The organism is Micromonospora sp. RTGN7, assembly GCF_033804645.1.
Lineage (GTDB): Bacteria > Actinomycetota > Actinomycetes > Mycobacteriales > Micromonosporaceae > Micromonospora.
Map to the genome: position 1 here is coordinate 171046 of NZ_JAPZLF010000007.1, position 57036 is coordinate 228081.

Annotated in this window: 51 protein-coding genes, 1 pseudogene and 1 riboswitch (2 of these 53 cut by a window edge); of the genes and pseudogenes, 23 read left to right on the forward strand and 29 right to left on the reverse strand. The window is 73.3% G+C overall.

Annotated elements, in window-relative coordinates; genetic code table 11:
* A protein-coding gene (locus SNR22_RS12810) for a site-2 protease family protein (RefSeq protein ID WP_320066746.1) crosses the window boundary here: on the reverse strand, positions 1-946 show its 5' portion. Its footprint begins 197 nt before the window's first position; 946 of the gene's 1143 nt are visible here — the first part of the coding sequence; its start codon is at positions 944-946; its stop codon lies off the left edge, out of view.
* A gap of 81 nt (positions 947-1027) precedes the next feature.
* Between SNR22_RS12810 and SNR22_RS12815 the strand changes: the two genes are divergently transcribed.
* Together SNR22_RS12815 and SNR22_RS12820 are read left to right on the forward strand one after the other, a co-directional pair.
* Positions 1028-3130 (forward strand): prolyl oligopeptidase family serine peptidase, encoded by a 2103-nt coding sequence (locus tag SNR22_RS12815; protein ID WP_320066747.1) that lies wholly within the window; start codon positions 1028-1030, stop codon positions 3128-3130.
* A gap of 190 nt (positions 3131-3320) precedes the next feature.
* Entirely contained in the window at positions 3321-3764 is a 444-nt protein-coding gene (locus SNR22_RS12820; protein ID WP_320066748.1) for a hypothetical protein, read from the forward strand.
* 168 nt (positions 3765-3932) lie between these two features.
* Here the strand turns inward: SNR22_RS12820 and SNR22_RS12825 are convergent, their stop codons facing one another.
* Complete coding sequence (locus SNR22_RS12825) at positions 3933-4988, reverse strand: Ig domain-containing protein (RefSeq protein WP_320066899.1); 1056 nt, start codon at positions 4986-4988, stop codon at positions 3933-3935.
* Positions 4989-4990: 2 nt separating this feature from the next.
* Positions 4991-5716 (reverse strand): hypothetical protein, encoded by a 726-nt coding sequence (locus SNR22_RS12830; RefSeq protein WP_320066749.1) that lies wholly within the window; start codon positions 5714-5716, stop codon positions 4991-4993.
* A 476-nt stretch (positions 5717-6192) separates the two neighbouring features.
* Here SNR22_RS12830 and SNR22_RS12835 point away from each other — a divergent pair, with 476 nt between their 5' ends.
* The gene (locus tag SNR22_RS12835) at positions 6193-6402 is read left to right on the forward strand and encodes a hypothetical protein (RefSeq protein ID WP_320066750.1); all 210 of its coding nucleotides are present in this window, start codon (positions 6193-6195) and stop codon (positions 6400-6402) included.
* Between the two features lie 63 nt (positions 6403-6465).
* On the opposite strand, the gene SNR22_RS12840 is transcribed toward SNR22_RS12835, so the two are convergent.
* The 3 genes from SNR22_RS12840 to SNR22_RS12850 form a co-directional block, all read right to left on the reverse strand.
* Positions 6466-7017: a hypothetical protein gene (locus tag SNR22_RS12840; RefSeq protein WP_320066751.1), complete on the reverse strand. Its 552-nt coding sequence runs from the start codon at positions 7015-7017 to the stop codon at positions 6466-6468.
* A gap of 356 nt (positions 7018-7373) precedes the next feature.
* Complete coding sequence (locus SNR22_RS12845; RefSeq protein ID WP_320066752.1) at positions 7374-7574, reverse strand: DUF397 domain-containing protein; 201 nt, start codon at positions 7572-7574, stop codon at positions 7374-7376.
* Positions 7567-8445: a helix-turn-helix transcriptional regulator gene (locus tag SNR22_RS12850; RefSeq protein WP_320066900.1), complete on the reverse strand. Its 879-nt coding sequence runs from the start codon at positions 8443-8445 to the stop codon at positions 7567-7569. Before SNR22_RS12850 ends, SNR22_RS12845 begins: the two co-directional genes overlap by 8 nt.
* Positions 8446-8808: 363 nt before the next feature.
* Here SNR22_RS12850 and SNR22_RS12855 point away from each other — a divergent pair, with 363 nt between their 5' ends.
* On the forward strand, positions 8809-9114 hold the full coding sequence (locus SNR22_RS12855) for a DivIVA domain-containing protein (protein WP_320066753.1): 306 nt from the start codon (positions 8809-8811) through the stop codon (positions 9112-9114).
* The gene (locus SNR22_RS12860; protein WP_320066754.1) at positions 9111-9365 is read left to right on the forward strand and encodes a hypothetical protein; all 255 of its coding nucleotides are present in this window, start codon (positions 9111-9113) and stop codon (positions 9363-9365) included. The genes SNR22_RS12855 and SNR22_RS12860 overlap by 4 nt, the downstream gene beginning before the upstream one ends.
* 50 nt (positions 9366-9415) lie before the next feature.
* On the opposite strand, the gene SNR22_RS12865 is transcribed toward SNR22_RS12860, so the two are convergent.
* The 9 genes from SNR22_RS12865 to SNR22_RS12905 all read right to left on the reverse strand — a co-directional run bounded on the left by SNR22_RS12865 (position 9416) and on the right by SNR22_RS12905 (position 19088).
* Positions 9416-9835, reverse strand: a complete 420-nt coding sequence (locus SNR22_RS12865) for a PIN domain nuclease (protein WP_320066755.1) — start codon at positions 9833-9835, stop codon at positions 9416-9418.
* Positions 9832-10038 (reverse strand): type II toxin-antitoxin system VapB family antitoxin, encoded by a 207-nt coding sequence (locus SNR22_RS12870; RefSeq protein WP_320066756.1) that lies wholly within the window; start codon positions 10036-10038, stop codon positions 9832-9834. Before SNR22_RS12870 ends, SNR22_RS12865 begins: the two co-directional genes overlap by 4 nt.
* Before the next feature lie 94 nt (positions 10039-10132).
* Positions 10133-11050 carry a L,D-transpeptidase gene (locus SNR22_RS12875; RefSeq protein ID WP_320066757.1) on the reverse strand — a complete coding sequence of 306 codons (918 nt, stop codon included), beginning with the start codon at positions 11048-11050 and terminating at the stop codon, positions 10133-10135.
* Positions 11051-11132: 82 nt separating this feature from the next.
* On the reverse strand, positions 11133-12581 hold the full coding sequence (locus SNR22_RS12880) for an alpha-amylase family protein (RefSeq protein WP_320066758.1): 1449 nt from the start codon (positions 12579-12581) through the stop codon (positions 11133-11135).
* An 897-nt stretch (positions 12582-13478) separates the two neighbouring features.
* Entirely contained in the window at positions 13479-14765 is a 1287-nt protein-coding gene (serS, locus tag SNR22_RS12885) for a serine--tRNA ligase (RefSeq protein WP_320066759.1), read from the reverse strand.
* A 223-nt stretch (positions 14766-14988) separates the two neighbouring features.
* The gene (locus SNR22_RS12890) at positions 14989-16053 is read right to left on the reverse strand and encodes a MerR family transcriptional regulator (RefSeq protein WP_320066901.1); all 1065 of its coding nucleotides are present in this window, start codon (positions 16051-16053) and stop codon (positions 14989-14991) included.
* 156 nt (positions 16054-16209) lie between these two features.
* Complete coding sequence (locus SNR22_RS12895) at positions 16210-17388, reverse strand: saccharopine dehydrogenase family protein (RefSeq protein ID WP_320066760.1); 1179 nt, start codon at positions 17386-17388, stop codon at positions 16210-16212.
* 90 nt (positions 17389-17478) lie between these two features.
* Positions 17479-18654 (reverse strand): zinc-dependent alcohol dehydrogenase, encoded by a 1176-nt coding sequence (locus tag SNR22_RS12900; protein WP_320066761.1) that lies wholly within the window; start codon positions 18652-18654, stop codon positions 17479-17481.
* Complete coding sequence (locus tag SNR22_RS12905; protein ID WP_320066902.1) at positions 18651-19088, reverse strand: hypothetical protein; 438 nt, start codon at positions 19086-19088, stop codon at positions 18651-18653. Before SNR22_RS12905 ends, SNR22_RS12900 begins: the two co-directional genes overlap by 4 nt.
* Before the next feature lie 296 nt (positions 19089-19384).
* Here SNR22_RS12905 and SNR22_RS12910 point away from each other — a divergent pair, with 296 nt between their 5' ends.
* Complete coding sequence (locus SNR22_RS12910) at positions 19385-22276, forward strand: LuxR C-terminal-related transcriptional regulator (RefSeq protein WP_320066762.1); 2892 nt, start codon at positions 19385-19387, stop codon at positions 22274-22276.
* 81 nt (positions 22277-22357) lie between these two features.
* Here the strand turns inward: SNR22_RS12910 and SNR22_RS12915 are convergent, their stop codons facing one another.
* The gene (locus tag SNR22_RS12915) at positions 22358-22906 is read right to left on the reverse strand and encodes a DsbA family protein (protein WP_320066763.1); all 549 of its coding nucleotides are present in this window, start codon (positions 22904-22906) and stop codon (positions 22358-22360) included.
* A gap of 274 nt (positions 22907-23180) precedes the next feature.
* Here SNR22_RS12915 and SNR22_RS12920 point away from each other — a divergent pair, with 274 nt between their 5' ends.
* The gene (locus SNR22_RS12920) at positions 23181-25046 is read left to right on the forward strand and encodes a hypothetical protein (RefSeq protein WP_320066764.1); all 1866 of its coding nucleotides are present in this window, start codon (positions 23181-23183) and stop codon (positions 25044-25046) included.
* A gap of 168 nt (positions 25047-25214) precedes the next feature.
* Here the strand turns inward: SNR22_RS12920 and SNR22_RS12925 are convergent, their stop codons facing one another.
* On the reverse strand, positions 25215-25622 hold the full coding sequence (locus tag SNR22_RS12925; RefSeq protein WP_320066765.1) for a hypothetical protein: 408 nt from the start codon (positions 25620-25622) through the stop codon (positions 25215-25217).
* 198 nt (positions 25623-25820) lie between these two features.
* Entirely contained in the window at positions 25821-25961 is a 141-nt protein-coding gene (locus tag SNR22_RS12930; RefSeq protein ID WP_320066766.1) for a hypothetical protein, read from the reverse strand.
* Between the two features lie 411 nt (positions 25962-26372).
* Between SNR22_RS12930 and SNR22_RS12935 the strand changes: the two genes are divergently transcribed.
* Positions 26373-26735: an STAS domain-containing protein gene (locus tag SNR22_RS12935; protein ID WP_320066767.1), complete on the forward strand. Its 363-nt coding sequence runs from the start codon at positions 26373-26375 to the stop codon at positions 26733-26735.
* A 217-nt stretch (positions 26736-26952) separates the two neighbouring features.
* Positions 26953-27414, forward strand: coding sequence for an SRPBCC family protein (locus tag SNR22_RS12940; RefSeq protein ID WP_320066768.1), 462 nt, complete (start codon positions 26953-26955; stop codon positions 27412-27414).
* A 94-nt stretch (positions 27415-27508) separates the two neighbouring features.
* On the opposite strand, the gene SNR22_RS12945 is transcribed toward SNR22_RS12940, so the two are convergent.
* From SNR22_RS12945 to SNR22_RS12965, 5 genes and pseudogenes are all read right to left on the reverse strand, one after another.
* Positions 27509-28594 (reverse strand): hypothetical protein, encoded by a 1086-nt coding sequence (locus tag SNR22_RS12945; protein WP_320066769.1) that lies wholly within the window; start codon positions 28592-28594, stop codon positions 27509-27511.
* Positions 28595-28598: 4 nt separating this feature from the next.
* A riboswitch (cyclic di-AMP (ydaO/yuaA leader) is annotated at positions 28599-28728 on the reverse strand.
* A 209-nt stretch (positions 28729-28937) separates the two neighbouring features.
* Entirely contained in the window at positions 28938-29855 is a 918-nt protein-coding gene (locus SNR22_RS12950) for a cation diffusion facilitator family transporter (protein WP_320066770.1), read from the reverse strand.
* A 104-nt stretch (positions 29856-29959) separates the two neighbouring features.
* Positions 29960-32077, reverse strand: coding sequence for a HelD family protein (locus tag SNR22_RS12955; protein WP_320066771.1), 2118 nt, complete (start codon positions 32075-32077; stop codon positions 29960-29962).
* Between the two features lie 178 nt (positions 32078-32255).
* Positions 32256-32492: pseudogene (locus tag SNR22_RS12960) on the reverse strand (alpha/beta fold hydrolase); the annotation flags it as partial.
* 89 nt (positions 32493-32581) lie between these two features.
* Positions 32582-32911 (reverse strand): hypothetical protein, encoded by a 330-nt coding sequence (locus SNR22_RS12965; RefSeq protein WP_320066772.1) that lies wholly within the window; start codon positions 32909-32911, stop codon positions 32582-32584.
* Positions 32912-33257: 346 nt separating this feature from the next.
* Between SNR22_RS12965 and SNR22_RS12970 the strand changes: the two genes are divergently transcribed.
* From SNR22_RS12970 to SNR22_RS12985, 4 genes are all read left to right on the forward strand, one after another.
* Positions 33258-33749, forward strand: coding sequence for a DUF3145 domain-containing protein (locus SNR22_RS12970; RefSeq protein ID WP_320066773.1), 492 nt, complete (start codon positions 33258-33260; stop codon positions 33747-33749).
* 86 nt (positions 33750-33835) lie between these two features.
* The gene (locus tag SNR22_RS12975) at positions 33836-35572 is read left to right on the forward strand and encodes a glycoside hydrolase family 3 protein (protein WP_320066774.1); all 1737 of its coding nucleotides are present in this window, start codon (positions 33836-33838) and stop codon (positions 35570-35572) included.
* A gap of 92 nt (positions 35573-35664) precedes the next feature.
* On the forward strand, positions 35665-36660 hold the full coding sequence (locus SNR22_RS12980; RefSeq protein ID WP_320066775.1) for a glycosyltransferase family 2 protein: 996 nt from the start codon (positions 35665-35667) through the stop codon (positions 36658-36660).
* Entirely contained in the window at positions 36657-38990 is a 2334-nt protein-coding gene (locus SNR22_RS12985; protein WP_320066776.1) for a hypothetical protein, read from the forward strand. The genes SNR22_RS12980 and SNR22_RS12985 overlap by 4 nt, the downstream gene beginning before the upstream one ends.
* Before the next feature lie 234 nt (positions 38991-39224).
* On the opposite strand, the gene SNR22_RS12990 is transcribed toward SNR22_RS12985, so the two are convergent.
* A complete protein-coding gene (locus tag SNR22_RS12990) occupies positions 39225-41930 on the reverse strand; it encodes a PIG-L family deacetylase (RefSeq protein WP_320066777.1) in 2706 nt (901 codons plus the stop codon).
* A gap of 417 nt (positions 41931-42347) precedes the next feature.
* Here SNR22_RS12990 and SNR22_RS12995 point away from each other — a divergent pair, with 417 nt between their 5' ends.
* From SNR22_RS12995 to SNR22_RS13030, 8 genes are all read left to right on the forward strand, one after another.
* Entirely contained in the window at positions 42348-43511 is a 1164-nt protein-coding gene (locus SNR22_RS12995) for an ROK family protein (protein WP_320066778.1), read from the forward strand.
* Between the two features lie 45 nt (positions 43512-43556).
* Positions 43557-44609 carry an extracellular solute-binding protein gene (locus SNR22_RS13000; RefSeq protein WP_320066779.1) on the forward strand — a complete coding sequence of 351 codons (1053 nt, stop codon included), beginning with the start codon at positions 43557-43559 and terminating at the stop codon, positions 44607-44609.
* Positions 44610-44768: 159 nt separating this feature from the next.
* Positions 44769-45845, forward strand: a complete 1077-nt coding sequence (locus SNR22_RS13005; RefSeq protein ID WP_320066780.1) for an ABC transporter ATP-binding protein — start codon at positions 44769-44771, stop codon at positions 45843-45845.
* A complete protein-coding gene (locus SNR22_RS13010) occupies positions 45842-47638 on the forward strand; it encodes an iron ABC transporter permease (protein WP_320066781.1) in 1797 nt (598 codons plus the stop codon). The genes SNR22_RS13005 and SNR22_RS13010 overlap by 4 nt, the downstream gene beginning before the upstream one ends.
* A complete protein-coding gene (locus tag SNR22_RS13015; protein ID WP_320066782.1) occupies positions 47626-48573 on the forward strand; it encodes a creatininase family protein in 948 nt (315 codons plus the stop codon). Before SNR22_RS13010 ends, SNR22_RS13015 begins: the two co-directional genes overlap by 13 nt.
* A complete protein-coding gene (locus tag SNR22_RS13020; protein ID WP_320066783.1) occupies positions 48570-49523 on the forward strand; it encodes an amidohydrolase family protein in 954 nt (317 codons plus the stop codon). Before SNR22_RS13015 ends, SNR22_RS13020 begins: the two co-directional genes overlap by 4 nt.
* Before the next feature lie 64 nt (positions 49524-49587).
* Positions 49588-51045 (forward strand): argininosuccinate lyase, encoded by a 1458-nt coding sequence (locus SNR22_RS13025; protein WP_320066784.1) that lies wholly within the window; start codon positions 49588-49590, stop codon positions 51043-51045.
* Positions 51046-51216: 171 nt separating this feature from the next.
* Positions 51217-52149, forward strand: a complete 933-nt coding sequence (locus SNR22_RS13030; protein ID WP_320066785.1) for an ROK family protein — start codon at positions 51217-51219, stop codon at positions 52147-52149.
* 170 nt (positions 52150-52319) lie between these two features.
* Here the strand turns inward: SNR22_RS13030 and SNR22_RS13035 are convergent, their stop codons facing one another.
* Both SNR22_RS13035 and SNR22_RS13040 read right to left on the reverse strand, forming a co-directional pair.
* Entirely contained in the window at positions 52320-52949 is a 630-nt protein-coding gene (locus SNR22_RS13035; RefSeq protein ID WP_320066786.1) for a lipoprotein, read from the reverse strand.
* Positions 52950-53064: 115 nt separating this feature from the next.
* A complete protein-coding gene (locus SNR22_RS13040) occupies positions 53065-53778 on the reverse strand; it encodes a class I SAM-dependent methyltransferase (protein WP_320066787.1) in 714 nt (237 codons plus the stop codon).
* 235 nt (positions 53779-54013) lie between these two features.
* On the opposite strand from SNR22_RS13040, the gene SNR22_RS13045 reads away from it, so the two are divergent.
* Positions 54014-54454 (forward strand): VOC family protein, encoded by a 441-nt coding sequence (locus SNR22_RS13045; RefSeq protein ID WP_320066788.1) that lies wholly within the window; start codon positions 54014-54016, stop codon positions 54452-54454.
* A 180-nt stretch (positions 54455-54634) separates the two neighbouring features.
* Positions 54635-54853: a hypothetical protein gene (locus SNR22_RS13050; protein WP_320066789.1), complete on the forward strand. Its 219-nt coding sequence runs from the start codon at positions 54635-54637 to the stop codon at positions 54851-54853.
* Between the two features lie 135 nt (positions 54854-54988).
* Here SNR22_RS13050 and fabF read toward each other — a convergent pair whose 3' ends face one another.
* From fabF to SNR22_RS13065, 3 genes are all read right to left on the reverse strand, one after another.
* The gene (fabF, locus tag SNR22_RS13055) at positions 54989-56215 is read right to left on the reverse strand and encodes a beta-ketoacyl-ACP synthase II (RefSeq protein WP_320066790.1); all 1227 of its coding nucleotides are present in this window, start codon (positions 56213-56215) and stop codon (positions 54989-54991) included.
* Between the two features lie 2 nt (positions 56216-56217).
* On the reverse strand, positions 56218-56457 hold the full coding sequence (locus tag SNR22_RS13060) for an acyl carrier protein (RefSeq protein ID WP_320066791.1): 240 nt from the start codon (positions 56455-56457) through the stop codon (positions 56218-56220).
* A gap of 83 nt (positions 56458-56540) precedes the next feature.
* Positions 56541-57036, reverse strand: partial view of a beta-ketoacyl-ACP synthase III gene (locus tag SNR22_RS13065; protein WP_320066792.1) — the 3' portion only. It continues 449 nt past the right edge of the window; the window shows 496 of its 945 coding nt (coding positions 450-945); its start codon lies beyond the right edge, outside the window; its stop codon occupies positions 56541-56543.

Sequence of the window (57036 nt, forward strand, 5' to 3'; positions counted from 1 at the left end):
AGGCCACCTCGGCCAGCGTGGTCGCCGACCGCCGGTCGGCCGGGATGCCCCGCACCCGGTCGAGGGTGACCAGGCCGACGGGCCGCCCGTCGGCGGTCAGCGGCAGCGCCGTGTGCCGGTACGCGAAGAGATAGTTGTCGACGAAGTCGCCGACAGTCAGGTCCGGCGACGCGGTCTGCGGCTGCGGGGTCATCACGTCGGCCACCCGCACCCCACGCAGCGCGCTGCCCAACCGGGCCTGCCGCTCCTCCAGGGTGGCGGCCCCGATCAGGAACCAGCCGATCAGCGCCAGCCAGAGCCCGCCGAACCCGGCGCCGGCCAGAAACTGCCACAGGCCCAACCCGATCAGCAGCGCGCCGAGGAACCAGCCGGCCCGGGCCGCCACCACCGAGGCCTTCGTCCGGTCGCCGGTGGCCTTCCAGACGGCGGCGCGCAGCAGTCGTCCCCCGTCCAGCGGGGCGGCCGGCAGCACGTTGAAGACCGCCAGCAGGATGTTGATGCCGGCCAGCCAGGCCAACGCCCCGAGCCACAGCCCGCCCACGCCGGCCAGGGCCAGCAGCACCGCCACCGCGCCGAAGACGAGGCCGATGATCAGGCTGACCAGCGGCCCGACCCCGGCGATGCGCAGCTCCGCGCCGGGGTCGCGGGCCTCGCCACGCAGTTCGGCCACCCCGCCGAAGAGCCACAGCGTGATCCCGCCGACCTCGATGCCGTTGCGCTTGGCGACCACCGCGTGCGAGACCTCGTGGGCGAGCAGCCCGAGGAAGAAGACCACCGCGGCGCTCAGCCCGGCGAGGAGGTACGCCCAGGTCGGTTCGTCCGGGTACGACCGGGGAAACTGGCTGCCCGCCAGACCCCAGGTGATCAGCAGGAAGATGACCAGGACGCTCCAGTTGACCCCGACCGGCACGCCCGCGATTCGGCCGATCCGGAAGCTCGCCCTCATCCTCACGTCATACCCCGCCAGTTCCGGGCCATGCCAGGGCTCGCGGTCACAGTTCGGGTTGACCCGTGGGTGGATAGTGGCATGGTGGTGACGCTGACGGACGAGGGCGACGACCCGTACCTCTGGCTGGAGGACCTGGACGGGCCGGACGCCGCCGGATGGGTACGGGAACAAAACGCGGTGACCCTGGCCGCGCTGACCGAGGGCGAGCGGTTCGCTGCCCTGCGGGCCGAGATCAGGCAGGTGCTCGACTCGGACGACCGCATTCCCTACCCCGGGTGGCGCGGGGACGGCTTCTACTACGGCTTCTGGACCGACGCGACGCATCCGCGGGGATTGTGGCGGCGGACCACCCTCGACCAGTACCGCCGCCTCGAGCCCGAGTGGGACGTGCTGCTCGACCTCGACGCGTTGGCCGCCGAGGAGGGCGAGAACTGGGTCTGGAACGGCGTGACGGTGCTGCGCCCCGGATACGAGCGCTGCCTGGTCAGCCTCTCCCGGGGCGGCTCCGACGCGGTCGTGGTGCGCGAGTTCGACCTGGCCGGCCGCGCCTTCGTCGAGGACGGCTTCGCGCTCGCCGAGGCCAAGAGCAACGTCTGCTGGATCGACGCCGACCATATCTACGTGGCCACCGATTTCGGGCCCGGGTCGCTGACCACCTCCGGCTATTCCCGGACGGTCCGGCGCTGGCGGCGGGGCACGCCGTTGTCGGCGGCCGACATCGTCTTCGAGGGGCAGCCGGACGACGTCAGCGCCTACGCCTCGTACGACCACACACCCGGGTTCGAGCGCATCTTCCTGGGCCGCAGCCTCGACTTCTACCGCACCGAGAGCTACCTGCTGACGCAGGAGGGTGAGCGGCGACGAATCGATGTGCCGGCGGACGCCCGGCGGGACGTGCACCGGGAGTGGCTGGTGATCGGGCTGCGCTCGCCGTGGACGGTCGAGGGCGTCACCCATCCGGCGGGCGCGCTGCTGGCGGCCCGCTTCGACGCGTTCCTCGCCGGTGAGCGGGACCTGGTGGTGCTCTTCACGCCGGACGACCGCACCGCGCTGGGCGGCCACGCGTGGACCCGCCACCATCTCATCCTGACCACCCTTGCCGACGTGCGGAGCCGACTGGAGGTGCTCACCCCCGACGCGACCGGGTGGCGGCGGGAGCCGCTGCCGGGCGTACCGGAGTCGGGCCACAGCGGGCTGGTGGAGACCGACCGCGACACCGGCGACGACTACCTAATCTCGTCTCAGGGGTTCGTGGAGCCGGCCACCCTGCGGCTCGGACGGGTCGGCGGCACCGTCGAGACGCTCAAGCGGGCACCGGCGTTCTTCGACGGGACGGGCATTGCGGAACGGCAGTTCTTCGCCACCTCCGCAGACGGGACGCGGGTGCCGTACTTCGTGGTGGGCGACCCGGACGTGGCCGGCGGGCCGACCCTGCTCACCGGGTACGGCGGCTTCGAGATCTCGATGACCCCGTACTACAGCGGCGTCATCGGCCGGGGCTGGCTGGCCAGGGGCGGTAGCTACGTGGTGGCGAACATCCGGGGCGGCGGCGAGTACGGGCCCGGGTGGCACCGGGCCGCGCTCCGGGAGGACCGGCCCCGGGCGTACGAGGACTTCGCGGCGGTGGCGGCCGACCTGGTCGCCCGGGGGATCACCACGCCGGAGCGACTCGGCGTCGAGGGCGGCAGCAATGGCGGCCTCCTGACCGGGGTGATGCTGACCCGCTACCCGGAACTCTTCGGCGCGGTCGTCGCGCACGTGCCGCTGCTGGACATGCGGCGCTATCACCGGTTGCTGGCCGGCGCCTCGTGGATGGCCGAGTACGGCGACCCGGACCAGCCGGACGACTGGGACTTCCTGCGCCGGTACTCGCCGTACCACAACGTGCGCGCCGATCGGCCGTACCCGCCGGTCCTGCTGGTCACCTCGACCCGGGACGACCGGGTGCACCCGGGGCACGCCCGCAAGATGGCGGCGCTGCTGCGTGCGCACGGCCACGACGTGGCGTACTACGAGAACGTCGAGGGCGGGCACGGCGCGGCGGCGAACAACGCGCAGCGGGCCTTCGTCTGGGCGCTGACGCTGGAGTTTTTGTGGCGCAGCTTGAGTGGGGAGGCGGGTCCGGCCGTGCCGCGCCAGCGGTCATCCATCGGTGTGTCGGAGCGGGGGCCGGCAGCGTGACGGAGTGCCGGTGGGCGTGGTTGTACCAGGTCACGAAGTCGTATCGCTGGGCCATGCGATTCTCGACGCCGGTCATGACACGCGGTCAGCGGCAGATGAGTGCGCCCGCTAGTGGCGCCGTTCGGCCGGCCAGGACCCGAGGCGGAGTAGTTCTTGACTCTCGACCCGGTCGAGGGCTGACCCTTCCTGGGTGACGTCTGAAGAGCGCGACCAACGATCAGTCCCTCTCGTGATTGACCTGGAGATGCTGCGGCCGGTACTGCGCGGCGGCTGGGGAGCGGATACCTGCGACCCGAGCGATGTGCAGGATTGGCACGCCGGCAACGCAGCTCGTGGTCAATGCGGGGTGACTGCCTTGATCATTCAGGACCTGCTCGGCGGAGAGCTGCTCCTAGGCGAGGTCCTCGCCGGAGACGCCAAGGTCGGCTACCACTACTGGAATCGATTGGCCGACGGCCGCGAGGTCGACCTGACAGCTGACCAGTTCCAGCCGCCGGAAGTCGTTGTCGGCGGTCAAGTCCAGCAACGCCCGCCGGGCCCACCTCGGCGATGCCGCCAGCAGTACGAGATCCTGCGGGACCGCGTCTTCGCAGCCCTCTACGGCGGCGATCCAACGCAATCTACGCAACAGTGACGGCCGGCGAACGGGCCGAGCGCACGAACGGCGGCATGTGCGGTTGTTCCAGAGGGCGTCTCCTCGCGGGCGTGTTGATCGGCGAGTCCACTGCCCGGCCGCCAGGTGGGCCCACGCGCACGGCGGCCGTGGAAGTGCGTCAGGTCCGTGATTACCTGCCACGTCGGCTCACCCAGACGGTGGTTCCCGCGACAGGTGCACTCCTGGTGCTGCTGGCCGCGACGACCGCCGCCGAGACACCGGACGACCTTGGGCGCGCGGGCCGGACCCTGCGGCATCAATGCAGTACCGCGTACCTTTCGCTTCGAAGATCATCACTCGCCCGCGGTCCGGTACCGCCTCGGCGCTGGTGGCAGTCGACACATCCGGTACGACGACCTCGGTGTGGACGGTGAACGAGGTTATCGTCGCGAGGCAGGCGGTCGGGGTAACCGTCAGCGGAATCGTCGCGCTGCTGGCGTGGGACTGTTGACTGTCCGTCACCGTGAAGCTGGCGGCGCAGGTTCCGGTGCTCTGCGGCGTGCCGCTCAGCCGCCCGGTGGCGGCGTCGAGCTCGATACCGACCGGAAGCGCGCCGGTGGCGACGGCCCAACTGTACGGTGGCGCTCCGCCGCCGGCCCGCAACGTGACGTCGTACGGGCGCTGGCCCATCGCCGCTGGCAGGTCCGTGGTCGTCACCCCGAGCTCGCCGAGGACCGTCAGCGGCAGCGTCCGGGTCGCGTGGCAGCCGACACCGTCGGTCGCCTCGAACTCGCAGGACGACGAGCCGGGCGCGGCCGGGGTGCCGGCGAGCGTTCCGGTCGTCGCGTCCAGTTCGATCCCGGCCGGCAACGAGTCCCTGTCGACGGACCAGACGTAGGGCGGGGTCCCGCCCGTCGCCGCGAGTGCGAAACGGTAACTGGTGTTCTGCTTCGCCGGCGGCAGCTCGGCGGTCGTTACCAGGAACCGACCAGCCGGTCGAATGACGATGTTCAGCCACGTCCGCGCCGACTGCGGCGCAGGCCACGAGGCGTCCCGGACGCACACCTGCACCGACAGGATCACCTCGGCCTTCGGCACCCCGGAGATCAGACCCCCGTCGTCCAGCGCCAGGCCGTAGGCAAGCTCGCCGTTCGCCGTCGACCACGAGTACGGCGAGATGCCGTGCGTGGCCTGCAACTGCAGGTGGTACGCCTCACCAGCAGTTCCCGGGGGAAGCGGATCGGGCGTCGTGATCTCGACCATGGTCACTGGCCGGGAGTGAATGCGGCCAGCCGGGCAAGGTCCTCGTCGGTGAACGGCACGGCGTCGGGGTGGGGAGCCAGGACGGGGGTGGCCGCGGTCGGGCTCGCGCTCTGCACCGCAAGGATCACGTCGATGGAGGAGATGCCGTTGGTGATGTCGACGCCCTGCGGGACGGCCACCGTCATCGACGTGTCGTCGTCGGCCGCGTCGGACGGCTTGCGGAGCACGTTCAGGGTGCGCGCGGCCGTGGTGCCGGCGCCGCGTACGTTGAGGAGCACGATTCCGGCGAGGACGAGCCCGCCGACCACCGCGACCTGCACGGTGGTGTCGGATGCCTCGATCACGACGGACGGACCGAGCTGCACCTTGGCCCTCGGGGCGATGTTCTGGCCGGACGCCTGGATCGAGATGCCGGTGGGGCCACCGGTGCCCACGCCGGCCACGGCCTGCGCGCTGGAGTCGTCCACGAAGGGGGTGATGACCAGGTCGTCCACGTCGGCGTTGGCGTACTGCGTGAAGATGTCGCCGACGGGGAACTTCTGCATGCTCCCAAGAATGATCGACTCGGCGCCGGCGCCACCGTACGGGTTCCCCGGGAAGAAGAGCGCGACGCTGGTGTCGGTCGACTGGTTGCCGACCATCAGCATGCCCGTCTGCTTGTCCCGCCAGAACACGACCTCACCGAGGTCCGGGTTGCTGTTACCGATCTGCGCACGGCCGAGATGCACCAGGTCACCACTGAGGGCCCCACTGGAGTTGCCATGAGAGCTGGCTGCCGAGCCGGTTCACTCTCGCGAGCCACATTGTGATGACCGGGCAACCCGCAGGTGGCCGTTCATTGCGCTGAGGCACTTGAGCGGCAGGGACTGGCATGCGTACTTCGGCGGCGGCGAGGACATGGATCTATCGTGCCAGCGGCCGACACCCCGCCGATCGGCCGGACTGTTCTGGCCGACTATCCGACCGAGGCGGGACGGCGGGGCCCGGTGGGCGTTCGTAACCTGACCGTATGCTTCCGGACGATCCGACCCGCCCGCAGCAGCCTGTCCCGCCGCCCGGGCCATACCCGCCGGCTGGGCCGCTGCATCCGCAGTCAGGGCCACCGCAGCCCGTCCCGGTCTACCCCCAGCAGTCCGCGCCGTATCAGCAGTCCGCGCCGCCGTATTCTCAGCAGCCCTACCCGGCCCCGGGCTACCCGCCGCCGATGGGCTACCAGCAGACCACTATCGCGTCCGGCGGGATCCCCGGCTGGATGCACGTGCTCTACGCGGTAGGCGGCCTGTTCACCTGCGGGCTCCTGTGGCTGGTCTGGCCAATCCACTGGTGGTTCGCCCAGTCGAAGAGCCGCTCGACCACTACGGTCACGTCGGCGTACCCGCCGCCGCCCGGCCCCGGCCACTACCCGCCCCGGTGACAGCGCAACGCCCGTACGCTGCGGCCTCCGTCCGGACCAGCCGCCAGGTGTAGAAGGGGCTCGTCAGGAGGTAGCGGACAGGGGGACGCTTCCCGACCCCTGCTCGACGCAGATAGGGCGATCCGGGTAGTGGGTGACGATCGCCGGGCGGTCACGGTCGGGGTTGTCCACCTCCACTGCGACGCACCGACCGAAGACGGGGCCGACACCGTGCAGCTCGACCCCACGGGTGTGCCAGTAGCCGCGGTCGGAGTAGATCTGGTCCTTCCAGGTGTTGATCTGCCTGCTGGAATGAGCGGCATAGGCGTACCTGACGTTCACGTGGGGCACCAGGGAGGCGATTGCCTCGTCGAGGCCGGGCGTTGGCTTGCGGTGCACGATCAGCACGTCGCTGGGCAGGTCCAGTTCGGCACCGGCGTAGCTGTCCGGCCAGCGCCGCTCGGCGGTGACTTCGACCTTCATGGCGGCCAGGGTCAGCGTGGTCTGGTGGGGCCAGTCGCTGGGCGCCGGCGCGGGGTCGCCCGGCTGCCACGAGCCGGCGGCGCTGGCGGCGAGCGCGGGTGGGGCCAGCAGGACGGGGAGGGCCAGGAGCGCGGCCAGAGAGCGTGATCGCATAACGACGACCTCCTCGGCGGCCACACGCCGCCTTATTCGGACACTACGGGTATAACGATCCGACCGGTGGGGAGGATGCATCGGAACTGGTCGGCCAGCTGGCCACCACGATCGAACGCCGGATCAGGGCCGGTTCGAGCGGACCCAATACCCTGGCTTGGACCCGGCGTCGAGTTGTTCGGCCACTTGCAGGGACGCACGTGGTCGAACTCGTGCCTGCTTGTTGGAGTTATGTGCGCGGCCAACACCGCTCCCATGGGCTCAATTCTCGGCATCGATCCGGCAGGCGTCGAGCCTGTCCCCGAGGTCGATCCGTGCCGCCTTCGGAACGCTTTGGAGGCAGCACGGGTTGTTAATCAACGGCCGAGTGCTCCGCCCTTGACGGTCTCAACGAAGGCTGCCCATGCGTCCGGTTGGAAGACCAGCAGCGGGCCGGTCGGGTCCTTGCTGTCGCGCAGCCCAACGACGCCAGCGAGGTTGTCAGCGACCTCGACGCAGTTGCCACCATTGTTGCTGCGGGTCGACTTGCGCCAGACGGCACCGGTCAGGTCAGGCACGGGAGTACTCCTCTGCGACTTGCTGGATCAGGCTCTTGGATCGGGACTCGTTGAGGGCGCGGCTCGCCATGTCGGCCCAGATGGTGTCGTAGGCGGCCGTCTCGTGCGGTTTGTCGAGGTAGATCGCTCCGGTGGCGGCTTCCAGGTACGCCACCGGTGGTTCCACCTCCTTGCCGCTGCTGTCCTCGGGGAACTCCAGGATCGAGAAGGCTCCGGCCATCGCTCCGGCATGCAGCCCGGCAGAAAAAGTAAGCACCTGCACGGTTGCGTTGGGTAGCTCTGCGGCCTTCAGGATCTGCTGTAGCTGCTCGGCCATGATCGTGGCGCTGCCGACCGGCCGGCGCAACACTGCCTCGTTGATTATCACGCTGAGTTGCGGCGCGGAGAACCGGGTGAGAAGTGCCTGCCGTTCGGCGCGGAGCTGGACGGCGCGCTGTTGCTCGTCTGTAGCCTTTGCGTCGACCGCACCACCGGGCATCCGGAAGACCTGCTCCGCGTAGGCGCGGGTCTGGAGCAGGCCGGGAACCAACTCCGCCTCGTACTGCCGGATCTTTGTCGCTCCGGCTTCCAGTCCGATGTAGAGCTGGAACCAGCGAGGCAAGCCGGAGCCGATGTAGTCGTGCCACCAGTTCTTGTTCTCCCTGGTGGCCGCCGTCATCGCGAGGAGCAGCTCGCTGTCCTCGGTGGAAGCTCCGTAGAGGTCGAGCATCTGCTGCACGTCGGCCTGCCGGAAGCGAACGTGCTCCGCGCCGTTCTCGATGCGGTGCAGCGTCGCACGTGCCCGGTCCAGGCGCTCGGCCGCCTGTTCCATCGTCAGCCCTGCCGTCTTGCGGAGCGACTCGAACTTGCGCCCGACCTGCCGGCGCAACATGGTCGATCCGGTCACTGATTGTGACACCGCCGTCCTCCCAGCTCAGATTGCCTCAACACGCGCCCGTCCAATTCAGACGAGGGGATGGTTCAGAAGCGATAGACACATTACACAGAGTGCGTCTTGAGGGGTAGGGCTCTCGTCAGAACTCGCTATTGCGATGTTGCAACTGGTGTTCTCCGGTGCTTGACTGCCTCTGCGGCCACCGAGAAGTTTCTGCTGCTCAGTGGCTATGTGTGCCCTGCTGTCGTACCGCTGATCGAAGGCTGCGGTGGCAGGTGCCGGGGTGGGTCCGCCGGTGCGCGGCGGGCCGGTGGGCCCGCCCTTCCACAGGTCTAATCCCGACGAGAGGCAGGTCCTGTCATGCGCGTCTTCTTCCGGCGTCGCCGGCGGTCGGTCCACGGACCGGCCGGCCGTCGCTCGGCGGCGTACCGCCCGCTGCTGCCCTGGCAGGTGCGCGAGCAGCGGTTCCGGTCGGCCCCGCTCGGCCGGCGCGGGCTCGATCCGCTGGAGGTCCAGGTGTTCCTCGAACGGCTCGCCGGTGACCTGGCCGCCGTCTACGACGCCCTCGCCGAGAGCCGCCGGGAGACCAGCCGGATCAAGATCGCGCTGTGCCACCTGCGGTCCGGGCAGGCGAACGCCCGTAACGAGCGGGAGTGGGGCCGGTGAGCGAGCGCTTCGTCATCCACCTGCCGGTGGTCGCCAACGACCTGCTCTCCGCCCAGCGGCTCGCCCGGGTGGTGGCGCACTGGACGCAGGTCCTGCCGCAGACCGAACCGGGCGGCACCACCGTGTCGGCCGAGGACGACCAGAACGTACGACATTGGGTCTTCTGCGACCGGCTCCTGACGGGCGGCCGGCGCTGCCTGCTCCGGCCCGACCACGACGGCGAGTGCTCCCGCCGGCCGAGGCTGCGGTGAGGATGGCCCGCGAGTGGGCCTGGCTCGGTTGGCGGGCCGAGGCGGTGGGGTCAGTCTGCGGTGCCGGCCGGGACCACCCAGGTGGTGGGCTGCCCGGTGATCGCGGTGATCATGTCGTAGTCGCCGTCGTAGTGCAGCACCGTGGCGCCGTGGCGCTCCGCTGTGGCGGCGATCAGCAGATCGGCCATGGACAAGGCCCGGTGGTTGCCCTTGTGTAGTGCCTGCACCTGGATGTCGATCGCCCGGTCCCAGATGTCGTCGGGCATCGCGAACCAGTGGAAGCCACCGAGCAGCCAGCGGGTGCGCTGGGCGTCCTTCGCGGTCCGGGCGCTCTGAATCACCTCGATCTCGATCGCGCCGCAGACCGCCAGCAGCCCCCGGTCGGACAACTCGTCGAGGACCGGCGCGACGGCCGGCTTGGGCCAGCGGGCCAGCGCGGACTTGTCGAGCAGGTAGAGCTCACGACTCACGCGGCGTTCCGTTTGCCGGAAGCTGGCCCCGTCAGATCGGGCAGGCCGCCGCTCTTGAGCCAGTCGGCGAACTCCCGGCGCTTCTCCCGGTCGACCACAGCCTTGAGGGCCGCGTTGACGGTGGCCTTCTTGGTGGTCGTGCCGAAGATCTTCGCAGCCTCGCTGAGCAGTTCGTCGTCGATGTCAACGATGGTTCGGGACATGGGCCTGCCTCTCGTCGCGGACACTCTCGGATGATATCAACTTCTCTCGCTGGTGATATCAGAGTGGTGGGCACGTGTTGAGGCTCTGGTGGCGTCAGGCGGTCGGGGGCGGGGTGGGCAGGGCGTCAACCACCAGTACGCCGGTGCCGGGTGGGACCTCGGCGAGGAGCTGGCGCTGAGCGCTGCGGGTCAGCCGGATACAGCCGTTGGTGACGTCCTCGCCGAGGGTGTCGTCGTTGTGCCAACTGTGCACGCCGATGTGCGCGCCGCGCAGCCCGGCCGGGACGGCGTCCGGGTCGTCGGGGACCGCGCCGAGGGCGTAGATGTCCACGCCGCCGTACACCGCCTCGGGCGGCGGGGTGCGGCCGAGGACGAAGGTGCGGCCGAGTGGGGTGGACTGGCCCGGCATGCCGAGGCTGACCGGCCACGACTTCAACGCCCGGCCGTCCCGGTACCAGGTGAGCCGGTGCTGCCGGCGCTCCACCACGATCTGGTCGCGCAGCGGCACGACGCCGCGATCGTCGCCGGGCGGCAGCCAGGCGAGCCGCCGGTTGGCCGAGGGCAGCAGCACCGCCGTCCAGCCGGTCCGGCGCTCGACGATCGGCATGGTCAGCTTGACGCCGTTGATGGTGGGGGCGAGGAAGGCCAGCGGCCGACCGCCGGGGGCGTCGTAGGCGGCGACGTTCCGGCTCGGCCGCAGCCCCTCGGTGAGCGGCGCGGCGTCCAGCGGGCGGGGGTCGGCCGGGAAGCCGGTGGGCGCCGGGTCGTAGTCGACGACCGGCAGGTCGGCGGGTGCGGGGGCCGCCGCCGGGACCGGCTCGTCGGTGGGGGCAGATGCGTCGGTGGGCGCGGCGTCCCCGGTGGGGGCGGCGGCGGGCGGGGGAGCCGGGTGGACCGGGTCGGGGGTCAGGGCCTGGCCGGCGAGCAGCACAGCGGCCAGCAGCAGCGGTACGCCGAGCGCGGCGGCCAGCCAGCCGAGCACCCACCGCGAGGTCAATCGGGCAAACAGCACAAACGCACTGTAACTACCTGCCCGAGGTTAGGCCCCCTCCTAGGCGAAATGCGCCCGGAGAGGGCCCTCCCTTCAGCTCGGCTCAGCTCAGCTTGGCGCCGACGTGGATGGCTACCGCGTCGTGGGCCGCGACGTTCGCCGCGAACCAGCCGCCCGCGTCCACGGTGATCACCGGGCCGCTGCACGCCCCGCCCGAGAAGTCGCCGTGGATGACGTCGCAGTACCGGCCGGCCGGGAGCCCGGTCTGGTACGAGCGGCCGTTGATCGCTCCGTCCTCGTCGTTGACCGTCAGGTAGCCCTTGCCGCTGCGGCCGAAGGCGATGTGGTTGTTGCCGTTGTCGTACCAGTTGGCGACGCCCGCACCCTGGGTGGCGTTGGCGAACCCGACCATGTTCGCGACGACCCGCCAGCGGTGCTCGCACTCCCAGCCGGAGTAGCAGGTGGTGTTCCGGGTCTTGTTGTTCGCGTCCGAGGGCGGTCCGGCATCGCGGTTGGTGAAGGTGTAGCTGGACATCACCGTCGGCGAGCCGTACGGCCAGCCCAGCATGAAGGCGTTGGCCAGGGCGTAGATCCCACCGTCGCGGTAGGTCAGCACCCCGCCGACGTCACGCTGGGTGTCGTGGTTGTCCACGAAGACCGCCGCCGAGCCGCCCGGCAGGTGGCCCCACCCCTCGCCGAAGTTCTTCAGGTACGCCAGCTTCTCGCTGCGGAACACCCGGGCGAGATCCTTGCCGTAGCGGAACTCGTGCACGTCGCCGTTGCCGGTGTACTCGGTCGGCTGGACCGGCTCACCCGCGCCGTAGATGACCTCCTGCACCAGGTACGCCGAGCGGGAGAGCTTGCCCTTGATGGCGGCGATGTCGGCGGCCGGCATGTGCTTGCTGGCGTCCAGCCGGAACCCGTCCACCCCGAGGGAGAGCAGGTCGTTGAGGTACCCGGCGATCTTCGACCGGACGTACTCCGACTCGGTCTTCAGGTCCGAGAGGTTGACCAGCTCGCAGTTCTGCACCTCGTACCGGTCGTTGTAGTTGGCGATGTCGTCGCCGCCGTTGCGCCCGCAGTGGTGGAAGTCCTGCGTCTGGTAGACCCCCGGGTAGTCGTAGTGGCCGTACGACGAGCCGGCCCAACCGGTGCCGCCAGCCTCCTGCCCGGACATGTGGTTGATCACGGCGTCGACGATCACCTTCACCCCGGCCGCGTGGCAGGTGTTCACCATGGACTGGAACTGTGCCCGGGTGCCCTTGCGGGACTCGATGCGGTAGCTGACCGGCTGGTACGCCATGTACCACTGGTTGCCCCGGACGTGCTCCTGCGGCGGGGAGACCTGGACGTAGCCGTAGCCCTTCGGGCCGAGGACTGCGGTGCACTCGCTGGCCACCGAGGGCCAGTTCCACTCGAACAGGTTGGCGATGACCCGCTTCGTGCCGGACGGGGCGGCGGCGGCCGGGGGCGCCGCCACGGCGGTCGGGACGAGCAGGCTGGCGATCACGCCTAGGGCGAGGACCGCCAAGCGGCGGCTACGTCGATGCATCGGAACTCCTGACGGGGGTCGGGGGGAACCGTGGGGGTGCTGCGGTGGGGGATAGCTCGGCTGACGCAATGTTGCAAGCCATGCTGAAATTTGCGGAAAGGTTACAAGCGTGTTGCAACCGCTGTCAATGCATGGACATGCATCGTTTCCTGGGGCGCTGCCGGAGGTCCCACTCGGGACGGTTCAACCGGGTTGTGCCGGGAAGCCCGCGAAACCCGTCACCGGGGGCGATCCATTGGCCCCGATGCTCCCGCACTCGATCGGGGGAGCCGGGTTGCCCTGCGGCTGGTCGGGGCCGACTAGTAAACCTCGCCGGGCCGGTCGGAAGCCGATGCGTCCCACCGCCCCCCACCGCCCCCCACCCCACCCCGCCCCACCCCACCTGCCCCACCCCCGCCCCACCGCCCCGTGCTGCTGAGGCACTCCGGGGCCTCGCGATCTTGCGGTTGCGGCCCCGACAAATGCCGCATTACGCCCTTCTGGTGGGCCCAAAGTGCAAGATCGGCGGGGCGAGGGCGAGGGCGAGGGCGAGGCCGGGGTCGGGGCCGGGGCCGGGGGCGAGGGCGGGGCCGGGGCCGGGGCCGGGGCCGGGGGCGGGGGCGGGGGCGGGGCCGGGGGCAGGGCAGGGCAGGGCAGGGCGGGGCGGGGCGGGGCGGGGCGGGGCGGGGCGGGGCGAGGCAGGGCGGGGCGGGGCGAGGCAGGACGAGGGCGGGGCGAGGGCGGGTCTGGGGGCCGGCCGGGGTAGGCGCGGGGCCGGGGTGCCGCCGGGGCCGGGGGCGGGCCGGGGGCGGGTGGGTCGGGGTGGAGCGAGGGCTGGGGTGAGTGGTCCCAGGGGCTGCCCGCTGGCAGCAGAAGGCGGGGGCCAAAGAGCCCCCGCCTTCTGCTCTGTTGCAGTGGTTAGCGGCCTGGTGTGAGGCGGTCGGTGCCCATTCGGTCGCGGAGCACCTCCGGCACCAGCACCGAGCCGTCAGGCTGCTGGAACTGCTCCAGGATCGCCGGGAACAGCCGGCTGGTGGCCAGTGCCGAGCCGTTGAGGGTGTGTACGAACCGGCTCTGCTTGCCGCCCGGCTCCCGGTACCGGATCGCCGCCCGGCGGGCCTGGTAGTCGCCGGCCCAGGAGACCGACGACACCTCCTTGTACTTGCCGGTGCTCGGCATCCACACCTCGATGTCGAGGGTCTTCTTCATCCCCGCGCTGGCGTCGCCGGCCGACAGCAGGCTGCGCTGGTAGTGCAGGCCCAGCCCCTCCACCAGGCTTTCCGCTTGGGCTAGCATCTCCTCCAGCGCCGCGTCCGCCTGCTCCGGCAGGGTGAACTGGAAGATCTCCACCTTGTTGAACTGGTGGCCCCGCACGGTGCCCCGCTCGTCCGAGTGCGACCCGGCCGACTCGCGCCGGTAGCAGGGGGTGTACGCGAAGGTCTTCAGCGGCAGCTTCGTCGTGTCCAGGATCTCGTCCTGATACGTGCCCAGCAGCGCCGTCTCCGCCGTGGGCAGCAGGAACTGCCCGCGCGGGGCGGACTCCCGGTCCAGGTGGTAGACGTCGTCGTAGAACTTGGGGAACTGCCCGGCCGCGAACCCGACGCTGTCCAGCAGCAGGTGCGGCGGGAGGAGGAACTCGTACCCGGCCGCGATGTGCCGGTCGATGAACCAGTTGATCAGCGCCCACTCCAGCCGCGCGCCCAGCCCCGTGTAGATCCAGAAGCCGGAGCCGCCGAGCTTGACGCCCCGCTCGTAGTCGACCAGGCCCAGCGACCGGGACAGCTCGACGTGGTCGCGGACCTTCTCGATGGTCGGCGGCTGCCCGAAGGTCTTCACGACCCGGTTGGCCTCCTTGCCGCCGGCGACCACGTCGTCGGCGGGCAGGTTGGGCAGCTCGCTCATCTGGTCGCGGAGCTGGGACTGCACCTCGTCGAGCTGGGACTCCAGCTCGGCGAGCTGCTTGCGCTCCGCCTCCGGCGCCACGGACTCCGGCGCGGTGCCGGCCCGCTTCGCCACCGCGTACGCCCGGGCCTCCGCCTTGCGGCGCTGCCGCTCGGCGTCGATGGCCGTGATGAGGGCGCGGCGCTCCTGGTCGAGCCGCTGGATCTCGTCCAGCGCCCGGTTGACCTCGGCGGGATCCAGTCGCTTCGCCAGCGCGGTCGCCACCGCCTCGCGATCCTTCCGGATCAACTCCATGTCGAGCATGCTGCTCCGTACGCCTCCATCCGGGGGTCAGGTAAGACCCACAGATGCTACCGTCGCCGCCCCCTACGACCGGTCCCGGCGTCCGCCGCCATCCTTCGGGTGCGTTTGTCGTCGCCCGGGCAACAACAAACGCACCCGAAGTCGCGCCGGCCGGCCAGGCCCCTCGGCCGGCGGCGGCCCTCCCAGGTTCCTCGGCCGGCGGCGGCCCTTCCAGGCCCCTCGGTCAGAGGCGGATCGGCATCAGGAGCGAGAACGCATCGGCGTCGTCGGGGCGACGCACGGCCAGCGGCGCGATGGGGCCGTCCAGTTCCAGCACGAGCTGACCCCCACCCGCCGCGTCCAGGGCGTCGAGCAGGTACCGCCCGTTGACCCCGACCCGCACCGCGCCCGGGTCGGCGGGTGCCTCGCCGTCGAGGACCCGCAGCCCGCCCGCGTCGTCGAGGCCCAGCACCGTCACGGGCATGTCGATGCCCTCGTGCCGGACCAGGGCCGGCGTCGCGCCCGCGAGTGCCACGCGCAGCGCCGGCACGTCCACCTCGATCCGATACGTGGGCCCGTCCGCGCCGGGCCCGCGCAGCAGCCGCCCGTAGTCCGGGGAGTCGTACGGCAGGACGGTGTCGGAGACCTCGTCGTCGGCGACGGAGACGGAGACGCTCGCTCCGTCCAGCCGCAGCAGCGCCTCGGGGGCGTCGGTGTCCAGCAGCGCGCGGATCCGGTCCACGAGGGCCACCGGGGCGAGCGCCCGCGTTCCGGGCCCGTCGACCCGGCCGGGAACCCAGGACACCGCCAGCCGGTACCGGTCGGTGGCGATGAGGCGTACGCCGTCGTTGTCCGCGTCGAAGAGGACCGCCGACAGCATCGGTAGGGCGGGATCGGCGCCGACCGCGAAGCGGACCGCGTCGAGCGCGGCGGCGAGGTCGACGCGGGATAGAACGAGACGAGTGGTCATGGGGTTCTCCTCGGGATCGATCAGGGCTCGGACCCGGGAGAGCTCGCGGCGGGCATCGGCGAGGCCGTCCTCCAGCCGGCGCAGGTGTCCGTCGAGCAGCCGGCCGACCATGGCCGGCTCGGCGCGGTGCCGCACGGCGGCGGCGATCTCCGCCAGCGGCATCCCGACCCGACGCAGCCCCGCCACCAGGCGGGCCGGGGCAACCTGGTCGTCGGCGTACCAGCGGTAACCGGTCGACGGGTCGACCAGGGCCGGCACCAGCACCCCGGAGCGGTCGTAGAACCGCAGGGCGCTGATCGTCAGCCCGCTGACCCGGGCCAGCTCGCCGATGCTGCGCAATTCGCTCTCCACACCGAGGATCCTGTTGCCTCGACCTGGTCGAGGGTCAAGCCCGACGGTGGCGGAGCCGGTTTCGCCGTCAGCCGGACTCGCCGTCAGCCGGGCGGTTAGGAAGGGGCCCTTCCTATACCGAAAGCGTTAACAGGGTGCCCTTCCTTACTCCTTGAGCACGCGGAAGGTGAGGCCGGCCTGCTGGAGGCGCTCCAGCAGGGCGTCGCCCATCGCGGTCACCGGGGTCACCTGGCCCGAGGTGGCCGGGAGGCCGTCGTCCAGGGCCAGGCAGAGCGCGGACTCGGCGAGCATCTTGGCGGTCTCGTCGTACCCGGGGTCGCCGCCGGAGACCTCGGTGAGCACCCGTTGGCCCCCGCCGGAGCCGATGAACCGCACCCGGAACCAGGATTTCGCCCGCTGCTGCGGGGTCGGCCCCTGACCGGAGGCGAGCCGGCCGAGCAGCCAGCGCCGGGTCGGCGGGAGCTTCACGAGCCCGACCAGGCCACCGAGCCCGGCCGCGCCGAGGACGATCGTGGGCAGCCGCTTCACGGCGGCGAAGTGCCGGTAGCGGAAGTCCGGGCCGTACTCCGGGCGGGCCGCCGCCGACCGGCGGACCACCTGCGGGTCGATGGTCGGCAACGGCACCACCCACATGCCGATCTCCTTCGACCGGCCCACCTTCCCGGGCACCGCCCGGACCCGTCGGCCCTCCGGCCGGGGCTCGACCGCGCGGCGCTGCTGCACGGCCCGGCTGGCCTCGGCGGTACGCGAGAACGCCGTGAGCGCCGAATGGTACGTCCCGGCGGAGAACTTCCCGCCCGCCCGGACGAACCCGTCCACGGTGATCGGCGTGTCCGCCGGGAGCTGCTTGACGGTGAACCAGACGCCCAGGTCGTGCGGGATCGAGTCGAAGCCGCAGGCGTGCACGAGCCGCGCCCCGGTGCGTACCGCCTCGGCGTGGTGGCGCACGTACATCGTGTCGACGAACTCCGGCTCGCCGGTGATGTCGAGGTAGTCGGTGCCCGCGCGGGCGCACGCGGCGACCAGCGGCTCGCCGTGGTGCACGTACGGCCCGACCGTGCTGGCCACCACCCGGGCGGCCTCGGCGACCCGGCGCAGCGACTCCGGGTCGGTGACGTCGGCGGTGAGCAGCGGCAGCTCGGCCAGCGCCGGGTCGATGTCGGTCAGCCGGCCCCGGACGGCAGCCAGCTTCGCCGGGTTGCGCCCGGCGAGCGCCCAGCGCAGCCCCTCCGGCGCGTGCCGGGCAAGGTATTCGGCGGTGAGCCCCCCGGTGAATCCGGTGGCCCCGAACAGAACGACGTCGTACGCCCGGTCCTCACGCATCCTGTGAGTGTTGCACCCGGCCCGCCAACCCGCTCAGGACCCGGCCCGCCAACCCGCCCAGGAGCCGGCCGCCAACGGTTCCGGGGCGGGTCAGGGCGTGAAGACCGCGCGGAGGCAGCCGTCGGCCCGGTCCCGGAAGAGGTCGTAGCCGTGCGCCCCCTGCTCCAGGGGAAGGCGGTGGGTGGCCAGGTGGGCGGTGCTGATCTCGCCGCGGGCCATCCGTTCCAGCAGCATCGGGATCCACCGCTGCCCGTGCTGGCGGGAGCTGCGCACGGTCAGCCCCTTGTGCATCACCGCGCCGAGCGGGAACGTGTCGACGAACCCGGTGAACGTGCCGAGCACGACGACCGTGCCGCCCTTTCGGCAGGCGTGCACCGCCTCGCGTACGGCGATCGGTCGGTCCGGGGGTGTGGCGGTCCGCCCGGCGGTGACGAACAGGTCGGCCAGCGACCGGGGCCCGGTGCCGTCCCAGGCCATCCCGACCGCCTCCACGCAGACGTCCGGGCCTCGCCCGCCGCTGCGTTCCCGCAGCTCGGCGGCGACATCGGTGGCCTCGTAGTCGAGGGTCTCCGCGCCGACGTGCCGCTCGGCCGATCGCAGCCGGTCGAGGTGCCGGTCGATCACCACCACCCGGGACGCGCCGTGCAGCAGGGCGGCCTGCGCGGCCATCTGGCCCACCGCCCCCGCCCCCCAGACCGCCACCACGTCCCCGGGGCGTACCTCGCCCAGTTCGGCGCCGAGCCAGCCGGTCGGCACCGCGTCGGACGCGAAGACGGCCCGGTCGTCGTCGACTGCGTCGGGCACGGCGAACGCCCCGACGTCGGCGTACGGCACCCGGACGTACTCGGCGTGGCCGCCGGCGAAGCCCCCGACCGCCCGGGGGTGGCCGAAGCAGCCGACGGTGGGTTGCCCCCACGCCTCCTCGGCCACCGCCGGGCCGGTGCTGCCGTTGTCGCAGCAGCCGTAGCGGCCCTGCCGGCAGAACCAGCAGCTCCCGCAGGCCACGGTGGCGCAGACCACCACCCGGTCGCCGACCCGGTGCCGGCGTACCCGAGGGCCCACCTCGACCACGTCGCCGAGGAACTCGTGGCCGAGTACGTCGCCGACCGACAGGTACGGTGCCCGGCCGCCGAGCAGCGGCAGGTCCTCCCCGCAGGTGGCGCTGCGCCGTACCCGGACGATGGCGTCGGCCGCGTTGCGCAGCTCCGGGTCGGGGACCTGGCGCACCGCGAGGCCGTCCTCCCCGAGCCAGCACAGCGCCCTCATCCGTGACCCGGCCGGTCCAGCGGTGAGCGGTCCGCGCGGAGCAGCTCACCGGTCTCGGCGAGCTGCTTGACCTGCCGCAGCGTCTCCCGGATCAGCAGCCCCGGATCGTCACCGACCAGGTGGGCGGCCATCCCGGTCAGCGGCCGGCCGCAGGCCGGTCGGGCGGCCAGTTCCGTGCCGCGCCCACCGGGCGCCGGGCGCACCGCGACCTCCACCCCGTCACCGAGGCGGTGCAGTGGCTCGGGTCGAGGCCCGTCCGGCAGCACCCGATCCGGAGGCCGGTCGACCGTCACCACCTGCCAGCGGCCCGGTCGGGCGCGGGCGTCTGCCGCATGGGGTCGGCCCGCCCGCCCGGGTACGCGCACCCCCCGCGCCGCCACCCCGGCCCTCGTGCCGGCCACCGCCACCACCCCGGCCCTCGTGCCGGCCACCATCGCCCCGGCGGTACGGGCCAGCGCCCGTGCACCCCGCGTCGTGCGCCCCATCCCGTCCCCACCCGCCCCTCGTCGTCGTCATCCGGGCCCTCGTGGGCTTCCGGCCCGGCCCTCGTGGGCTTCCGGCCCGGCCCTCGCGGGCGGCCGGTCACGCGCGGCCGACCGCCCGCGTGCCACCACGGTCGCCGCTGCCCGGGTGAAGCGGGCTCCCCCCGAAGGGGTGAACCGGCCAAGGCCGGGTAACCGCCCGCCACGCGACCTGGGGAAGTGGACGCGTCCGTGGGGGTGGGGACCGGATGCCGCAGGACGACTGGGACGGCACGGCCGTGGCGGTGCCGGGAACCGCTGTCACCGTGACGAACGCGAAGGGCGCCGTGGACGCGGCCCCGGGCTTCCGCGCCGCGAGTGGCGGGGCGACCGGGCCGGCTCCGCTGCTGGCGTCCCGCCTGGTACCCGCCCCGCTGGCCGAACCGGTGCTGGTCCGGCCTCGGCTGCTGCGTCGGCTCGACGAGGGGACCGCCGGAGCGGTCACCCTGGTCTCCGCCCCGGCGGGCTGGGGCAAGACCACCCTCCTGGGCTCCTGGGCCCGCGCCGTCGAGCCGGCCCCGGCGTGGGTGTCGGTCGAGGCGGGCGACACGGGGGCGCGGCTCTGGTCGTACCTGGTGGCGGCGTTGCGCGACCCTGCGACGGCGCTGCGCGATCCGGGGCAGCCGCAGCCCCCCGGACCGCCGACGCCCGACGCGCCGCCCCGCCCGGACCAGTTGGAACTGCTGGCCGCGGCGCTCGCCGCGCGGGAACGCCCGGTGCTGCTCGTCCTGGACGACCTGCACAGGATCACCGACCCGGCGGCGCTGACCGGGCTGGAGTTCCTGCTGCGCCACGCCGGGCACCGGCTGCGCCTGCTGGTCGGCGCACGCACCGACCTGCCGCCGGGGCTGCACCGGCTGCGGCTGTCCGGGGAGCTGACCACCGTCGGCCCCGACGAGCTGGCCTTCACCGACGACGAGGTGGCGGACCTGCTCACCGCGCACGGCGTGCGCCTGCCGGCGGCCGTGGTGCCCCGGCTGCGGGAGCGCACCGGTGGCTGGCCGGCCGGGCTGCGATTCGCCGCGCTGGCCGTCCGGGACCGGCCCGACCCGGTCCGCTGGGTGGAGCAGTTCGGTGGTGACCAGCCGGACGTGGCCGGCTACCTGCGCGAGGAGGTGCTCGATCCGCTCGACGAGGCGGCCCGGGACTGCCTGCGCCGGGGTGCCGTGGCGGACGTCTTCCGGGCCGACCTGGTCGACGCGCTCACCGGCCGCTCCGACGCCGAACCGGTGCTCGCCGCGTTGGCCACGACCGGGGGCTTCGTGCGCCGAGACGACAACGGGCCACCCTGGTACCGCTGCCATCCGCTCCTGGCCGACCTGCTCCGCACGGAGTTGGCCGGGCTGACCGCCGAGGAGCGGCGCGAGCTGCACCTGCGGGCCGCCGGCTGGTACACCGGCCACGGTCGGCCCGCCGAGGCGCTGCGGCACGCCCTCGCCGCCGGTCACTGGGATCGGGCCGCCGAGCTGCTGGTCACCTGCTGGCCGGAGCTGATCCCGTACGACCGGGAGGGCTTCGGCGGGCCGCAGCCGGCCGCGCCGCCGGAGGAGGCGGTCCGGCGGGACCCGGAGCTGGGCCTTGCCGCCGCCGCCGAGCGGGCCCACGCCGGCGACCCGGACGCCGCCGCCGGGCAGCTGCGCCGGGCCGCCGGGCACGCCGGTTCGCTGCCGGTGCCGCGCCGGGACCGGTTCCGGCGGCTGGCCACCGCGCTGGAGCTCACCCTCGCCCGGCTGGCCGGCGACCACGACGAGGTACGCCGGGCGGCGGGCCGGCTGCTTGCCACGCGTACCCCCGAGGGGTCGGCGGACGACCCGCGGACCCCCGGGGCCGTCGACGACGCGGACGTGCGGGCGACGGCCGGGGCGGCGCTCGGCCTGGCCGCGCTGGCCGACGGCGACCTGCGCGCCGCGGCGGCCGAGTTCGGGCCGGCGCTGGTGGCGGCCCGGGAGGCCGGTAGACCCCGCACCGAGCTGCTCTGCGCGAGCCGGTCCGCCCTGCTGCATGCGGCGCTGGGCGAGCTGCGGGCGGCCGAGCGGGTCGCCCGGGAGGCGCTTGACCTGCCGTCCTGTCAGGGCTGGTCCTGCCGCGTCGATTGCGGGCACGGCTACCTGGCGCTGGCCCTGGTGGCGCTGCACCGGGACCTGCCCGACGAGGCGGAGGCACACCTGGCGCTGGCCGCCCCGGCCACCGGCGATGACCCGGACGACGCCGGGCCGGCGGCGGCGCTGGGCGCGCTGTGTCGGGCGCAGCTGCTGCGCGACCGGGGCGACCCCGCCGCCGGGCTGCGCCTGCTCGCGACGGCGCGGGAAGCGCTCGCCGGGGCGGGCCGGGACGGCGCGCGGGACGGGCATGCCGGGGCGGGGCGGGGTGGCGGACGGGACGGGCGTGCGGGGGCGGGCCGGGACGGCGCGCGGGAGCTTGCGGACTGGTTGTCGGCGGCGGAGGCGGATCTGCGGGCCGCCCACGGTGACCTCGGCACGGCCCGGGAGTTGCTCGCCGCCGGGTCGCGCCCGCCCGGGGAGGGGGCAGCGGCGCCGGCGGTGGCGCTGGCCCGCATCGAGCTGCGCGCCGGGGACCCGCGGGCCGCCGGGTACGCCCTGCCGGACTGGGACGGCCCCGAGGCCGCTGCCTGGCCGCTGCCCGTACGCCTCGACGCGGGGGTGCTCGACGCGGTGCTGGCCTGGCGGGCCGGCGACGAGCGGCGGGCCGGGCGGCTGCTGGAGCGGGCGCTGGAGCTGGCCGAACCGGACGGGCACCGGCGGGTCTTCACCCGGGCCGAGCCGGGGGCGCGGGACCTGCTCGCCGCGCACCTGGACTCCGGCACGGCGCACTGGCCGACGGTCAGCGACCTGCTCCGCGCCCAGGAGCCGACCGGCCGGTCGGGCCCGGCGGCGGGGCGGGTGCCGGAGGAGCCGCTCACCGAGCGGGAGCTGACCATCCTGCGGTACCTGCAGAGCATCCTGTCCAACGTGGAGATCGCCGGCGAGCTGTCGCTGTCGGTCAACACGGTCAAGACGCATGTGCGCAACATCTACCGCAAACTGGACGCGACCCGCCGCCGGGAGGCCGTCCGGCGGGCCCGGGAGCTGCGCCTGATCTGATCCTCCCGGGGCGGGCCGGTCGGCCGTCTCGAACCCGACCAGGGGTGCGGGCCGCTACGGACGCCGAGTCGCAGGTCACCATCAGGCGGTGGCGGCCTCGTCGACGGCGGCGAGCAGTTCGGGCAGGGAGTACCCGCCCTCGTACCGGAGGTCGTCGAGGAAGAGCGTCGGCACGCCGTCGACGCCGCTACGGATGCCCCCGACGAAGTCCCGCCGGACCCGGTCGGCGTGCGCCTGCCGCGCCAGTTCGCCGCCCACCTCGTCGGCGGGCAGTCCGAGCTGCTCCACTCCGAGCGACAGGTGCACCGGGTCGAGCTGGTCCTGGTGCTCGTACAGCCAGTCGTGCATCTGCCAGAACCGGTCCCGTCGCGCCGCCGCCTCGGCGACCTCGGCGGCGCTCTCGGCGTACGGGTGGACGTTGGCGATCGGGAAGTGCCGGTACACCAGCCGGACCACGTCGGCCCGCTGGCGCAGCAGCTCGGCGAGGTTCGCGTACGCCGCGCCGCAGTACCGGCACTGGAAGTCCCCGTACTCGACGAGGGTCACCGGGGCGTCCACCGGCCCCCGAGCGTGGTCGGCCTCGGTCACCGGCACCCGCAGCTTGGCGGTGACCTGCAACGGCGTCGTCATCGGGCCACCACGGCGAGTCGGCTGTCCTGGTCGGTGCGGGTGGTCGTCGCGGTGGACATCGCTGCTTCCTCCACGGTGTCTGCGGTCGGTTCGGCGGCGGCACCCATCGCCCCACCGGCCCCGATCCTGCCGCCCGACCGGGTGAACCGGACCCACCCCGGCCGGGTGAGGGCCCCCCGCCCCCGGGGCGTCGGTCTTCCCGGGGCGTCGACAACTCCCGTCCGGTCCGGCACCATCTGTGGACGGCGTCACCGATGGCAGCGGGGAGTAAGCGATGAGTGAGGTCCGCGAGGTGGTACCGGCGGCCGTCGGGCATCCGGGCCCCGGGCGGGGCCGGGCGGTGGCCGCCCGGCTGGTCGGTCTCGCGCGGCACGAGTGGAGCCTCGCGGTGTTCGGCTCGCTGCTGCTCGCCGCCGTGCTGACCTGGCCGACGCTGGCCGATCTGAGCGGCACCATCCCGCAGGACACCGGCGACCCGACCCTCCAGGCGTGGCAGGTCGCCTGGGGCGGACACGCCCTGCTCACCGACCCCACCCAGCTCTGGCACTCGAACACGTTCTGGCCGGAGCCGTACACCTACGCGTACTCGGACACCCTGCTCGGCTACGCCCCGTTCGGGATGATCGGGCACGGGCCGGTCGCCGCCGTGGTCCGCTACAACCTGCTGTACGTGCTGGTGCACGCCCTGGCCTTCGTCGGGGCGTACGCGCTGTCCCGGCAGCTCGGCGCGGGCCGGGCGGGCGCCGCGGTGGCCGGGGCGTCCTTCGCGTACGCCCCGTGGAAGCTGGCCCAGGCCGGGCACCTGCACGTGCTCAGCATCGGCGGGATCGCGCTGGCACTGGCCATGCTGGCCCGGGGCCACGGGTGGTCGCTGCGGCACGGCTACCGCCCGGACCGGGTTCGGCCGGGCTGGGCGGCCGGTGGGTGGCTGGTCGCCGCCTGGCAGGTAAGCCTCGGTTTCGGCATCGGCCTGCCCTTCGCGTACGCGCTGGGGCTGCTCTGCCTCGGCGCGGCCGGCGGGTACGGCTGGTCGTGGTGGCGGCGCCGCCGGCCGGCGTTCCCCCGTCGGCTGCTGTTGGCCGACCTGGCCGGCGGCGTCTTCTTCGCCGGGGTGACCCTGCTGATGGCCGCGCCCTACTTCGAGGTGGTGGCCCGGCACCCGGCCGGCCGGCGGACGGTCGAGCAGATCGCGATGTTCTCCCCGCCGGTGCGCGGCTTTTTCACCGCGCCGCCGGAGTCCTGGCTGTGGGGGGAGCGGCACGCCGTCGCCCGGGCCACCCTGGGCTTCGCCGGGGAGATGACGCTGCTGCCCGGGATGGTGCTGATCGGGCTCGCCACCGCCGGGCTGTTCCTCTCGGCGTGGCGGCTGCGGCACCGGCTGGCCCTGGCGGCCGGGGTGCTGGTCAGCGCGGCGCTGGCGGCCGGCACCACGCTCTTCGGCGACGGCGACCCCGGCTACGTCACCCTGGTGGAGCACGTGCCCGGCTGGGACGGCGTGCGCACCCCGGGGCGGCTCGTGCTCTGGACCACGCTGCTGTTGGGCATCCTCGCCGCCGGTGCGCTGACCGTCCGCGAACCGAAGCCGGATCCCCGGGCGGACCGGGAGCCCGGGGCGGACCGGGAGCCCGGGGCGGATCTGGAGCCCGGGGCGGATCTGGAGCCCGGGGCGGGTCGGGGGACCGGGGTGGCGGCCGACGGCCGGTGGCGGCGCTGGGCCGGGCTGGTGCTCGTCCTGCCGGTGCTGCTGGTGCTCGCCGAGGGGGTCAACCGGACCCCGCATGTGCCCGCCCCCGGGCAGCCGGCGGCGCTGCACGGGCTGCGCGGCCCGGCACTGGTGCTGCCCAGCGACGGCACCCGGGAGTTCCACGTGATGCTCTGGTCCACCGACGGCTTCCCGAAGGTGGTCAACGGGCTGGCCTCGTTCACCCCGGCCAGCCAGCAGGAGATCCGGGGGGCGAGCGGGGGCTTCCCGGACGCCGCGTCGGTGGCGTACCTGCGGGGGATCGGGGTGCGCACGGTGGTGCTGCTGCCGGCGTACGCGGCCGGCACCCCGTGGGCCGACGCGGCGGCCCGGCCGGTGGACGGGCTCGGCATCCGGCGGGAGACGGTCGGCGACGGGCTCGTCTACCACCTCGACTGAACCGCGCCGCGATGCCGCGGGCGCTCGAAGCGCGCAGCGGCTCCGGCGAGCATCACCGCGAGGCGAACCGGTCCCGCCCTCGGAGCCCCTCGCCCCGGCGGACCGCCCCCGGCTTCGGGTGGGCGGCGTGGGGGGACACCCCCCCCCCGCGCGCCCGCTGGGGCCGGGTCAGCCGTCGCGGCCGCCGGGGGCGTCGGGCCGGGCGACGTCGACGAACTCGATGTCGTCGGCGGACGCCTCGCCGCGCCCACCGGCGGCCCGGGCCGCCGACCCGGCGGCCCAGCCGACCGCCGCGCCGACCAGCGCGGCGCCGATCAGCAGCGTCCACGGCAGGGCCGGCCGGCGGCCGGCGAGCGAGTCGAAGGCCAGTACCGCCCGGCGGCGGGCCTCCTCGGCGGCGGAGCCGACCAGGTCACCGGCGTCGTCGGCGAGGCCCGAGCCGTTGCGGCGGGCCGAGCGGGCGGTGTCCCGGACGCTGTCCCCGGCGGAGCCGAAGGCGGAAACCAGGTGCTGCCACGCCTGGTCCGCGATCCGCTCGGGCTTGCTGCGGCGTTCCAGCAGATCGGTTCCGAACATCGTGTTTACCTCCTCGGGGGTGCCGAAGCTTACGGGTGTTTCGACCTTCGGCGCGGGTATTTCGGACTTCGGCGTGCGGCCGGCTCGGGCGCTCCGCCCACCGGAATGGTCCGACGGTCCGTCCACCCCGCCAGTGCCCCACAGAGGGTGACCGCAAACCCGGTGCGTCGGCGGTCACGGCACCCGGGCCGGTGGTGGTCAGCGCAGGGACACCACCGCTGCGCCGCGGGCGAAGTCGTCGTCGTCATCGTCGTCGTCGCCCGCGCCGCCGAAGCCGCAGGCCAGCAGCAGGGCGAGCAACGCGCCGACACCGGCAAGGCCGGCAAGTCTCCGGATCATGATCGGTCCTTCCGTGGTACGGGTCGCGGACGACGCCGAGCCTAGGCTGCCCGGGCAAGGCCGCCGGGTCGTCGCCGCGCCCGATGGGTGACGCCGTCCGCCGTGGGGAGGGGATGGCCGCTCGTCGTCACGGCCCCGGCACCCTGCCCTCGGCGGGTTTGGGCACGCCGGGGGCACCGGGTGCGCGTGAATGTCGGGGGTCGCCGCTACCCTGGGTCGGCGACATCGACGGTAGGTCGCTCGTTTGATGAAGAGAATCCGAAAAGTCCGGATAAGGGGCAGCTTGCTGCGTCCTGGTCCATGAATTGCTCATCCCGAGGGGTGGCGACCGAGGCCGTCGGAGGAATACTCTCGGTCGCGGCCCGCGTACTGATGAGGCGCCCCGTAGAACGGGCGAGTGGAGGTGCTCGCGTGAGCCTGTCGATCGTGAAGTCGGTCCTGTCGGGTGGTGTCATCGAGATCGTCCCGCGCGGTGAGATCGACGTCGATACCGCGTACGAGGTGCGCGAAGCCATTGCCGAGGTGCTCGCCAAGGGGCGTCCCGCCCGCATCGAGCTCAACATGCGTCTCGTCACCTTCATCGACTCCGTCGGCATCAGCGCGATGGTGGCCGGCTTCCAGACCGCCGAGGTCAGCGGCGTGAAGTTGGTCGTCACCGAGCCGAGTCGATTCGTGCACCGGCAGCTCTGGGTGACCGGGTTGCTGGGCCTCTTCGGCGCACCGGAGCCCTACTACGCAGGTGCCGCCACGCCCGAGGTGCGGCCCGGGGCCTGAGAGCCGTCTCCCCGCAGGGGCGCACCCGGCGGTCGGCGGGGCGCCCGACATTCCCGCGCTCCGGGCGCGGGGGCGGTCAGGCGCCCCGTGCCCTGCGGCCGGCATTCCCGCGCCACATTCCTGAGCGCGGGACAATCCTTCGCTCGTGCGCGGGCGCGGCCGACCCGCGTCGGGCCGGCTCTTCCCTCTCAGGGGCGGGTGGGGCACGATCGAGGGCGTGCTTCGGCGAGACAGCTTCCAGTACTCGGTCCAGGCCCGCTGCCCTCGGGCCGAGGCGGTGGCGCTGCTCAGCGACCCGGCCAGGCAGGGCGAGCTGCATCCACTGATCGTGCGGGTGCGCCGGCTGCCGCCCCGACCGGGCACCCGGGCCAGCTACGCCATCACGGACCGGCTCGCCGCCGGGCCGGTGCGCTTTCTCACGACGTACCAGGCGGACGTGTTGACGGTCAGCGACGACGAGATCGTCATGGTGGCTCGGCAGTGGCCGGCCACGACGGTGCGTAACCACACGCTGCTGCGCGACGAACCGGGCGGGTGGGTCCGGATCGACGTGGAGATCAACCTCGCCGCCCCGGCGCCGCTGTTCCGGTACGCCTTCCGGCAGGCCCGTTCGGCGCACCTCGGGCTGGCCCGGCGGCTGGGCGAGGTGCTGGACCGCACCGCTGACGGCCCGGCCTGAACGGCGGGGCACTCGGTCGACGACCTGCGGTGTACCTGCACCGACGTGACGCCCCGGCGACCCGTCGTTCGTGGGCGGGTCGCCGGGGCGCGGGTCAGAGCACCGACAGGTGCACGTGGTTGGTGTGGTCGCTGGACGGGTCCCCGTTGCCACCGCTGTAGGACTTCCAGCCGCTGCTGGGCAGCCAGATCTGCTTGAACCAGATCACGTACAGCACGGCCAGCCTGTCGGCGTTGCGGATGTAGTACGCCGACAGGTTGTTGCCGTAGGTGCGGTCCCCACCGGAGGCCACCCCACCGAAGCCGCCTTTCTGGGCGGCGAAGTCGCAGGCCCGGCCCTTGGGGTGCTCGCCGGAGCCGCTGGGTCGGTGGCAGGAGACGTACCGGGTGAAGCCGGCCGCCTTGGCCTGCTGGAGCGCGTGCAGCGTCCGCGGGGTGATGCAGCCGTTGGCCGGGGTCGGGTCGTTCACGCTGCACGACTCCGACGGCCAGGATCCGTCGGGGTTGCGCTTCGCCGGGGCGGCGTTGGCGTTGGAGGTGCCCCGGTTCGACCCGCCGCCGCTGTCGCTGGCGGTGACCTTCTCCTCGGCCTTCTCGTTGGCCACGGTGAGGGCCCGCTCGGCCTGCTCCTTGCGCTTGCTCATCACCGCGACCTGCTTGCGCTGCTCGCGGATCTCGCCGTCGAGGGCCAGCCGGGTCCGGGCGGACTCGTCCCGGGTCTGCGTCAGGTCGCGCAGCACTCGGTCCTCGTTGGTGGCGACCGCGTCGAGCGCGGCGATCCGGTCCAGGAAGCCGGCGGGGCTCGAGCTGGTGAGCAGCGCGGAGATTGGGCTGAGCCGACCCGACTTGTACGCCACGCCGGCGATCTCGTCGACCTTGGCGCTGCGGACGGTCAGCTCCGCCTCGATCGTCTTGAGCTGGCCGCCGAGCTGCTGCTGCCGGGTGACCGAGCGGGCCAGGGAGTTCCTGGCCTCCAGGTAGCCCTTGCTGGCCGCGTCCAGTTGGGCGCGAAGGGCGGGCGTGCCGCCCTCCTCGTCCTGGTCGGGCGCGGCGAGCAGGCCGGTGGGCGGCGCCGCGCCGGCCGGGGCGACCGGCCCGATTCCAAGGCCGACGCTGAGCGTCAGCGCCAGGAATGCCGCCATCCGGGCGGCGGTCCTTCGTGCAGGTGCCACTACTGGCATAGGTATGTCCTTCCGTCAGCCGCCGACCGGGTTAGCTGACGGGTTCGGGACGGAAGATCCCTACCGCTCACGCGGATGCACCCCACGAACATGGTTCCCCGGCTCGCCCTTCGACGATTAGGCGGCGGCCACCGCAGGCGCCGGAGGGCGCCGCCCGGCGGAGGCCGGATCAGAGCTTACCGGTACGCAGGGGGCCGACGCTGCACCCGTGACGGATGGTGCGCGGACTAATGCCCCTGCACGGACTAATGCCCCTGCACGGACTAATGCCCCTGCACGGACTAATACCCCTAAAACCGGCATGAGGGTACGATACACCACGCTATGCGTGGGTGTGGGGGCATCACCAACCGGCTGGGCCGCAGCGGCCCGCCGACGCGTCGGGTTCCACCTGCAACGTGGCGTGCTCGATGCGGAAGTCCTCGTGCAGGGCGGTGCGGGCCGCGGCGAGCACCGCGCCCACCTCGGCGTCCGGCGCCATGGTCAGGTGGGCGGAGGCGACCTCCATGCCGGAGGTCAGCGTCCAGACGTGCAGGTCGTGCACCTCGACCACGCCGGGCACCGCTGCCAGCCGGTCGTGCACCGCCGTCACCTGGAGGTGCTCCGGCGCGGCCTGGACCAGGATGCGTACCGCTGCCCGGCCCAGCCGCCAGGTGCGGGGCAGGATGAACACGCCGATCCCGACGGCCACCAGCGGGTCCGCCCACCACCAGTCGGTGACCGTGATCAGCACCGCCGCGGCGATCACGCCGACCGAGCCGAGCAGGTCGCCCAGCACCTCCAGGTACGCCCCACGCAGGTTGATGCTCTCCTTCGCCCCGCTGCGCAGCAGGGCGAACGCGGCCAGGTTGGCGAGCAGGCCCAGCACGGCCACCGCGAGCATCGGGCCGGTGGTCACCTCGGTAGGGTTGCCGAACCGGCGGACCGCCTCGATGAGGACGTAGACGGCCACCCCGCTGAGCAGGACGGCGTTGCCGAGCGCGGCGAGCACCTCCAGGCGGTAGAGCCCGAAGGTGCGCTGGGGGTCGGCGCTGACCCGTCGGGTGGCGGTGATCGCGGCGAGCGCCATGCCGATGCCGAGCACGTCGGTGAACATGTGCCCGGCGTCGGAGAGCAGCGCCAACGAGCCGGTGCCGAAGGCGGTCACCGCCTCGACGATCATCAGCGTGGCGAGCAGCGCGAAGGCCGCCCAGAGTCGCCCCTGATGGCGGTCTGCGGCGTTCGCCACCGACCCGTGGTGGTGGTCATGACCTGCGCCCACGCCGACACCCTCCGTCTCTGATCCGGACCGAGCCCAATGTATGCTCACATCGCAATGTGTGCAAGTGATCGTCGGGTGTCCCCACCGGGCCGGCCAGGGGCGCCTCAGCCGGTCGAGTCGATCGTGGTGAGCCGCTGGGTGGCCCGGGACAGCGCCACGTACAGCGTCCGGACCCCGGAGCCCGGGTCTGCCCGGATCTCGCCCGGGGCGACCAGCGCGACCCCGTCGTACTCCATGCCCTTGGCCTCGAGGCTGGTCACCACCTGGACGCGCGGCGCGGCCAGCTTGGCGAGCCAGCCGGCGACCTCGTTCCGACGCGGCACCGGCGTGATCACCCCGACCGTCCCGTCCACCTCGTCGAGCAGCGCGGTGACCGCCGCGACGGTGGCCCGTTCCAGCTCGGCCGCCGGCACGGCCAGCCGGACCGGTTCCACCCCGGTGGAGCGGACCGCCCGGGGCAGCGCGAGGTCCGGGTAGAGCCGGCGGATCTCCTCCGCCGCCACCGCGAAGATCTCCGCCGAGTTGCGGTAGTTGGTGGTCAGCGCGAACTGGTGCCGGCGACGCCGGCCCAGCGCCTGGTCCCGGGCCCGGGTCAGCTCGTCCTCCGCGCCGGTCCACGCAGTCTGCGCCGGGTCGCCCACCACCGTCCAGGACGCCAACCGGCCGCGCCGGCCGACCATCCGCCACTGCATCGGCGAGACGTCCTGTGCCTCGTCGACCACCACGTGTGCGTAATCGCGGTAGTCCTCGGGGCGCTCCCGGGCCGCCTCGCGGGCCGCCCGCTGGCGGTCGGCCTGTGTGCTCAGCTCCCGCACGCCCCCGGCGAGCTGGAACGGATCACGGTTGGCCCGCTTCGGTTGCAGCGGCCGGCCCAGCAGCGCGTCCAGCTCGTCGAGCAGCGCGATGTCGGCGATCGTCAGCCCCTCGGTGTCCAACGTCCGGTACGCCTCGGCGAGCAGGTCGATCTCCGCCCGGGACAGGATCCCCCCGGCATACCGGCGCAGCCGGTCCGGTCGGGCCAGCCAGCCGAGCACGTGCCGGGGGTGCAGCCGGGGCCACCACGCCTTCAGGAACTCGCGGAAATCGGGCCGCTCGGCGATCTCGGCCTCGAACGCGGGCTGCTCGGGCAGCTGGCCGATGCTCAGCCGCCGGGCCTGCGTCCACAGCGCGGCGAAGACCCCGTCGAAGCCGGCCCGGCGCGCCTCGTTGCGGCGACCACCCCGGCTCAGCGCCCGGTCCCGGATGTCGTCGAGCTCCCGGCGCTCCAGCCGGAGCAGCCCGCCCCGGTACAGCAGGCGCAGCTCGCCCGGCCCGCCCGGCACCGCGTCCCGGGCCGCCCGCTCCAGCACCTGTCGCATCCGCAGCGACCCCTTCACCGCCGCCACCTCCGGCGGGTCGGTGCGGGTGGCGCTCATCCCCGGAAAGAGCGAGCCCAGCGAGTGCAGGGTCGCCGTCTCCTCGCCCAGCGACGGCAGCACCGAGGCGATGTACTCCACGAAGACCGCGGAGGGGCCGACCACCAGGATGCCGCCGCCGGCGTACCGGCTGCGGTCGGAGTAGAGCAGGTACGCCGCCCGGTGCAGGGCGACCGCCGTCTTGCCGGTGCCGGGGCCGCCGGAAACGATCGTCACTCCGGAGGCGGGGGAGCGGATCGCCTCGTCCTGCTCCCGCTGGATGGTGGCGACGATGTCCCGCATGCCCCGGCCGGTGGCCCGGGACAGGGTGGCCAGCAGCGCGCCGTCGCCCACCACCGCCATGTCCGCCGGGGCAGCCGCCGGGTCCAGCAGGTCGTCCTCGATCCGGGTCACCCGCTCGCGCGAGGACCCGATGGTGCGCCGGCGCACCACGCCCATCGGCTGCGCCGGGGTGGCCTGGTAGAACGCTGCGGCGGCCGGGGCCCGCCAGTCCACCACCAGCGTCTCCGCGTCATCGCTGCGCACGCCGAGCCGCCCGACGTGCAGCACCTGCCGGTCGCGCAGGTCCAGCCGGCCGAAGACCAGCCCCTCGTGCTCGGCGTCGAGCGCGTGCCGGCGCCGGGCGGCGTGGAAGACCATCGCGTCCCGCTCGACCAGGGCGCCGAAGTTGCCCACCCGGGCCAGCCGGTAGCCGTCCTTCTCGGCCTGGGCGGCTGAGCGGCGCAGTTCGGCGAGGCGGGTGTACACCCGGTCGAGATGCCGCTGCTCGACGGCGATCTCCTGCTCCAGGGCGGTCTGGTCGGTCACGCACATGCTCCTCGCAGACGGCGGCGGACGGCCGCGCCGGAGCGCGGGCCGCGCGCCAGGCTAACCGGAGAGATTACGGCCACCGGCCGACCGGGACGCGGGGCCATGCCGGCGACGCGATTCAGCCCACGTCCGCCGGCCCCCGTCACCCTGGCCCGACCCGTGTTCGGAGGGCCGGTCAGGCCGGGTTCGGTGCACCCGTCGGGCGGGGAAGTTCTGCGTTCGGCGCGTCCGTCAGTAGCCGGTGCAGCACGCCGACCACGACCGCGTTCACCTCGTCCGGCCGTTCCATCATCAGCATGTGCCCGCCGCCGGGGCAGACGGTCAGCTCGGTCGCCGGCCGGGCCGCGGCGATCGACTCCGCACACGGCGGTGGGGTCAGCCGGTCCCGGTCGCCGACCAGCGCCGCCGGCGGATCGGGCGTCACCGGGTCTTTCGCGAACGACGACGAACCGCCCGCCGGGATGACCCGGCGGGCGGTTCGTGGTGTCGCGGAGGTGGGGATCAGCCGCCGAAGACGCCGGCCTCGGCGAGGCGCTTCTCGGTGGCGTCCCAGCCGTGGTCCGGGTGGGCCTCGGCGAGGTTGTTCAGCTCGACTCGGATCTTGGCGGCGTGGCCGGCGGCGGCCAGCACCCGGATCTCCTCGACGAAGGCATCCGAGTCGGTGCGCAGGTGCGCGGTCTTGCCGTTGGTCAGGTTTCGCACGTAGGCGTTCTTGCCGCCGTTGAGCGGGATGAGGTACTTGAACTCGCCCAGCACGCTGAGGGCGCCACCCTGGCCAGCCTGGCCGGCCCGGACTGACGCGCGCGCGGTCTTAGAGGTGTTGCTCGCCACGGAGGTACTCCTTGAGACGTACGGGAGGACGGTAACGTCCGGGGGCTGTGGCGGGTGATGCCGGAAAGGGCCTCGGCCCGCCAAAGTTGTGCGCGGCAGAAGCCGCCGGGAGAACTTTACACGACCCCGATGCCTGGCTGGTCACCGTGCCTGTCTGAAGGGCATAACCAGCGGGGCCGCCCGGGCATTCCGGCCGGCCCCGACCGGCGGATTTCCCGCTCCCGGGGCGGCGAATTCTCCGATTCCCTGGCGCACCATCCGTCACAGGAGCCATCATGTGTTCCAACAACCACTCGGGTGGTCGAGGTCGTAGGGGAAGACGCACCTCGCTCTCCGGGAGGTCACCGTGCCAACGCGTGGCGTCGTATACGTCCACTCGACCCCGCTCGCCGTGTGCTCACACGTCGAGTGGGCGATCGCGCGCGTCCTCGCCGCGCCGGTCAACCTGCAGTGGACGGCTCAGCCCGTCGATTCCGGCGCCCGGCGCGCCGAATGCGGGTGGACCGGTCGCCCGGGGACGGGTGCCGAGCTGGCTGCTGCCCTCCGACAGTGGCCCATGATCCGTTTCGAGGTGACCGAGGAACCGAGCGCGGGCGTCGACGGCGAGCGCTTCATGCACGTCCCGGGCCGGGGCCTGTTCCGCGCCACCGTCGGCGCGGCCGGCGACATCCAGCTCGGCGAGGACCGGCTGCGCGGCCTGATGGCCGCAGCCCGGGCCCCGGAGGCGCTGGCGCACGCCCTCGACAAGGCTCTCGGCACCGCGTGGGACGCCGAGCTGGAGCCCTACCGGTACGCCGGCGACGGTGCCCCGGTGACCCTGCTCACCCGCGTCGGCTGAACCGGGCCCGCCGGGCGTGCACCCAGGGGTGACGGCGACCGCCCCGGCGCCGGTTGGCTTGCCCCGATAAGGGGTGGACTGGTGGGATGGATCCCGTGCCGATTACCCCGCGACGTGCCGGCGTCGCGCTCGCCGCCCTGACCGCCGTGCTTGTCACCGGGTGCTCGGGGGAGCCGGACCGACCCCGTCCCACGCCGTCGGCCACCACGGCCGCAGCCGCCGGCCCGACCGCGTCCGGCGGCCCGACCGCCGCCGACCCGGCCGCCCGCGCCGCGGCCCTCGTCGGCGCCCTCACCGACGAGGACCTGGTCGGCCAGGTCCTGATGCCGTACGCGTACGGCAGTTCGGCGACGAAGGTCTCCGACGGCTCCGCCGCCGGCAACCGGGCCCTCGCCGGGGTGGCCACCCCGGCGGAGATGGTCGCGAAGTACCGGCTCGGCGGGCTGATCCTGGTCGGCTTCAGCGCCGACGACCCGACCGCCGGCAACCAGGCCACCACCAACGTCGACAACCCGAAGCAGGTCCACGAGCTGACCACCGGCCTGCGCGATGCCGCCGGGAAGCTCCCCACCGGCGCGGCGCCCTTCCTGATCGGTGCCGACCAGGAGTACGGCGTGGTCACCCGGATCACCGACGGCGTCACCCTGCTGCCCAGCCCGATGGCCGCCGGGGCGGCCGGTGACCCGGCGCTGACCGAGGCGGCCTGGCGGGCCGCCGGCGCCGAGCTGGCCGCGATGGGGATCAACATGGACTTCGCCCCGGTCGCCGACGTGCTGGTCACCCGCAGCGCGGTAATCGGCTCCCGGTCCTTCGGCGCCGACCCGAAGCGGGCCGCCGCACAGGTCGCCGGCGCGGTGAAGGGGTTGCAGAGTGCCGGGGTGGCGGCCAGCGTCAAGCACTTCCCCGGGCACGGCCTGAGCGCCACCGACTCGCACAAGGACGTCCCGGTGATCCCGCAGAGCCGCAAGGCGCTCGGCCGCACCGCGTTCCCGCCGTTCACCGCCGGGATCGAGGCCGGGGCGCTGGCGGTGATGTCCGCCCACCTCGACGTCACCGCCCTCGACCCGGGCACCCCGGCCACCTTCTCCCACAAGATCCTCACCGACGTGCTGCGCGGCCAGCTCGGTTTCCGGGGCGTGGTGGTCACCGACGGGATGAACATGCCCCCGGCCAAGCGCTGGGCGCCGGGGGAGGCGGCGGTGCGGGCCCTCAAGGCCGGCAACGACCTGATCCTGATGCCCCCGAACGTCACCCAGGCGTACGACGGGCTGCTCGCCGCGCTGCGCGACGGCTCGCTGCCCCGGGCCCGGCTGGTCGAGGCGGTCACCCGGGTGCTGACCATGAAGTTCACCCTGGCCGACCGGCCGGCCCCGGCGATGTCCACCCTGAACAACCCGGAGCACCGGCAGGCCGCCGAAGCCCTCGCGGCCGGCGCGGTGACCGCGCTGCGCGGCTCCTGCACCACCGGCGTACGCGGCCCGGTCACCGTCACCTCCTCCGGCGGCCGGGAGAAGACCCGGGCCGTGTTGACCGACGCGCTCACCGCCGCCGGGGTGAAGGTGGTCCCGAGCGGCGGCGCGAAGGTGCACCTCGTCGGGTACGGCGACGGCACCGCCGACCTGCGCGGCGACGCCGCGGTGACCGTGGCCATGGACACCCCGTACCTGCTGGGCAGGGCAAAGTCGCCGACGCTGCTGGCCACGTACTCCTCCAGCCGGGCGTCGATGACGGCGCTGGCGAACGTGCTCGCCGGCAAGGCCCGACCGGCCGGCCGCTCGCCGGTGCCGGTCTCCGGGCTCCCCGCGACGGTCTGCGCCAACTGACGCGGAGGGCCTGCCCTGACGGGCCTTCGGGCCCCGACCCGACTGGTAGCGTTCGGCTGTCCGACGGCTGAGTAGAAGACGGAGGCCAGCCCGTGACGCGACCGGAGCCGGCGCTGTCCGTCGTGGTGCCCATGTTCAACGAGGAGAGCGTGCTGCCGCTGTTCGCCCGGCGGCTTCGGGCGGTCCTCGACGCCCTCGACGAGCCGTACGAGGTGCTGGCGGTCGACGACGGCAGCACCGACGGCACCGCCCCCGGCCTGGCCGGGCTGCGCGCCCGCTGGCCGCAGCTGCGGGTGCTGCGGCTGCGCCGCAACAGCGGCCACCAGGCGGCCCTGGTCGCCGGGCTGCTGCGGGCCCGGGGCCGGTATGTGGTCAGCATCGACGCCGACCTCCAGGACCCGCCGGAGACCATCGTCGAGCTGCTGCGCCGGGCCCGCGCCGACGACCTGGATGTCGTGTACGCAATCCGCGCCGACCGCAGCCGCGACACCCGGTTCAAGCGGTGGACCGCCGCCGGCTACTACCGACTGGTACGGCGGCTGGTCGGCAAGCAGGTGCCCGCTCAGGCGGGCGACTTCCGGCTGCTCAGCCGGGCCGCCGTGGAGGCGCTGCGGGAACTGCCCGAGCGCAGCCCGGTGCTGCGGCTGGTGGTGCCCTGGCTCGGCTTCCCCAGCGGCGAGGTCGCCTACCAGCGCGAAGAGCGCGCAGCCGGCCGGACGAAGTACCCACTGTCCCGGATGGCCGGGCTGGCCGCGGAGAGCGTCACCAGCTTCTCCGCCGCGCCGCTGCGGGTGGCCACCTGGCTCGGGCTGGCCGGGGTGGTGATCTGCGGGGTGCTGGTGGTGGTGACGGTGGTCGCCTGGCTGGCCGGGGTCACCGTCACCGGCTGGCCGTCGCTGTACGTGGCGATCCTCTTCCTCGGCGCGCTGCAGCTGCTCTGCCTCGGCCTGCTCGGCGAGTACGTGGCCCGGATCTACACCGCCGTGCAGGCCCGCCCGGCGTACTTCGTGGCCAACGACACCGACGCGGACGCCGACGCGGCGGTCATCACCGACGGGCGCGCCGAGTTGGCCGACAGTCTCCGATGACCGCCCTGGCCACCGGCGGCACCGAGCCGTCCGGCCCCGAGGGCCCTGCCGCCGCCCCCGCCGACCTGTCCCGCACCGGCGGGGTCACCACCGCCGGGGCCTCCCCGCCGGCCGCCCTGCGATACGCCCCTGCCATCGCCGGCTACGCCCTGGTCGCGACCGTCCTGCTCGCCACCGGCACCCCCCTGCCCGAGCTGGCCCGGTGGACCGGGTACGTCCTGCTGGCCGTGCTGCTCCCCGGCACGCTGGTGTTCCGGGTGCTGCGCCGCCGACCGCACACCCTGGTCGAGGACCTGGCGTTCGGCGCGGCCGTCGGCCTGGTGCTGGAGTTGGCCGGCTGGGCCGTCTTCACCGCGGCCGGGGCACCCCACCTGCTGTGGCTGTGGCCGTTGGCGGTCCTCGCGCCGTTCGCGGCCGTGCCCCGACTGCGCCGGCACTGGCGGGCGTCCGGGTACGCCCCGGTGCCGACCGGGTGGGCCTGGTCGCTGGCCGGGGTGGTCGCCGGGTTCACCCTTTACCTGTACGAGTCGTTCCTGCGGGTCAACCCGGTGCTGCCCACCGACGAGGGGCAGGCCCAGTACATCGACCTGGCGTTCCAGCTCTCGATCGCCGGGGCAGCCACCCACCAGGTGCCGCTGGACGTGCCGCAGGTCGCCGGGGAGCCACTGCACTACCACTGGTTCGGGTTCGCGCACTTCGCGGCGGCCAGCCTGGTCAGCGGCGTGGACCTGCCCACGGTCTTCTTCCGACTGGGCGTGCCGACGCTCTGCGCGCTCGCCGCAGTGCTGGTCGCGGCGGTCGGCTGGCGGATCACCGGCCGCCCGTACGTCGGGGTGGCCGCCGCCGCGCTGATGTTCACCGTCGGCGAGTTCGGCTACGAGAACGGGGTCCGGCAGCTCTTCGGCACCCAGGCCACCTTCATCGTCTGGGGCAGCCCGTCGATGACGTACAGCTGGGTGTTGCTCCTGCCCCTGCTGGCGGTGCTTGGCGAGTTGGTCGGGCGGGCCCGGGGGTCGACGGTGCCGGCGCTGGGGCGCGGCGTGTGGCTGCTCGCGGCGCTGTTCCTGGCCGCCTCGACCGGGGCGAAGGCCAGCACCGTGCCGGTGGTGCTGGCCGCGCTGGCGTTCACCGCAGCGGTGTCGCTGGCGTTCCGCCGCAGGCTGCCCCGGGCGGTGCTGGCGGCGGCCGGGCTGGCGCTGGCCGCGCAGCTCTTCGCCACGGCCGTGCTGTTCGCGTTCGAGAGCCACGGCGTGACCGTCGACCCCTTCTCGGGGCTGCGCCCGTACGTCCCGCCGGGGCGGCCGGCGGGGACGACCGCACTGCTGTGGGTGCTGACCCTCGTCGCGTTCCTGCTCAACCTCCAGCTCCGGCTGGCCGGGGTGCTGGCGCTGCTGCGGCTGCGCCGCTGGCGGCTGGAGCCGGTGCAGGTGTTCCTCCTCGGCGGGGCGCTCGCCGGCCCGGCGATCTACCTGCTGGTCGGGCACCCGGGCAGCAGCAACCAGTACTTCACCCGGGCCGGATTCGCGTTCGGGGTGATCCTCTCCGCGTGGGGCTGGGCGGAGCTGCTGGACCGCGCCGCCCTCGGCGCCCGGGGCCGGGCGCTGCTCGGCGCGGGGGCGGCCGGGTTCGCCGTGCTGCTCACCGCGATCCAGTTGCGCTTCCCGGCGGCCTCGCCGGCGACCCCCTCGTACGCGTCGGTGCTGCCGTTGCTGACCTGGGCGGCGGCGCTGCTCGCGGTGGCGCTGCTGGCGCAGCTGTGCTGGCCGGCGTTGGTCGGGCGCTGGCCGGGCCTGGCCGGCCGGGGCCCAGCGGTGCTGCTCACCGCCGCCCTGGTCGCGGGCGCGCCGGGGCTGGTGCTGGACGCCACCGCCGCCCACCGGTTCCCCAACGGCGGGGCGTACCCGGTGGAGTCGATGCCGGCCGCCCGGGTGTCGGCGGCCCGCTGGGTACACGAGCAGAGTGACCCGGGCGACGTGGTGGCCACCAACGTGCACTGCCGGGCGGTGGTCAGCGGCTGGTGCGACGCCCGATCGTTCTGGCTCAGCGGCTACACGCAGCGATCGGTGCTGGTGGAGGGGTGGGCGTTCGCGCCCCGAATGGTCGGCCTTCCGGGTGGCCCGTACGCGCCGTTCTGGGACCAGGAGCGGCTGCGGGCCAACGACGCCGCGTTCACCGCCCCCACCGCCGCCGGCCTGGCGGAGCTGCGTGACTCCTACGGCGTCCGCTGGTTGGTCGCCGACCGCCAGGTGGCCCCGGAGTCACCGGCCCTGGCCACCCTGGCGGACCTGCGCTACACCAACGCCCGAATGGCCGTCTACCACCTCCGCTGACCCCCCGCCCCCACCCCACCCCGCCCACCACCGCGCGCCCACCGCCGCGCCGTTCCGCAAATTCACGGAATGTGTGGCTTTGGGGCGCCGAATGGCCACACATTCCGTGAATTTGCGCGGACCCGGGGGTGAGTGAGGGGGAGGGGTGGCAGCCTGCCCACCCCTCCCCAACGTTGATCCTCATGTCACCCGGAGCGGCCCGACCTCACGCGGTACGGAGCTCCGAGTCCCTCGTCAGCGCAGGGGGAGCTGGCGGGCCAGCGCCGCGCCGTTCGACTCGAACGCGGCCAGCAGGGTGGTCGGCCTGCCGGCGGCGACCGGGACCGTGACGGTCACCGAGCGGTTGGCCTTCAGCTCGACCGTGCGGTCACCGAGGGCGGCGTTGCCGTCCCAGGCGTACAGGTATGCCGTGCCACTTTGGTCGGCCCGCAGGGTCACCTGGACCCCACCGGCCACCCGGCGCTGGTCGGTGAGGCGCAGGGCCTTCTCGGGCAGCTTGGCCACGGAGGCCGGGGCGACCCCGTCCACCGCCGACTGGGCGACGGTCTGCGGGCTGTGCACGCTGCGGGCGGAGGTGTCCGGGAAGACCGGGGTGGTGGGCTGCCGAGCCGCCGGGGTGTACCCGGGCAGGGTTGCCAGGCCGTATCGGTACGGGTCGGCGCGGACGCCGTTGAAGGTGGACCAGCCCAGCCGGGACTGGGAGCTGAGGTCCTGGGTGTCCGAGTCGTAGACCAGCACGTTGAAGCCCATCCGGGCCGGGTCCACCGCGTCGGGCAGCACCGCGAACGGGATGCTGGTCTCGATGGTGTACCCGGTGTACGGGCTGCTGACCTTGCTGACCACGGTCATCCCCGGCGCGGTGGTGGCGCCCGGACCCTGCCGGTTGTCGGCGTCGCGCTGCCAGCACGGCGGGTCGCCGTTGGCCGGGTCGTCGGTGACCGGGAAGATGCCGGCCTTGAAGACGGTGGAGGTGTCCGCCGAGTTCCCCTTCGGGTCGACGATGATCTCCACGCTGTCGGTGCGCCGCTGCCGCTTGCAGTCCTGCGGCACGACCTTCGTGCCGAGCACGTCGTCGGTGACCTGCACGAACACCTTCAACGCGTCGGCGGTGAAGGCGATGCGGCCCTTCGCCGAGGCGTCCTGCGGGGTGGTGGCCTGACCCTCCCAGATCCGGGACAGGTCCAGCTCCTCGCCGGAGTACTCGCCGGGGGAGGCCACGCCGTCGACGGCGTGCCCGTCACCGGCCTGCGGCACCTCGGTGGTCGGCACGATCTCCAGGGCGCCGGTTTCCACGGTGCTGCCGGCGGCGCTGGCGGTGGTGATGGTGATGCCGTAGTCGCCGCCCGTGCCGCCCTCGTTGGCGGTCGGCAGGGTGGCGTCGGTGTTGGTGACGGTGAAGGTGACCGCCCCGGACGCGCCGGGGGCCAACTCGGCGTAGCTCTTCGTGGCCGCGTCGGCGGTGAAGCCGGCGGGCAGGCCGAGGGTGACGGTGCCGCTTCGGGCGGCCTCGCCGTGGTTGCGCAGGTCGATCCGGACCGACCGGCTCTTGCCGGAGCCGATCGTGAGCACCGGCTTGATCAGGGTGTCGAGCTGCGGGTACCCGCTGTCGCCGGCCCACTGCCGGAACACGCCGACCTCGTCGAGCGGCTCCAGGGTGCCGCGCACGTCGGCGACGATCCGGACGGCCCGGTCGGTGCGGCCGGTGCCCTGGCGGGTGCTCAGGGTCGCGCCGACGAGCTGCTGCTGGTTGGTTGCGGCGTCGGCCGGAACGGTGACGGTGAACGTCGCGGTCCGCTCCTTGCCGGCCGGTACGGCACCCTGCAGCGCGCCGGAGCCGGTGGCGGTCCAGCCCTGCGGTAGCCGCAGGTCGATCCGCGGCGTGGACAGTGCCCGGTCCCGGGGCGCTCGCACGTGCGCGGTGACCTTGACGGTCTCGCCGGGGGCGAGGTCGAACCGGTCGGTGGTGAGGTACAGCTCGGAGCCCTTGGGCAGCCCGCCGGCCGCGTTCGGCAGCACGGAGCCGCGCAGGATCGCCTCGGGGGAGGTGTCCGCGGGGTCGTACGGGACGCGGCTGTCGATCAGGGTGTAGAAGTCGCAGCGAATCCTGGTCGGGTCGGTGGCGGCGGCGGCGCTGTTGGCCCAGCCCTGGGTGACGTACTCCCGGCGGGCGTCGACCTCGATCTCGGCCCAGGTCTTGCCGGTGGTGCTCTGGGTGCCCTCCCAGACGCCGAAGACCTGGTCGGTCGGCACGGTGGGGACGAAGCTGGTGGCGCACTGCGGCCCGGCGGCCGAGGTGCCGGTGCCTCCGGAGCGCATGAACTTCGCCGCCCGGAACGGCTTGAGCCCCTCCTTGCGGAGCTGCTCGGGGAAGGCGGTCGGGTCGGCGGCGGCGTGGAACGCCTCGGCGGCGAACCGGGCGGCCTGCTGGTGGTTGCCGTGGTTGCCCGGGGTCGGCGACGGGTTCATCGTCATGATGACCTCGGGCCGGGTCTGCCGGATCACCCGGACGATCTGCGCCAAGGTGTCGTCGTGCCCCCAGATCTGCTCGGACAGCGGCGCGGAGGCGGTGTACCAGAAGTCGACCCGGTCGAGGTTGTAGAGGTTCTCCACCCCGGCCTTGCCGATCGCGGTGCGTTCCTCGCGCTCGCGGATGATGCCCAGCGGGGGGCCCTCCTCGAGGCCGACGGCGTTGCCGCCGCCCTCACCCCGGGTGATGGTGACGACGCCGGCCTTCGCGCCGTAGCGCTCCTTCCACTGGCCGAGCGTGGCGAGGCTGCCGGCCTCGTCGTCGGGGTGGGCGCTGACGAAGAGAACGTCCAGGTCGACGGTGTCGGCGGACCGGCCACCGGATTTGTCGACAGGGGAGGCGAGGGCTGCGGCGGGCACCCCGGACAGGGCCAGGGCGAGCGCAGTGGGTAGCAGGAACGCCTTGATTCGCATGCAGATCCTTTCGGAACTACCACGGGTCCGGGCAGCGGCCACCGTCGTCGGACGCGGGGCGTCGACGCGACGGTCGTGATCGGACGGCGAGGGGTGGGGACGGGACGGTGGGCGTAGCCGGACGCCAGGTCACCGGGTACAGCAGCGGCACGGAGATCCGTACACACTGGAAGGCCTTCGCTTCGTGACGCTAAGGACCGGTGCGGCTGCCAGTCAATGCCTTGCAAGGACTTTCTTTCTTTGCGAAAGAAAGAAAGTGCGTCCGGTCTATGTCGCGGAGCACTGGAATGACCAGCCCCGCTCCCTCCGGTCAACGCCGCCAAAAGGGGATGTTCTCCCTGCTCTCGCCGTAGGGCGGCCGGGGCCGAGACGCTTTCGTTACTTGACTCTATAGTTCGTTCGCCGTAGGAAGGAAGTGTGACTGACGTGGTGACGCCACCAACGAGCCCGGTGAGCCGGGAGCGGTCGAAGGAGATCAAGCGGATGTCCGTGATCTCCACCGCCCGCCAGGTGCGGGTGCTCTCCCGGGCCGAGCTGACCGAGCTCACCGGCCTGAGCCCCGCCACGCTCACCCCGCTCGTGCGCGAGCTGATCGCCGAGGGGTACCTGATCGAGCGGGGCCCCGGGGCGTCCCGCGCCGGCCGCCCCCGGACGATGCTGGAGTTCAACCCGCGCGCCGAGCTGGTCGCCGCGGTCTCGCTGGAACCGTCCCGGATCAGCTGCGAGATCGCCGACAGCGACGGCATGGTGGTCGCCCACCGGGCCGTCCGGCTCGCCGGCGACATCATCGACACCATCTGCCGCTCCGTGCCGGAGCTGGCCGGCGAGGGCCTGCCGGCGTTGCGCGGGGTGGCCATCGCCGCGCCCGGCGTCTCCTCCGGCGGCGCGGTCCGGCTGGCCCCCTCGGTCGGCCTCGTCGATCCTCGCCCGATAGGGGAGTCCGTGCAGCGGCGGCTCGGCGTGCCGGTGGTGGTGGACAACGACGTCAACCTGATGGCGGCCGGCGAGCACGCGGCCGGCGCCGGCAGCGATGTCGCCGACCTGCTGCTGCTGCACGTCGCCGACGGCATCGGCGCCGGCCTGGTCCTCGACGGCCAGGTCCGCCGGGGCGCGGGCGGGGCCGCCGGCGAGGTCGGTTTCCTGCCGCTGGACCCGGCCGACCGGGGCCGCGACGGGATCGGCCCGTTCGAGGCCCGCTGGTCGGAGAACGCCATCGCCGAGCGGATGGTGGCACTGGCCCCCGGGCGGCGGCCGGACGCCCCGGTGGCCGCCCTGGTCGAACTGGCCCGCTCCGACGCGCGGGCCGCCGCGTACCTGGACGAGGTGCTCGCCGCCTGGTCCCGGCTGATCGTCTCCTGCGTCTGCGTCGTCGACCCCGGCCGGGTGCTGCTCAGTGGAGCCGCCACCCAGCTCGACGACGCGGCCGTCGACCGGCTCCAGAGCCTGGTCACCGCCACCGCGCCGAGCTCCACCGAGGTGCGCCGGGCGGTGCTCGGTGACCGGGCCGTGCTGCACGGCGCGGTCAGCTACGCGCTCTCCGCCGCCGCCGCCGGCCTGCCCACCCTGCTACCGAGCCCCTGACCCAACGAGTCCCCCCGCTTTTCCCTTCCCCTCGGAGGTACACCCATGAGACGTCGTCTTCTCCTCGCCGGTGCGCTCGCCACCGTCCTCGCCGCCGGCACCGCCTGTGGCGGTGGCGGCGGTGACGACGACGCCGCCGGCGGCGCGAGCGCCGAGAAGCTCACCATCTACACGGCCCGCGACAAGAAGGTCTCGACCTTCGTGGTGGACCAGTTCACCGCGAAGTACCCCGAGTACAAGGGCAAGGTCGAGATCCTCAACCTGGGCGCGCAGGAGATCCTGGAGCGGGTCCGGGCGGAGAAGGCCAACCCGCAGGCCGACGTCTGGTGGGGCGGCACCCAGCAGGGGCTCTCCGCCGGCGCGTCCGAGGACCTGCTGACCGGCTGGCAGCCGGCGTTCGCCGGCAAGATGGACGCCAAGTACAAGGACGCCGAGGGCCGCTGGTTCGGGGAGATCCTGCTGCCCGAGGTCATCATGTACAACAACAAGGCGCTCACCCCGGAGCAGGCCCCGAAGGACTGGGACGACCTGCTGAAGCCGGAGTGGAAAGACAAGATCATCATCCGGGACGTCGCCGCGTCCGGCACCATGCGGTCCATCTACTCCGCGATGATCATGCGGCAGTCTCCGGACGGCAGCAACCCGCAGCCCGGGTACGACTGGCTCAAGAAGCTCGACGCCAACACCGGCTCGTACGCGGCCAACCCGGCCGACCTGTACCTGAAGCTCTCCCGCCAGCAGGGCACGCTCAGCGCCTGGAACCTCCAGGACGTGCTGCTCCAGGCCAACCAGTCGAACATGCCGTTCGGCTACGTGATGCCCGCCTCCGGTGCCCCGGTGCTGGTCGACGGCATCGCCGCGGTCAAGGGCGGCAACACCACCGGCGCGCAGAAGTTCATGGAGTTCCTCTTCGACGACTCCCTCCGCGCCACCCTGGCCAAGGACTACTTCCAGATTCCGGCCGTGGAGATCGCCGAGAAGCCGGAGTGGCTGGCCCAGCTCAACCTCAAGCCGCTGGACGTCAACTGGGACGTGATCGGCAAGAACGAAACCGAGTGGATCAACCACTGGAACAGCCAGATCAAGAACAAGGGCTGATCACGCGTACGCCGGGGCGGCGGTGGTGTGAGAGGGGAAACCCTCTCCACCGGAGGCGTTGAGAAGGGCACCCTCCTTCAGCCTCGGCCGCCCCGGTGCGCGTGTCCCGGCCCGGATGGGCGAACCCGGTCCCCGGTACTGCATGAAGGAGAGGACATCATGATCGATGTCACGCTGGAGTCGGTGAGCAAGCGCTTCGCGCGCGGCGGCGACACCGCAGCCGTGGACGACGTCGACATCACCATCGCCGCCGGGGAGTTCTTCACCCTGCTCGGTCCGAGCGGCTGCGGCAAGACCACCACCCTGCGGATGGTGGCCGGGTTCTACTTCCCCACCTCGGGCCGGATCCGCTTCGGCACCGAGGACGTCACCCGTCGGCCGCCGAACAAGCGCGACACCGGCATGGTGTTCCAGAACTACGCGCTCTTCCCGCACATGAGCGTCGCGCAGAACGTCGCGTACGGGCTGAAGATCCGCAAGGTGAACCGGGCCGAGTCGAAGCGGCGCGTCGAGGAGGCGCTCGGCCAGGTGCACCTCGCCGGGTACGGCGACCGGCGCATCGACGAGCTCTCCGGCGGCCAGCAGCAGCGGGTGGCGCTGGCCCGCGCCCTGGTGATCCGGCCGAAGACCCTGCTGCTGGACGAGCCGCTGTCCAACCTCGACGCCAAGCTGCGCGAGGAGACCCGCACGGAGATCCGCCGGATCCAGAAGGAAGCCGGCACCACCGGCATCTACGTCACCCACGACCAGGCCGAGGCGATGGCCATGTCGGACCGGATCGCGGTCATGCAGTCCGGCCGGGTGCAGCAGATCGGCGCCCCGCAGGAGATCTACCACCGCCCGGCGACCAGCTTCGTTGCCCGCTTCATCGGCCGCAGCAACGTGCTCACCCTGCCGGTGCTCGCCGTCACGGCGGAGAGCGTCACGGTGGGGCTGCCCGGCGGCGGCGGGGAGATCGTCGTCCCCGCGCCGGCCGACCACGGCCTGAGCCAGGGGGAGACCGCCCTGATCTCCGTGCGCCCCGAGCACATCGGCCTCACCTCGACCACCGACCCGGGGGCGCTGCCCGGCCGGATCGTCGACGTGGAGTTCACCGGCATGGCCACCAACCTGATCGTGGACACCGCCGGCGAGCAGGTGCAGGTGGCGGCCGTCGACGTGCCGGCCGGGCTCACCGCCGGCGACCAGGTTGGGCTGCGGCTGAACCGCGAGCGGATGTGGGTGGTGCGCCCGTGAGCACCATCCCCGCGACGCCCAGCCCGGCCACCATCGCCCCGGTGACGAAGGAGCCGGCGCCGCCGCCACCGGGCCCGCGCCGAGGGCTCGCCGCCCGCTTCGCCGGTGGCACCGGCTCCCGCTGGTTCCCGTACGTGCTGGTCTTCCCGCTCGCCCTGGTCCTCTTCGGGTACGTGGTGCAGCCGATGTTCGCCACCTTCGCCGAGAGCGTCGGTGTGGACGGGGTGGAGAACTACGGCAGCTTCCTGACCAGCGATGGGGTGGCCCGTTCCGCCCTGGTCACCTCGCTGATCATCTCCGCGGCCAGCGTGCTGCTCTGCGGGGTCGTCGGCGTGGCGATGGCGTTCCTGCTCAAGCGGTTCTCGTTTCCCGGCCGCAAGCTGATCGAGGCGATCATCCTGGTGCCGGCGGCCCTGCCGCCGCTGATCGGGGCGATCGCGTTCCAGCTCCTCTACAGCGAGACCGGCATCCTGCCGCGCGGCCTCCAGCAGCTCTTCGGCGCCGAGAACCCGGTGCTGCCGTTCAGCGGCATCGCCGGCGTGCTGGTGGTGCACACGTTCACCATGTACCCGTACTTCTACCTCTCCGCCTCGGCGGCGTTGGGCGGGATGGACCCGTCGGTGGAGGAGGCGGCGTACAACCTGGGGGCCGGTCGGGTCCGGGTCTGGCGCACGGTGCTGCTGCCGATGCTCACCCCGGCGCTGGTTTCGGCGTCGCTGCTGGTCTTCATGACCTCGCTGGCGTCATACACCGCCCCGCTGCTGTTCGGGGTGGACCAGACGATGACCATGCAGATCTACATCAACCGCACCAACGGTGACCTGCCGATGGCGTCGACCTACGCCTCGGTGCTCGGCGTGGTCTCGGTGCTGTTCCTGCTCGGCATGCGCTGGTACGAGGGGCGGCGCAGCTACCGCTCCCAGTCCAAGGGCGTCGCCGCGCACCGGCGCGAGATCACCAACCCGCTGGGCAAGTGGCTCGCCCTGACCGCGTCGTTGCTGGCCACCGCCGTGCTGCTGGCCCCGGTGGCGACCATCGCCCTGGTGGCGTTCTCCCAGGACGGCTCATGGACCACCGAGGTCATCCCGGCGCAGTACAGCATGCAGAACTTCGTCACGATCTTCTCCGAACCGAGGGCGTTCCAGCCGATTCTGAACTCGCTGCAGATGAGCCTGATCGCGACCGTCGCCTGCGTCGTGATCGGCGTGCTCGTCGCGTACGCGGTGCGCCGGCTGAACTTCCGCGGCCGGGGCCTGCTGGACGTGGCCGTCATGCTGGCCTGGGCGCTGCCCGGCACGGTTGTGGCGATCAACCTGATCTCGGCGTTCAGCACCGGCAACGCGTTCAGCTTCGGGCAGGTGCTGATCGGCACCTTCTGGATCATGCCGCTGGCGTACTTCGTGCGGTTCCTGCCGCTGGTGTTCCGGTCCAGCTCGGCCGCCCTGGCGCAGCTCGACCCGTCGCTGGAGGAGGCCGCCCGAAACCTCGGCGCGTCCTGGTGGCGGGCGTTCGGCACGGTCACCCTGCGGCTGATGCTGCCGGGCGTGCTGGCCGGCGCGCTGCTCGCCTTCGTGCACGGGGTCGGCGAGTTCGTCGCCTCGGTGCTCATCTACACCTCGGAGACCGCGCCGATCTCGGTGGAGATCAACAACCGGATGTACTCGTTCGAGGTCGGCACCGCCGCCGCGTACGGCATGCTCCAGGTGGTTTTGATCTTCGTGGTGATGGTGGTCTCCGGCCGGCTCGAGGGCGGCGGACGGTCGACCCGGGAGGCGGCGAAATGGACGGCATGACACAGGTGACCCCCGACAGCGACCACATTGCCGCCTGGCTCGCCGGCGGCGGGCTGGTGCCCGTCTCCCGGGTCCCCGGCGGGGAGCTCACGGCGGTCGCCGAGGCGGCGGACTTCGCGGTGCTGCCGGTCGGCGCGGTCGAGTGGCACGGCCCGCACCTGCCGCTGGGCACCGACCTGATCCTCGCCGAGGGTTTCGCCGCCGAGAGCGCCGTCGGCTCCGACACTGGCCCGCGCGGGGTGCTCTTCCCCGCCGTGCCGTACGCCGCCTGCCCCGGGCAGACCCGGCCGTGGCCCGGCACCGTGGCGATCCGGCCGGAGATCGCGGTCGGCTACCTCGCCGACGTGATCGCCGGGATCGTCGCGGCCGGGTTCCCCCGGCTGCTCATCGTCAACGGGCACGACGCCAACATGTCCACCGTCCGGGCGGCCATGGAATGGGTCTCCGGGCGACACACCGCCAGCCTGCTGCTGGTCAACTGGTTCCAGCTCGTCACCCCCGCCGAGACCACCGAGCTGTACGGGCCGCTGGTCTCGCGCGGCCACGGCGGGGCGTACGAGACCTCCGGGGTGCTCGGCTTCGACCCCGGTGCGGTCCGGCTCGACGCGGTCGACGACCTGCCGCCGAAGCCGAAGCTGCCGGTGACCCACCCGTACGTGCTGGTGGAGTCCCGGCCCGACCCGTGGCAGGGCTGGTCGGGGTACATCTCGCTGGCCGACGAGCCGGCTGGCCGGCGGGTCCGGGAGCTGGCCGGGCCCCGGCTGCGCGAGATCGTCGCCGCCTGGGTGGCCGCCGAACCGCCCGCCCCGCCCACCGTCGCCCCGCTGCCGCCCCAGTTCGCCGCCCCGCTGCCGCCCTTGGACGCAGCCCCCGCCTCGTCGGTCGCCGCCGTGCTGTCGCCAGCGGTCGACGGTCCGTCCGAGGGAGCCGCATGATCGTCGAACGCGGACTGGACATCGTCGATTTCCACCTGCACTTCCGGATCGCTGCGGACCCGACCATCCAGGCGTGCGAGCACGCCGCCGGGATGCACCCCGGCGGCGAACACGAGCGGGCCGTCCGGGCCGCCGCGTCCGCCCCGTACGCCCGGCAGTGGCGGCAGGCCTGGGCCTTCCCCGACCCGGAGCCCCCGGCCGAGCGGTGGGAGGACGAGGCCGACCGGTGGGCCGAGGAACTGCGCCGGGTGCACGTCCGCCGGGCGGTCTTCGTCACCGGCGGCGGCAACGACACCGTCGCCGACGTCGTCGACCGCCACCCCGACCTGCTGCTCGGCTTCGCCCACCACGACCCGTACGGCCCGGACGCGGCCGGCGAGCTGGACCGGGCGGTGACCGAGCGGGGCCTGCGCGGGCTGAAGCTCTTCGCCCCGCTGCTGCGTGGCCCCCTCGACCACGCCGACCTCGACCCGCTCTGGGTCGCCGCCCAGCGGCTCGGCGTGCCGGTGCTCATCCACATCGGGCACTACGGCAGCGCCGGCGGCCTGAGCTTCGGCCGCTACGGCGGCCCGGACGAGCTGGCGCGGATGGCCCGCCGCTTTCCCGAGCTGGCGGTGGTGGTGCCGCACTTCGGCGTCCAGCACGTCCAGGACCTGCTCTTCGCCGCCTGGGGCTGCCCGAACATCCACGTCGACACCTCGGGTTCCAACCAGTGGGTGCGCTGGATGCCGTACAAGCTCACGCTGGAGGAGCTCTTCCGGCGCTGCTACGAGACCATCGGCCCGGACCGGATCGTGTACGGCAGCGACTCGTCGTGGTTCCCGCGCGGCTACGTCACCCGCTACCTCGACGACCAGCTCCGGATCTGCCGCGAGCTGGGCCTGCCCGACGAACACCTCCGCGCGATCTTCGCCGGGAACGCCGAGCGCCTGCTCGGCTCGCACGAGTAGACCGGCTGACGCCGAGCGCGGCGAGCGGTGCCGCGCCCGGCCTGGAAGGAAGCAGAGACCACCCATGAGCACACCCGCGCTGACCACCTACCAGCGGTACCACCTGCGGCCGACGTACGACCACCACGTCGGGTACCTCTTCCCGGCGATGGTGCGGGCCAGTCAGGCGCACGTGGTCATGCTGACCGAGCAGGGGCTGATCCCGGCCGACCGGGGCGCCCGACTGCTGCGCGGGCTGGCGCAGCTGCACGCCGACACCGGCCCCGCGCCGGCGTTCGACGGCAGCTTCGAGGACACCTACTACCTGATGGAGTCCCGGATCGCGCAGGCGTGCGGCATTCCCACGTCCGAGCTGGACGTGCAGATGGCCCGCAGCCGCAACGACCTCGACGCCGGGGTGTTCCGGATGCTGCTGCGCGACCAGCTCATCGGGGTCCTCGACCGGGTGCTCGCCACCGGGGCCACCACCCTGGACGCCGCCGAGCGGTACGCCGACGTGGTCATCACCGGCTACACCCACCGCCGGCCGGCCCAGCCCACCACCATCGGTCACGCCCTCGCCGGGTACGCCGAGGCCCTGGCCGGCGAGGCCGTCGCGTACGCCGACCTGATCGAGACGCTCAACACCTCGCCGCTGGGTTCCTGCGCCTTCGCCGGCACCGACCTGGACATCGCCCCGGCCCGGGTCGCCGAGCTGCTCGGCTTCGACGGCCTGATCACCAACTCGTACGAGGCGGTGGCCGGCGCCGACCACCTGGTCCGGGTCGGCACCCTCAATGCCCAGGCCCTGGCCACCGGGGCGCGGCTGGCCCGCACCCTGATGGACTGGCTTACCTGGCGCTGGGTGACCACCCCCGGTGACTTCACCCAGGGCAGCAGCATCATGCCTCAGAAGCGCAACCCGGTGGTGCTGGAGCACCTGGTGTCGATGGCCGGCGCGACCGCCGCCGACGCCGCCAGCGTGCTCAACAACGTCGGTGCGGCATGGTGGGAGGACTCCAACAACGCCACCACCGACGTGCAGGTGCGGCTCTGGGACAGCAACGATCGGGCCGACCGGTTCTTTGCCCTACTCGGGGGCTTCCTCGCCGAGATCGCGCCGCTGGAGCCGCCGTCGCGGGAGGAGATCGTCGCCTCCGGGGCCACCACCACCGCCGCCGCGGACGCGCTGACCCGGCACGGGGTGCCGTTTCGGGCCGCCCACTCGGTGGTCGGCCGGCTGGTCCAGGGCGGTGCCCCGGACAGCTGGACTCCCGAGGGCGTCCGGGCTGCGGCGGAGGGCATCACCGACCGGCTTGACGACGACGCGATCGGGGACCTGATCGCCGCCGCCGTCCGCCCCGAGCTGGTGCTCGACCGGGCCCAGATCGACGGCCCCGGCGCGTACGCCGTCCGGGCCCAGGTGACCGTGCTGCGCGGCACCTTCGACACCGTCACCGGCCGGCTGGCCGGCGTGCGGGACCGGCTCGCCTCGGCCGACGAGGCGCTCGACGCCGTCGCCGCCGAACGGGCGGCCCGATGAGCGGCCGGACGGGCGGCCCGATGAGCGCGGGTCGCGTCGTCGCGGGCGGCAGAATCGTCGTCGTGGGCGGGAGAATGACGCCATGAGCGCGAGGATCGAGTGGCGCGGCGTCGGCCGATGGCGGGGCGGGGTGCAGGCGAGCGCCGCGGTCACGAACGAGAGGACGGCGCCGTGAGCGTGCGGTTGGCCGGCCGGGCCGGCCAGCCCGTGCCGCTGGCCGGCGACCGGCCGGTGCTGCTCGGCATCGACTTCGGCGGCACCAAGATGGCCGTCGGGGTGGCCGACGGCGAGGGCCGGCTGCTGGCCTGCGAGCGCGTGCCCACGTACGCCGAACGGGGTGCCCCGCAGGCCCTGGACCGCGCCCTGGACCTGGCCGCGAGGCTGGTGGGGGAGGCCGGCGGGCCGGTCGTGGCGGCCGGCATCGCCTCGCCCGGGGTGGTCCGCCCCGACGGCATCGACCTCGCCCCGAACGTGCCCGGGTGGGACCGGCTCCGGCTGGCCGACGCGGTCCGCGACCGGCTCGGCGTGGCAGTGGTCGCGGTCGACAACGACCTCAACGCCGCCGCCCTGGCCGAGCTGCGGCTCGGCGCGCTGCGCGACGTCGACCCCGGCCTGGTGGTCGGCCTCGGCACCGGGGTCGCCGCGGCGATCACCGTACGCGGGATGGTGCTGACCGGCCGCCACGGCGCGGCCGGCGAGATCGGGTACGCGGTGGCCGGCGGCGGCCCCTGGCCCGGCACCATGCTGGAGCTGGACTTCTCCGGTCGGGCCCTGGACCTGCTCGCCGACGACCTCGGCGTGCCGGGGGCGGCGGCCGGGCTCGCCGCGGCCGCCGTGCGGCCCGGCCCGGCCCGGGACGCGCTGACCGCCCGGGTCGACGAGTTGGCCCGCCACCTGGTCACCTGCTGCCTGCTGCTGGACCCGCAGCGGGTGGTGCTGGTCGGTGGCGTGGCCGGCAGCGAGCTGATCCGTGGCCTGCTGGTCGAGCGGCTGGCCGCCGTGCTGCCGTACCGGCCGGAGGTGGTGCTCTCCGGCTTCGCCGACGACGCCGCGCTGCTCGGCGCGGTCGTCCTGGCCCGCGAGGCCGTCCCGGCCCCTCGCTGACCCGCGAGGCCGTCCCGGCCCCTCGCTGACCCGCGAGGCCGTCCGGTTGCGGCCGGAGTCGTCGCCGACCGTGCCCTTCTCGGGGCGCGGCGGCCAACGGGTGCGGTTGTTGCGGCCCCGGCGACAACAACCGCACCCGGAACGGCGGGCCGCCCCCGGCCCGGGTCAGGTCAGCGGGTGGCCCGCACGGTGCTCGTCGCGAGCTGGTACGCGGGGAACATCGCCTCGAACTCGCCGGTGTCCATCCCGCCGAAGGTCAGCAGGATCGCTCCGCCGGGGGTCTGCGCCACCAGCGCCCGCTGCCGGTTCGGGCCGCCACTCAGCTCGTTGCGCTGGAGGTAGGTGGCCTCCACCAGCTCCAGCGGGCCGCGCCGGACGCGCCGGTACTCGATCTCGCTGACCCGGCCGTACTCGGCGAGGAACTCCTCCAGCGAGGCGCGCACGTCGAGGGTCCCCGCCTCCACCGCCCAGACCCGCAGGAAGCCCACCTTTCCGGCCGGCTTCGCGTCGACCTCGCAGCGCAGCCGGGAACCGCCGAGCGTCATCCCGGACGCGTCGCCCACCGGGGCGGCCGCCCAGCGGGCCGGCACCGAGAACGTGATCGGCAGTTCGCACGCGCTGCCTCCCGCGCCGACGGTGACGCCGGCCGGGGCCGGGGCCACCTCGTCGTACCAGGGCGGCCCGGACACCACGGGGGACGCGCCGGGCGTCGCCGTGCGGGCCGTCATCTCCTCGGCGCAGCCCGCTGCCGTCAACAGGACCAACGCGGCCACCAGGGCCGCCCCCGTACGTCGGAACACCGTGTTCACTTCCTCCGTGCTCGTCGCGCGCCCGGTCCACAGCGGACGGCCGGTGGATGGTAGCGGACGCCACCTTCCCGGCCGGCAACCGGCGATCGGCGCGCGCCGGGGCGGTTCAGTTCGCGGGGCGGTGGGCGCGCAGCATCAGCGAGACGCCGGGCAGCGACCGCACCGGCAGGTACCGCTCGGCGGTGACGATGGTCCGCAGGCCCAGGTTGACCACCGGGTTCAGGTCGTCCAGGTCGCTGCCGGTGGAGTTGCGCCGCCGCCACGCCGCCACCGGCCGGAGCAGCACGTTCCAACTCCACAACTCGTCGACCACCAGGCCGGCCTTCTCCACCACCGTGCGCAGCGACGCCCGGTCGTAGCGCCGGATGTGGCCGACCGCCACGTCGTGCGCCGACCAGAGCGCCATGTCGGCCGGTACGGCGATCAGGGCGACACCGCCGGGGCGTAGGGTGCGGCGGATCTCGGCGGCGGCCAGGTGGTCCTCGTCGACGTGCTCCAGGATGTCGAACGCGGTCACCAGGCCCAGGCTCGCCGAGGGCAGCGGCAGGTGCCGGGCGTCGGCCCGGATCACGTCGAGCCCGCGCTCGCGGGCCACCCCGGCGCCCTCCGCGCTGTATTCCAGGGCCACCGGCCGCCAGCCGTGCGCCCGCAGCACCCGGGTGTTGCCGCCGCCGGCCGCGCCGACGTCCAGTGCCCGCCCGGGGCAGTGGCCTGCGGCGGCCAGCCGGCGCAGCGCCCGGGACAGCAGGGCCCGCCGTTCCCGGTACCACCAGTGGGTGTCCTCCAGGGCGGCGAGCTTGCGGATCTCGGTCGCTTCCACGGCGTGCTCCTCGCGAGGTCTCGGCGGATCCCACCCTAGCGGCCTGACCTGCCAGCCTCACCCGACCCGTCCGGCTGCGCAGCCCCGCCCGGTAGGACAGCTGATCCGGCAGGCGGCGGATCCAGGCCGCCTGTCGGGTCTCCTCGGACCTGTCCGTTGACGGGCGTGACCAGGCGTTCCAGGTGTGCCGCAGCCGCACGCGGGTACCCGACGGGCCATCCCGAGGGAGGCAGCAGTGACGAACGAGGCCCCGGACTACTTCCAGCCCGAACACGGCATGGTGCTCACCCACCTGTTGATCGTGCGGAACGTGGAACGCTCGCGTGAGTTCTACCGGACGGTGCTCGGCGCGACGGTGGTGCGGGAGCGTCAGCCCGCCATCCTCCGGTTGCACAACAGCTACCTGGTGATCAACGACGAGGGCGGCCCGACCGACGACAAGCCGACCGTCCTCGCTCAGGCGCCGAGGGACCCGAACCTGCTCCACAGCGCGCTCAACGTCCGGGTGACGGACGTGCACGCCGTCTACGAGCTGTGGCGCTCGCGCGGCGGACGGTTCCTCACCGAGCCGAAGGACCACGGCGTGGAGATCCGGTGCTACCTGCGCGACCCCGACGGCTACCTCATCGAGCTCGGCCAGGGCACCGGAATCCTCGCCGAGAGGGATCCTGACTAGGGAGTGTCCTGCCTGCCTGACGCTGGCTGTCGTGGAGGTCGCGGGCTGGCTACGGAAGCCGCTATGCCTGATGACCCGGCTCGGCATGCGCCTGGAGGGGCCGTTTCCCACCAAGGTATGTCCGGCGTCCGGGCGAAATCGGGGTGCGGGGGTCGGGGGCGGGGTGGGAGCGTGCCGGGCATGGGAGAAGCTCAGGGTTTCGCGTACGCCCAGCGGGCGGAGGGGTCCGTGGTGATCACGCACCACGGGAGGGTGGCCGGCACCCTGCGGGGAGGCCGGGCGGCGGAGTTCCTCGCCGAGGTCGGCGACGATCCGCAACTGGTGATGGCCCGGTGGACCGGCAACTACCGCCGGGGCAACGAACGCGCCGCACGGCAGCACCCCCGCAACCGCGCCTGACCCCGCGATCGAGCCCGAAGCCCAGCCTGGCCAGGGCCGGGCGGGTGGCCGGGGCCGGCATCGTCGCGGTCAGGTCGTGCCCGCCATCGATGCCGGCCCCGGCGTCCGGACAGATCCGCCCTTGAGACTGGAGTCTCAGGGCCGGGTGAAGACGAGAGCCACGTTGTGCCCGCCGAAGCCGAACGCGTTGTTCAACGCGGCGGGGATGTCCATGTGCCGCGCCTTGTGGGCGACCACGTCCAGATCGAGGCCGGCCTCCGGGTCGTCCAGGTTGATCGTCGGGGGGACGACACTGTCGCGGATGGCCAGGATGGTGGCGATCGACTCCAGTGCCCCGGCCGCACCGAGCAGGTGGCCGGTCATCGACTTGGTGGCGGTGATCACCGGGTGGTCGCCGAGCGCGGCACGCAGCGCGCCGATCTCCAGCATGTCGCCGACCGGGGTCGAGGTGGCGTGCGCGTTGACGTGCACGATGTCGATCTTCGCGATGTCGGCGTCCTCGATGGCCTTCCTGACCGCCCGGATCGCGCCCTCGCCCTCCGCGTGCGGCTGCACGATGTCGTACGCGTCGGAGGTGATGCCGGCGCCGGCCAGCCGCGCGTACACCCGGGCGCCCCGGGCGGCGGCGTGCTCGGCCCGCTCCAGGACCAGCACGCCCGCGCCCTCGCCGAGCACGAAGCCGTCCCGGCCGGTGTCCCACGGTCGGGAGGCCCGCTCCGGGGAGTCGTTGCGGGTCGACATGGCCCGCATCGAGGCGAACCCGGCGATCGGCAGCCGGTGGATGACCGCCTCGGTGCCGCCGGCCAGCACCACGTCGGCCCGGCCCGAGCGAATGATGTCCAGGCCGAGTGCGATCGCCTCCGCGCCGGTGGCGCAGGCGCTGGCCACCGCGTGCACGCCGGCCTTCGCGCCCACCTCCAGCCCCACCCAGGCGGCGGGGCCGTTGGGCATCAGCATCGGGATGGTGTGCGGGGACACCCGCCGGGGACCGGACGCCTCCAGGATGTCGTCCTGGGTGAGCAGGGTGGTGGCTCCGCCGATGCCGGAGCCGACGCTGACGGCCAGCCGCTCCGGGTCCAGCCCGGAGTCGGCCAGACTGGAGTCCGCCCAGGCCTGACGCGCCGCGATGATCGCGATCGCCTCGCAGCGGTCGAGCCGGCGCAGCTTGATCCGGTCCAGCACCTCGGACGGGTCGACGGCGAGCTGCGCGGCGATCCGAACGGGCAGTTGCGCGGCCCACTCCTGGGTGAGCGGACCCACCCCGGAGCGGCCGGCGAGCATGGCGTCCCAGGTCGACGCGACGTCCCCGCCCAGCGGGGTGGTCGCGCCGAGCCCGGTGACGACGACGTCTGTGTGAGCCATGATCAGGACTGCGCCTCGATGAAGCTGACGGCGTCGCCAACGGTCTTCAGGTTCTGCACCTCGTTGTCGGGGATCTTGACGCCGAACTTCTCCTCGGCGGCGACCACGACCTCCACCATGGAGAGCGAGTCGACGTCGAGGTCGTCGGTGAAGGACTTGCCCTCGGCCACGTCGTCCGGGCTCACCCCGGCAACCTCTTCGAGGATCTCGGCGAGGCCGGCGGTGATCTCGTCACGGGTCATGGTTGGTGCGTTCCTTTCGGTGGGGGACTCGCCGCGCGGCGCGTGCCGGCGGCGGGCGAACGGCCCGGTAGGGGGGCCGGACGTCAGGGACAGCGGATTACCTGACCGGCGTAGGTCAGGCCACCGCCGAATCCGAAGAGCAGGACCGGGGCACCCGAAGGCACCTCCCGCCGCTCGATGAGCTTGGACAGCGCCAGCGGGATGCTCGCCGCTGAGGTGTTTCCCGACTCGACGAGGTCCTTCGCGATGATCGCGTTGGGGATGCCGAGCCGCTTGGCGATGCCGTCGATGATCCGGGTGTTGGCCTGGTGCGGCACGAACGCGGCGAGCTCGGACGGGTGGACCCCGGCGCGCTCGCATGCCTGCAGGGCCAGCGGGGCCAATTCCGTGGTCGCCCAGCGGAAGACCGCCTGTCCCTCCTGCTTGACGTAGGGGCGCCAGCCCTCGATGCGTACGGCGTCGCCCTTCTCCGGCACCGAGCCCCAGACCACCGGGCCGACCCCGGACGGCTCGCCCTCGGCGGTCGCGGTGACCACCGCGGCGCCGGCGCCGTCGGCGAAGATGATGCAGGTGGAGCGG

Bases quoted from the DNA above. Each gene is read 5' to 3' on its own strand.
- SNR22_RS12815 (WP_320066747.1), top strand. From the start codon at position 1,028: ATGGTGGTGACGCTGACGGACGAGGGCGACGACCCGTACCTCTGGCTG.
- SNR22_RS12825 (WP_320066899.1), bottom strand. From the start codon at position 4,988: ATGGTCGAGATCACGACGCCCGATCCGCTTCCCCCGGGAACTGCTGGT.
- SNR22_RS12835 (WP_320066750.1), top strand. From the start codon at position 6,193: ATGGGCTACCAGCAGACCACTATCGCGTCCGGCGGGATCCCCGGCTGG.
- SNR22_RS12840 (WP_320066751.1), bottom strand. From the start codon at position 7,017: ATGCGATCACGCTCTCTGGCCGCGCTCCTGGCCCTCCCCGTCCTGCTG.
- SNR22_RS12850 (WP_320066900.1), bottom strand. From the start codon at position 8,445: ATGTTGCGCCGGCAGGTCGGGCGCAAGTTCGAGTCGCTCCGCAAGACG.
- SNR22_RS12855 (WP_320066753.1), top strand. From the start codon at position 8,809: ATGCGCGTCTTCTTCCGGCGTCGCCGGCGGTCGGTCCACGGACCGGCC.
- SNR22_RS12870 (WP_320066756.1), bottom strand. From the start codon at position 10,038: ATGTCCCGAACCATCGTTGACATCGACGACGAACTGCTCAGCGAGGCT.
- SNR22_RS12880 (WP_320066758.1), bottom strand. From the start codon at position 12,581: ATGCATCGACGTAGCCGCCGCTTGGCGGTCCTCGCCCTAGGCGTGATC.
- serS (WP_320066759.1), bottom strand. From the start codon at position 14,765: ATGCTCGACATGGAGTTGATCCGGAAGGATCGCGAGGCGGTGGCGACC.
- SNR22_RS12895 (WP_320066760.1), bottom strand. From the start codon at position 17,388: ATGCGTGAGGACCGGGCGTACGACGTCGTTCTGTTCGGGGCCACCGGA.
- SNR22_RS12900 (WP_320066761.1), bottom strand. From the start codon at position 18,654: ATGAGGGCGCTGTGCTGGCTCGGGGAGGACGGCCTCGCGGTGCGCCAG.
- SNR22_RS12905 (WP_320066902.1), bottom strand. From the start codon at position 19,088: ATGGTGGCCGGCACGAGGGCCGGGGTGGTGGCGGTGGCCGGCACGAGG.
- SNR22_RS12910 (WP_320066762.1), top strand. From the start codon at position 19,385: ATGCCGCAGGACGACTGGGACGGCACGGCCGTGGCGGTGCCGGGAACC.
- SNR22_RS12915 (WP_320066763.1), bottom strand. From the start codon at position 22,906: ATGACGACGCCGTTGCAGGTCACCGCCAAGCTGCGGGTGCCGGTGACC.
- SNR22_RS12920 (WP_320066764.1), top strand. From the start codon at position 23,181: ATGAGTGAGGTCCGCGAGGTGGTACCGGCGGCCGTCGGGCATCCGGGC.
- SNR22_RS12925 (WP_320066765.1), bottom strand. From the start codon at position 25,622: ATGTTCGGAACCGATCTGCTGGAACGCCGCAGCAAGCCCGAGCGGATC.
- SNR22_RS12930 (WP_320066766.1), bottom strand. From the start codon at position 25,961: ATGATCCGGAGACTTGCCGGCCTTGCCGGTGTCGGCGCGTTGCTCGCC.
- SNR22_RS12945 (WP_320066769.1), bottom strand. From the start codon at position 28,594: ATGCCAGTAGTGGCACCTGCACGAAGGACCGCCGCCCGGATGGCGGCA.
- SNR22_RS12975 (WP_320066774.1), top strand. From the start codon at position 33,836: ATGGATCCCGTGCCGATTACCCCGCGACGTGCCGGCGTCGCGCTCGCC.
- SNR22_RS12985 (WP_320066776.1), top strand. From the start codon at position 36,657: ATGACCGCCCTGGCCACCGGCGGCACCGAGCCGTCCGGCCCCGAGGGC.
- SNR22_RS12990 (WP_320066777.1), bottom strand. From the start codon at position 41,930: ATGCGAATCAAGGCGTTCCTGCTACCCACTGCGCTCGCCCTGGCCCTG.
- SNR22_RS13000 (WP_320066779.1), top strand. From the start codon at position 43,557: ATGAGACGTCGTCTTCTCCTCGCCGGTGCGCTCGCCACCGTCCTCGCC.
- SNR22_RS13005 (WP_320066780.1), top strand. From the start codon at position 44,769: ATGATCGATGTCACGCTGGAGTCGGTGAGCAAGCGCTTCGCGCGCGGC.
- SNR22_RS13015 (WP_320066782.1), top strand. From the start codon at position 47,626: ATGGACGGCATGACACAGGTGACCCCCGACAGCGACCACATTGCCGCC.
- SNR22_RS13020 (WP_320066783.1), top strand. From the start codon at position 48,570: ATGATCGTCGAACGCGGACTGGACATCGTCGATTTCCACCTGCACTTC.
- SNR22_RS13025 (WP_320066784.1), top strand. From the start codon at position 49,588: ATGAGCACACCCGCGCTGACCACCTACCAGCGGTACCACCTGCGGCCG.
- SNR22_RS13050 (WP_320066789.1), top strand. From the start codon at position 54,635: ATGGGAGAAGCTCAGGGTTTCGCGTACGCCCAGCGGGCGGAGGGGTCC.
- fabF (WP_320066790.1), bottom strand. From the start codon at position 56,215: ATGGCTCACACAGACGTCGTCGTCACCGGGCTCGGCGCGACCACCCCG.
- SNR22_RS13060 (WP_320066791.1), bottom strand. From the start codon at position 56,457: ATGACCCGTGACGAGATCACCGCCGGCCTCGCCGAGATCCTCGAAGAG.